General features: G+C 64.3%; 47 protein-coding genes and 1 pseudogene (1 of these 48 cut by a window edge). 25 read left to right on the top strand and 23 right to left on the bottom strand.

Annotation, left to right across the window (positions count from 1 at the left end):
• Nucleotides 1-12: 12 nt before the first annotated feature.
• From XI08_RS28270 to XI08_RS28245, 6 genes are all read right to left on the bottom strand, one after another.
• Nucleotides 13-648, bottom strand: a complete 636-nt coding sequence (locus tag XI08_RS28270; RefSeq protein WP_271576890.1) for a LysE family translocator — start codon at nucleotides 646-648, stop codon at nucleotides 13-15.
• Between the two features lie 275 nt (nucleotides 649-923).
• On the bottom strand, nucleotides 924-1,880 hold the full coding sequence (locus XI08_RS28265) for an ABC transporter ATP-binding protein (protein WP_271576889.1): 957 nt from the start codon (nucleotides 1,878-1,880) through the stop codon (nucleotides 924-926).
• Nucleotides 1,877-2,851: an ABC transporter ATP-binding protein gene (locus XI08_RS28260; protein ID WP_271576888.1), complete on the bottom strand. Its 975-nt coding sequence runs from the start codon at nucleotides 2,849-2,851 to the stop codon at nucleotides 1,877-1,879. The genes XI08_RS28265 and XI08_RS28260 overlap by 4 nt, the downstream gene beginning before the upstream one ends.
• A gap of 3 nt (nucleotides 2,852-2,854) precedes the next feature.
• On the bottom strand, nucleotides 2,855-3,715 hold the full coding sequence (locus XI08_RS28255; protein ID WP_271576887.1) for an ABC transporter permease: 861 nt from the start codon (nucleotides 3,713-3,715) through the stop codon (nucleotides 2,855-2,857).
• A complete protein-coding gene (locus XI08_RS28250; RefSeq protein WP_271576886.1) occupies nucleotides 3,712-4,656 on the bottom strand; it encodes an ABC transporter permease in 945 nt (314 codons plus the stop codon). Before XI08_RS28250 ends, XI08_RS28255 begins: the two co-directional genes overlap by 4 nt.
• 79 nt (nucleotides 4,657-4,735) lie before the next feature.
• Nucleotides 4,736-6,277, bottom strand: a complete 1,542-nt coding sequence (locus tag XI08_RS28245; RefSeq protein WP_271576885.1) for an ABC transporter substrate-binding protein — start codon at nucleotides 6,275-6,277, stop codon at nucleotides 4,736-4,738.
• 242 nt (nucleotides 6,278-6,519) lie between these two features.
• Between XI08_RS28245 and XI08_RS28240 the strand changes: the two genes are divergently transcribed.
• A complete protein-coding gene (locus XI08_RS28240) occupies nucleotides 6,520-7,476 on the top strand; it encodes a MurR/RpiR family transcriptional regulator (protein WP_271576884.1) in 957 nt (318 codons plus the stop codon).
• 31 nt (nucleotides 7,477-7,507) lie between these two features.
• Here XI08_RS28240 and XI08_RS28235 read toward each other — a convergent pair whose 3' ends face one another.
• Complete coding sequence (locus XI08_RS28235; RefSeq protein WP_271576883.1) at nucleotides 7,508-9,127, bottom strand: XylR N-terminal domain-containing protein; 1,620 nt, start codon at nucleotides 9,125-9,127, stop codon at nucleotides 7,508-7,510.
• A 287-nt stretch (nucleotides 9,128-9,414) separates the two neighbouring features.
• On the opposite strand from XI08_RS28235, the gene XI08_RS28230 reads away from it, so the two are divergent.
• The 6 genes and pseudogenes from XI08_RS28230 to XI08_RS46450 all read left to right on the top strand — a co-directional run.
• A complete protein-coding gene (locus tag XI08_RS28230; protein ID WP_271576882.1) occupies nucleotides 9,415-9,930 on the top strand; it encodes a 2,4'-dihydroxyacetophenone dioxygenase family protein in 516 nt (171 codons plus the stop codon).
• Between the two features lie 30 nt (nucleotides 9,931-9,960).
• Nucleotides 9,961-11,592: a GMC family oxidoreductase gene (locus XI08_RS28225; protein ID WP_271576881.1), complete on the top strand. Its 1,632-nt coding sequence runs from the start codon at nucleotides 9,961-9,963 to the stop codon at nucleotides 11,590-11,592.
• 50 nt (nucleotides 11,593-11,642) lie between these two features.
• Nucleotides 11,643-13,031 (top strand): ABC transporter substrate-binding protein, encoded by a 1,389-nt coding sequence (locus XI08_RS28220; RefSeq protein ID WP_271576880.1) that lies wholly within the window; start codon nucleotides 11,643-11,645, stop codon nucleotides 13,029-13,031.
• 131 nt (nucleotides 13,032-13,162) lie between these two features.
• Nucleotides 13,163-15,085, top strand: a complete 1,923-nt coding sequence (locus tag XI08_RS28215) for an ABC transporter permease (protein ID WP_271576879.1) — start codon at nucleotides 13,163-13,165, stop codon at nucleotides 15,083-15,085.
• Nucleotides 15,082-15,792: an ABC transporter ATP-binding protein gene (locus tag XI08_RS28210; RefSeq protein ID WP_271576878.1), complete on the top strand. Its 711-nt coding sequence runs from the start codon at nucleotides 15,082-15,084 to the stop codon at nucleotides 15,790-15,792. Before XI08_RS28215 ends, XI08_RS28210 begins: the two co-directional genes overlap by 4 nt.
• Nucleotides 15,789-16,262, top strand: a pseudogene (locus XI08_RS46450) (ATP-binding cassette domain-containing protein); the annotation flags it as partial. The gene XI08_RS28210 and the pseudogene XI08_RS46450, both read left to right, overlap by 4 nt.
• Before the next feature lie 288 nt (nucleotides 16,263-16,550).
• On the opposite strand, the gene XI08_RS46445 reads toward XI08_RS46450, so the two are convergent.
• Both XI08_RS46445 and XI08_RS28200 read right to left on the bottom strand, forming a co-directional pair.
• The gene (locus XI08_RS46445) at nucleotides 16,551-17,018 is read right to left on the bottom strand and encodes a DUF2306 domain-containing protein (protein WP_442869866.1); all 468 of its coding nucleotides are present in this window, start codon (nucleotides 17,016-17,018) and stop codon (nucleotides 16,551-16,553) included.
• 548 nt (nucleotides 17,019-17,566) lie between these two features.
• Nucleotides 17,567-18,520, bottom strand: coding sequence for a LysR family transcriptional regulator (locus XI08_RS28200; protein ID WP_271576876.1), 954 nt, complete (start codon nucleotides 18,518-18,520; stop codon nucleotides 17,567-17,569).
• Nucleotides 18,521-18,618: 98 nt separating this feature from the next.
• On the opposite strand from XI08_RS28200, the gene XI08_RS28195 reads away from it, so the two are divergent.
• Together XI08_RS28195 and XI08_RS28190 are read left to right on the top strand one after the other, a co-directional pair.
• The gene (locus tag XI08_RS28195; RefSeq protein ID WP_271576875.1) at nucleotides 18,619-19,800 is read left to right on the top strand and encodes an MFS transporter; all 1,182 of its coding nucleotides are present in this window, start codon (nucleotides 18,619-18,621) and stop codon (nucleotides 19,798-19,800) included.
• 10 nt (nucleotides 19,801-19,810) lie between these two features.
• Nucleotides 19,811-20,845, top strand: coding sequence for an aldo/keto reductase (locus XI08_RS28190; protein ID WP_271576874.1), 1,035 nt, complete (start codon nucleotides 19,811-19,813; stop codon nucleotides 20,843-20,845).
• A 7-nt stretch (nucleotides 20,846-20,852) separates the two neighbouring features.
• Here XI08_RS28190 and XI08_RS28185 read toward each other — a convergent pair whose 3' ends face one another.
• Together XI08_RS28185 and XI08_RS28180 are read right to left on the bottom strand one after the other, a co-directional pair.
• Nucleotides 20,853-22,463: an amidohydrolase family protein gene (locus XI08_RS28185; protein ID WP_271576873.1), complete on the bottom strand. Its 1,611-nt coding sequence runs from the start codon at nucleotides 22,461-22,463 to the stop codon at nucleotides 20,853-20,855.
• Nucleotides 22,460-23,278: a uracil-DNA glycosylase gene (locus XI08_RS28180; protein ID WP_271576872.1), complete on the bottom strand. Its 819-nt coding sequence runs from the start codon at nucleotides 23,276-23,278 to the stop codon at nucleotides 22,460-22,462. The genes XI08_RS28185 and XI08_RS28180 overlap by 4 nt, the downstream gene beginning before the upstream one ends.
• Before the next feature lie 248 nt (nucleotides 23,279-23,526).
• On the opposite strand from XI08_RS28180, the gene XI08_RS28175 reads away from it, so the two are divergent.
• The 5 genes from XI08_RS28175 (at nucleotide 23,527) to recQ (ending at nucleotide 30,689) form a co-directional block, all read left to right on the top strand.
• Nucleotides 23,527-25,101 (top strand): amidase family protein, encoded by a 1,575-nt coding sequence (locus XI08_RS28175; protein ID WP_271576871.1) that lies wholly within the window; start codon nucleotides 23,527-23,529, stop codon nucleotides 25,099-25,101.
• Nucleotides 25,102-25,427: 326 nt separating this feature from the next.
• Nucleotides 25,428-26,729 carry an O-acetylhomoserine aminocarboxypropyltransferase/cysteine synthase family protein gene (locus XI08_RS28170; RefSeq protein WP_271576870.1) on the top strand — a complete coding sequence of 434 codons (1,302 nt, stop codon included), beginning with the start codon at nucleotides 25,428-25,430 and terminating at the stop codon, nucleotides 26,727-26,729.
• A 12-nt stretch (nucleotides 26,730-26,741) separates the two neighbouring features.
• Nucleotides 26,742-27,743: a homoserine O-succinyltransferase MetA gene (gene metA / locus XI08_RS28165; RefSeq protein WP_271576869.1), complete on the top strand. Its 1,002-nt coding sequence runs from the start codon at nucleotides 26,742-26,744 to the stop codon at nucleotides 27,741-27,743.
• A gap of 113 nt (nucleotides 27,744-27,856) precedes the next feature.
• Nucleotides 27,857-28,600, top strand: coding sequence for a polysaccharide deacetylase family protein (locus XI08_RS28160; protein ID WP_271576868.1), 744 nt, complete (start codon nucleotides 27,857-27,859; stop codon nucleotides 28,598-28,600).
• A gap of 223 nt (nucleotides 28,601-28,823) precedes the next feature.
• Entirely contained in the window at nucleotides 28,824-30,689 is a 1,866-nt protein-coding gene (gene recQ, locus XI08_RS28155) for a DNA helicase RecQ (protein ID WP_271576867.1), read from the top strand.
• A gap of 190 nt (nucleotides 30,690-30,879) precedes the next feature.
• On the opposite strand, the gene XI08_RS28150 is transcribed toward recQ, so the two are convergent.
• Nucleotides 30,880-31,893, bottom strand: coding sequence for a 1-aminocyclopropane-1-carboxylate deaminase (locus tag XI08_RS28150; protein WP_027545292.1), 1,014 nt, complete (start codon nucleotides 31,891-31,893; stop codon nucleotides 30,880-30,882).
• A gap of 163 nt (nucleotides 31,894-32,056) precedes the next feature.
• On the opposite strand from XI08_RS28150, the gene XI08_RS28145 reads away from it, so the two are divergent.
• Nucleotides 32,057-32,521: an Lrp/AsnC family transcriptional regulator gene (locus XI08_RS28145; protein WP_135174937.1), complete on the top strand. Its 465-nt coding sequence runs from the start codon at nucleotides 32,057-32,059 to the stop codon at nucleotides 32,519-32,521.
• A gap of 6 nt (nucleotides 32,522-32,527) precedes the next feature.
• On the opposite strand, the gene XI08_RS28140 is transcribed toward XI08_RS28145, so the two are convergent.
• From XI08_RS28140 to XI08_RS28130, 3 genes are read right to left on the bottom strand one after another with little or no spacing between them, the layout of a single operon-like run.
• Nucleotides 32,528-33,832 carry a citrate-proton symporter gene (locus XI08_RS28140; protein ID WP_271576866.1) on the bottom strand — a complete coding sequence of 435 codons (1,305 nt, stop codon included), beginning with the start codon at nucleotides 33,830-33,832 and terminating at the stop codon, nucleotides 32,528-32,530.
• Between the two features lie 25 nt (nucleotides 33,833-33,857).
• The gene (locus XI08_RS28135; RefSeq protein ID WP_271576865.1) at nucleotides 33,858-35,318 is read right to left on the bottom strand and encodes an NAD(P)-binding domain-containing protein; all 1,461 of its coding nucleotides are present in this window, start codon (nucleotides 35,316-35,318) and stop codon (nucleotides 33,858-33,860) included.
• Nucleotides 35,315-36,295 carry a LysR family transcriptional regulator gene (locus tag XI08_RS28130; RefSeq protein ID WP_027545288.1) on the bottom strand — a complete coding sequence of 327 codons (981 nt, stop codon included), beginning with the start codon at nucleotides 36,293-36,295 and terminating at the stop codon, nucleotides 35,315-35,317. Before XI08_RS28130 ends, XI08_RS28135 begins: the two co-directional genes overlap by 4 nt.
• Nucleotides 36,296-36,382: 87 nt before the next feature.
• Between XI08_RS28130 and XI08_RS28125 the strand changes: the two genes are divergently transcribed.
• The 4 genes from XI08_RS28125 to XI08_RS28110 all read left to right on the top strand — a co-directional run bounded on the left by XI08_RS28125 (nucleotide 36,383) and on the right by XI08_RS28110 (nucleotide 39,283).
• Entirely contained in the window at nucleotides 36,383-37,540 is a 1,158-nt protein-coding gene (locus tag XI08_RS28125; RefSeq protein ID WP_271576896.1) for a PLP-dependent cysteine synthase family protein, read from the top strand.
• Nucleotides 37,537-38,028, top strand: a complete 492-nt coding sequence (locus XI08_RS28120; protein WP_271576864.1) for a CMD domain-containing protein — start codon at nucleotides 37,537-37,539, stop codon at nucleotides 38,026-38,028. Before XI08_RS28125 ends, XI08_RS28120 begins: the two co-directional genes overlap by 4 nt.
• Nucleotides 38,025-38,612, top strand: a complete 588-nt coding sequence (locus XI08_RS28115; RefSeq protein WP_271576863.1) for a peroxidase-related enzyme — start codon at nucleotides 38,025-38,027, stop codon at nucleotides 38,610-38,612. The genes XI08_RS28120 and XI08_RS28115 overlap by 4 nt, the downstream gene beginning before the upstream one ends.
• A 110-nt stretch (nucleotides 38,613-38,722) precedes the next feature.
• A complete protein-coding gene (locus tag XI08_RS28110) occupies nucleotides 38,723-39,283 on the top strand; it encodes a carboxymuconolactone decarboxylase family protein (RefSeq protein WP_271576862.1) in 561 nt (186 codons plus the stop codon).
• 67 nt (nucleotides 39,284-39,350) lie between these two features.
• On the opposite strand, the gene XI08_RS28105 is transcribed toward XI08_RS28110, so the two are convergent.
• A complete protein-coding gene (locus tag XI08_RS28105) occupies nucleotides 39,351-40,220 on the bottom strand; it encodes a hypothetical protein (RefSeq protein ID WP_271576895.1) in 870 nt (289 codons plus the stop codon).
• Between the two features lie 215 nt (nucleotides 40,221-40,435).
• Between XI08_RS28105 and XI08_RS28100 the strand changes: the two genes are divergently transcribed.
• On the top strand, nucleotides 40,436-40,684 hold the full coding sequence (locus tag XI08_RS28100; RefSeq protein ID WP_027545283.1) for a hypothetical protein: 249 nt from the start codon (nucleotides 40,436-40,438) through the stop codon (nucleotides 40,682-40,684).
• 9 nt (nucleotides 40,685-40,693) lie between these two features.
• On the opposite strand, the gene XI08_RS28095 is transcribed toward XI08_RS28100, so the two are convergent.
• Nucleotides 40,694-41,632, bottom strand: coding sequence for an alpha/beta hydrolase (locus XI08_RS28095; RefSeq protein ID WP_271576861.1), 939 nt, complete (start codon nucleotides 41,630-41,632; stop codon nucleotides 40,694-40,696).
• 229 nt (nucleotides 41,633-41,861) lie between these two features.
• Between XI08_RS28095 and XI08_RS28090 the strand changes: the two genes are divergently transcribed.
• Nucleotides 41,862-42,749: a branched-chain amino acid aminotransferase gene (locus XI08_RS28090; protein ID WP_271576860.1), complete on the top strand. Its 888-nt coding sequence runs from the start codon at nucleotides 41,862-41,864 to the stop codon at nucleotides 42,747-42,749.
• Nucleotides 42,750-42,925: 176 nt separating this feature from the next.
• Here XI08_RS28090 and phaR read toward each other — a convergent pair whose 3' ends face one another.
• Nucleotides 42,926-43,522, bottom strand: coding sequence for a polyhydroxyalkanoate synthesis repressor PhaR (gene phaR / locus XI08_RS28085; protein ID WP_027545280.1), 597 nt, complete (start codon nucleotides 43,520-43,522; stop codon nucleotides 42,926-42,928).
• Between the two features lie 306 nt (nucleotides 43,523-43,828).
• Here phaR and XI08_RS28080 point away from each other — a divergent pair, with 306 nt between their 5' ends.
• The 3 genes from XI08_RS28080 (at nucleotide 43,829) to yddG (ending at nucleotide 47,021) form a co-directional block, all read left to right on the top strand.
• Nucleotides 43,829-45,007 carry an acetyl-CoA C-acetyltransferase gene (locus XI08_RS28080; protein ID WP_271576859.1) on the top strand — a complete coding sequence of 393 codons (1,179 nt, stop codon included), beginning with the start codon at nucleotides 43,829-43,831 and terminating at the stop codon, nucleotides 45,005-45,007.
• A 249-nt stretch (nucleotides 45,008-45,256) separates the two neighbouring features.
• Nucleotides 45,257-45,982, top strand: coding sequence for an acetoacetyl-CoA reductase (gene phbB, locus XI08_RS28075; protein ID WP_271576858.1), 726 nt, complete (start codon nucleotides 45,257-45,259; stop codon nucleotides 45,980-45,982).
• Nucleotides 45,983-46,151: 169 nt separating this feature from the next.
• On the top strand, nucleotides 46,152-47,021 hold the full coding sequence (yddG, locus tag XI08_RS28070) for an aromatic amino acid exporter YddG (RefSeq protein ID WP_271576857.1): 870 nt from the start codon (nucleotides 46,152-46,154) through the stop codon (nucleotides 47,019-47,021).
• Nucleotides 47,022-47,136: 115 nt separating this feature from the next.
• Here the strand turns inward: yddG and XI08_RS28065 are convergent, their stop codons facing one another.
• Nucleotides 47,137-47,559: a cupin domain-containing protein gene (locus XI08_RS28065; RefSeq protein ID WP_011083055.1), complete on the bottom strand. Its 423-nt coding sequence runs from the start codon at nucleotides 47,557-47,559 to the stop codon at nucleotides 47,137-47,139.
• Nucleotides 47,560-47,596: 37 nt separating this feature from the next.
• Nucleotides 47,597-48,364, bottom strand: coding sequence for a hydroxyacylglutathione hydrolase (gene gloB, locus XI08_RS28060; protein WP_271576856.1), 768 nt, complete (start codon nucleotides 48,362-48,364; stop codon nucleotides 47,597-47,599).
• 108 nt (nucleotides 48,365-48,472) lie between these two features.
• Between gloB and XI08_RS28055 the strand changes: the two genes are divergently transcribed.
• Nucleotides 48,473-49,213, top strand: a complete 741-nt coding sequence (locus tag XI08_RS28055; RefSeq protein ID WP_011083053.1) for a methyltransferase domain-containing protein — start codon at nucleotides 48,473-48,475, stop codon at nucleotides 49,211-49,213.
• Between the two features lie 58 nt (nucleotides 49,214-49,271).
• Here the strand turns inward: XI08_RS28055 and XI08_RS28050 are convergent, their stop codons facing one another.
• The 3 genes from XI08_RS28050 to prfA all read right to left on the bottom strand — a co-directional run.
• Nucleotides 49,272-50,057 carry a DUF4167 domain-containing protein gene (locus XI08_RS28050; RefSeq protein WP_271576855.1) on the bottom strand — a complete coding sequence of 262 codons (786 nt, stop codon included), beginning with the start codon at nucleotides 50,055-50,057 and terminating at the stop codon, nucleotides 49,272-49,274.
• Nucleotides 50,058-50,520: 463 nt separating this feature from the next.
• Entirely contained in the window at nucleotides 50,521-51,414 is an 894-nt protein-coding gene (gene prmC / locus XI08_RS28045) for a peptide chain release factor N(5)-glutamine methyltransferase (protein ID WP_442869865.1), read from the bottom strand.
• Nucleotides 51,411-52,150 carry the 3' portion of a peptide chain release factor 1 gene (prfA, locus tag XI08_RS28040; RefSeq protein ID WP_135174921.1) on the bottom strand. It continues 346 nt past the right edge of the window, so the window shows 740 of its 1,086 coding nt (coding positions 347-1,086); its start codon lies off the right edge, out of view; its stop codon occupies nucleotides 51,411-51,413. The genes prmC and prfA overlap by 4 nt, the downstream gene beginning before the upstream one ends.

The following is a 52,150-nucleotide window of genomic DNA, read 5'->3' as shown; positions in this document are numbered from 1 at the left end:
TCCTCGTACCCTCTACCGCTGCTCGGTGGCGATGCGCAAACCCAAAGCAATCAGGACCATTCCGGTCATGCCCTCTACGAGGCGACGCACGGTGGGGCGTTGAAGTGCATTCCGCACCTTGTGGATAGCTGCGGCATAAACTGCGAGCCAGAGAAACGTCATACCTGCAAAGACAATTCCAAGAGCGAGCAGTGTTGCAAAGGTCGAACCGCCTGTCGGTGCGAACTGGGGAAGCAGGCTGGTGAAGAAAACAGCCATCTTAGGATTGCCGAGATCGCTGATGAGCCCCTGCCTGAATGCCATCGAAGGACTAACGCGGCTATGCGAGTGGCTTTCCACCGAGATCCCCGAACCTTGTTCCCCCGGCCAAAGAGCTTCGCGTAACGCGGAGATGCCCAGATAGATAAGATAAGCGGCGCCCAAATACTTGATCGCAATAAATAGTGGCGCCGAGGCCACCACGAGAGCAGCAAGGCCGACGCTGGTCGCCAGGGCCCAGATTGTCTGCCCAACTGCTATGCCCGCCGCCGTCCAAATCCCGCCAGTCCGCCCGGCCAGAAGGGCGCTGCGGATTGTTGTGGCCGTGTCGGGCCCCGGCGTGATGATGACGATTATCGACACCCCAATGAATGCAAGAAAAGATAGCATACCGCGCCGCTCCTCCACATTGCCGTCGACTATAATACACACTGCCGAGTGTTTGGTTCGGTTCGGCGCACCATGCGTGAAGCGGTCTGGAGGCGAGAGACCCGCATGGTCTGCACCTGGCCGGCGCGGCGATCGTACGCACCATCGAGGCCCGCGGCGACAAGCTCGCTCGATCAGTTGCGGTGTGCAGGGCGGGCGTGAGGACCGAGCTCACGCCGCCACCTTACGATTGGCCTATCCTGAGCTAGCGACGGTATGCTGGATGTGCTCGCCGGCTACACGTTGTGGCAGGCAATTGCTCTGCCGTCCGTGCCGACAGACCGAAGCTCGGGAACGTCGACCAGGCAGCGATCGCTGGCTATCGGGCAACGTGGGGCGTAGGCGCAGCCGCGTGGCCGCTTGAAGAGGCTTGGCGGTTCACCCGTTTCGATCGCGCCGAGAATCCGCTTGGATGGGTCCGGCTTCGGAATTGCCGCCACCAGCGAACGTGTATAGGGGTGGCGCGGATCATCCAAAACCGTCCGCGTTGCGGCCTGCTCCACGATCCGACCCATATACATCACGGCAACACGATTGCTGATTTGTCCGATGACGCCGAGGTCGTGGGAGATGAAGAGCATCGACAGTCTCAGTTGTTCACGCAGGTCCATCATCAGATTGAGCACTTGGGCCTGCACGGACACGTCCAGGGCCGAGACCGGCTCGTCGGCGATCACAATGGACGGTGAGGGAAGAATTGTTCGCGCGATGCCGGCCCGTTGCCGCTGCCCGCCGCTCAGTTCGTACGGATAGCGCGCGGCGAAAGACGGATCCAGGCCGACCGCCGTCAGCGCGGCGGCGATCGCCGCGCTGCGCTCGGCACGGCTGGTGAAGAAACCATTGATATCGCCAGCTTCCGCGACCGAATCTCCGATCGCGCGCCGCGGGTTGAGGGACGCATAGGGATCCTGGAAAACCATCCGGATGTTCAGGCGCATGTCGCGAAGGCTGGCACCCGTCATTTCCGTTCCCTTGAAGCTGATGGTGCCGCTGTCGGGCCGGACCAGCCCGACGATGGAGCGGCCCACCGTGGTCTTGCCACAGCCTGACTCGCCGACGATCCCGAGCACCTCACCCTCTGCCAGCGACAGCGACACACCATCCACCGCCCGCACCTGATATTTTCGGCCGGCGCGCCTGACGCTGAAGGAGACCTTCAGATCCCGAATGTCGAGGACAGCGTTGCCGTTCATCGCGGTTCCCCGCCGTCCAGGGGGAAGGCGCAGAGCACATCGTGTCCTTGAGAAACTTCCGCGCGCGGTGGGGCTGCGGTGCGGCACGACTCGCGCATCGCGGCGCACCGTGAGGCAAAGACGCAGCCAGCACCGACCGTGCCCGGCGCCGGCGGCTGGCCCGCTATGGTTGGCAGACGGCGCGCACCGGAATTCCGCGACGGCATGCAGTCCATCAGTCCGCGCGTGTAGTGGTGGCGTGGTCTGCCGAACAACGCCTCGACGCCGGCGGTCTCCACGATCCGGCCCGCATACATGACGGACACGCGATCGGCGAGCTGCGCGATCACCCCCATGTCGTGGGTGATGAACAGCATCGCCATGTCGAGGCGGTTGCAGAGCTCGCGCAGCAGCCCGAGAACCTGCACCTGGATGGTGACATCCAGTGCCGTGGTCGGTTCGTCGGCGATCAGAACCTGAGGTCTGCAGGCCAGCGCGATCGCGATCATGACCCGTTGGCGCTGTCCGCCGGACAATTGATGCGGATACGCCGACAGTTGCATTGCGGGATCGGGCATGCGCACCTGCTCGAGCAGCTCGCGCGCCCTGTCGATCGCCGGAGGGCCGGACAATCGATCATGCACGCGCACGGCTTCGGCGATCTGATCGCCGATCCGACGAACCGGGTTAAGCGAGGTCATCGGCTCCTGAAAAATCATTGCCATACGGCCGTGGCCCGCTTCGACGCGCTGCCAGGGCTGCAGCTGCGTCACGTCGCAGCCCTCCAACAGGACCTGGCCGGCCCGGATCCGCGGGCCGGGCTGGGGCAGCAATCCCATCACCGCAAGCGAGGTCATGCTCTTGCCGCAGCCGGATTCGCCGACGAGGCCGAGGATTTCGCCCTTGCTAAGTTCGAAGGACACGCCGGCGACGATGTCGACCGGTGCAGTCTCCGGCCCCAATGACACCGTAAGGTCGCGAACGGACAGCACGATCTAGCCCTTCTCGCTAAAGAGCTGACGGAACCGAGGATCGAGACGATCACGCAGTGCATCGCCGACCAGGTTGAGCGAAAATGCAGTCGCCACGATCATCATGCCCGGAAAGAACAGCAGCCACGGCGCGCGGGTGACGAAGGTGCGCGATTCCGCCAGCATGTTGCCCCAGCTCGGAATCTCCGGCGGAGCGCCCAGGCCAAGGAAATCGAGCGATGCCGCGCCAAGCTGCGCGAACGCGAAGACGAAGCTGGCCTGCACAAGAAGCGGTGAGACCAGGTTCGGCAAAATATGCTTGCCGATGAGCCAAGTCGTTCCGGCGCCCATGCTGCGGGATGCCTCGACATAGGTCTCCATGCGCAAGCGCAGCGTCAGACCGTAAACGATCCGCGTCGTCGTCGTCAGGTAGCCGAGCCCGATCGCCAGAATCGCATTGGCCACGCTCGGGCCGAGGACGACGATCAGCCCAAGTGCGAGCAGCAGACTCGGGAATGCCATGAGCACATCGACCATGCGCATCAGCAGGTGACCGAGCCGGGGGAACAGGGCGGACAGCACGCCGATCGGCACGCCTGTCGCAAGCGCGAACACGACCACGCCCGAACCGATCAGGAGCGCCATGCGCGCCGAGTGGATGACGCGTGACAAGGTGTCCCGGCCAAATTGGTCGGTACCGAACCAATGCAGCGCGTTCGGAGGCGTCAGGCGGATCGACGGGTCGATGGCGTAGGGATCGTAAGGTGCGAGCCAGGGCGCGAAAGTCGCAGCGAGCACGGTGCCCAGGAGGATGCCGAGCCCCAACAGTGCGATCGGGCGCGCGATGAACGGCTTCAGCCAAAAGATCGCGCCGTCCCGGCTCATTGGAGTTCGACCCGCGGATCGAGCAGGCGATAACTCAGATCGACGATCAGGTTGATCAGGAGGTAGACGACGACGATGACCAGAATGACGCCCTGGATCACCGGATAGTCTCGGCGGAGGATCGACTGGACGACGAGGCGGCCGATACCGGGGAGGGCAAACACAGTTTCGGTCACCACCGCTTCGGACAGCAGCGCCGCGAAAGTGAAGCCGAATGCCGAGACCACCGCCAGGAGCGCGTTGCGCAGGATGTGCCGAATCACGACCTGCCAGGGCCTGATACCCTTTGCACGCGCCGTGCGGACGTAATCCTCGCGGGAGACGTCGAGCATGCTGGCGCGCGTCAGCCGCAGAATCAGCGCGGCATTCGGCGCCGCAAGCGCCAGGCTCGGGAGGACGAGATAGCGGAGATTGGCGAGCCCGCCTTCGAAGATCGATGGATAACCGGAACTCGGAAACCAGCCGAGCCACGCGGCAAAGATCAGGATCAAATAGAGCCCTACCCAGAACGTAGGAATCGAGGCCATCAGCATCGCCGCGCCGGACAGCCCCTGGTCGAGCCAGGTGCCGTGCCGAACTGCCGCGATCATGCCGATCGGCACGCCGATGAGCGTAACCCAGATCATCGTCATGGTGGCGAGCAAGGCGCTGGTCTCGGCGCCATCGGCAATCACCGACAGCACCGGCGCCTGGAAGAAGATCGACCGTCCGAGGTTGCCCTCGAGGACATGGCCGATCCAGGTCAGATATTGCAGGATGATCGGTTGATCGAGACCGAGCTGGTGCCGCAAGGCGTCGATCTGATCGGGGGTCGCGGTATCGCCGAGCAGAACATAGATGGGATCGCCCGGAACGATATGGATGAAGGCAAAGATGATAACGGACGCCGCCAGAAGCGTCACCGCCGTCGTTGCCGCGCGTTTGAGTGCGTAAGACCACATGTGATGGTGCGGCTGATCAGCGGCGATGATGCGCGCCGGTGCCGGCGCTCGACATTCCCAGTGGTCTCATTGCCCGTCCTTACTTGGTAGACACATTCCAGAACACGGGACCGTTCGGGTTCAGTCCCTTCAACTTGGGAGAAGCGATGTCATAGGTGTAGGCATCGCCTACCTTCATGACCGGCACCTGTTCGTAGATCAGCGATTGGATCTTGTCCCATGTCGACTTGCGTGCGGTTGGATCGGTCGATTTGATCAGCTCGGCCCGAAGCGAACTGATCTCGGGGCTGTCCCACCACCCGGGATAGCTCGCATTCAGGAACGTGAGGAGCAGCGGATCAGGCGAGAACGAATGGTGGGTGACAAAGATGTCCCACTGTTCCGGCTGGCCTCGCATCTTGAGAAGCGTCGCCCAATCGACGACCATCATCTGAACATTGATCCCGGCGTCGGCCAGCTGGCGTGTGAAGACCGAGGCTTCATCATAGTGCGCCTGATAGTTCGTCGAGACCAAGAGGCGGATCGGAGTTCCCGTGTAGTCCGCCTCCTTGGCGAGCTCCTTGGCCTTCTTTGGATCGCGGGGGCTGTAGCCGGAAGCGCCTTCCGCCGAGTACCAGGGCGTGCCCTTGGGGAAGATCGATCCCTCGGCATTCCACAGGTCCTTGGAGCCGAAGGCGACGCGCAGGGCCTGCGACTTGTCCAATGCGGTCTGGATGGCGCGGCGGAGCTTGTAGTTGTCCTTCAGGATCCCCTGCTTCGAGTTCATGAAGAAAAGGCCGAAGATCGGTGCGTTCGTACGCTGCACCTGAACCGACTGGTCCTTGCTCAGGGACTCGTACAGATCGCCAGAGATCATTTCCGCATAGTCGTAGTCGCCGGCCTGCACGCCGCTCACGCGGGTGCCGACGTCCGGGACCGGAATGAACCGGATCTTGTCGAAGATGGCGACGCGGGCGCCGGCGAAGCCGTCGCCCTTTTCCTTCACCGGCTTGTAGCCATCGAATTTTTCCACCTCGACATAGCGGTTCGGTCGCCACTCCACGAACTTGTAAGGCCCGGTACCGATATAGTCCTTCTGCTCGATCGGCCGATTTCCGGCATTGGCGGCGATTTCTTCCGGATAGATCGCAAGGCCACCATTGACGTCCGCAATGAGATTCTTCCAGGCGCCGTTCGGCGCGGACAATTTCAGCGTGACCTCATACTTTCCGGTCGCCTCGACCGACGTGGCTGCGGCCATCAGAAGCTTGCCGCGCGCACCGAAGTTGCCCCAGCGCGTCAGCGAGGCGGCCACGTCCTTGGCGGTCATCTCCTTGCCGTTGTGGAAGGGGACGCCCTCGCGGAGCTTGACGACGATGGTCTTGCCGCCGTCTTCCTCGCGATCGCTCTCAGCCAGCATCGGGCGCGGCGTATAGGTCGAGTCCAGCGCATACAGTGTTTCGAAGATGTGGCGACCGATGACTGATGCGACGTCGGCAGTCGTCAGCATGACGTCGAGTGGCGGCGGTTCGCCGATGGTCGCTTCGCGAAGCAGGGTGGCCGCGCTGGCCTGTGCATTGAGAAACAATGCGGTGGCGATCCCGACGGCGCCACGCATCAAGACACTGAGGTCGCATCTCATGATCGCCCCTCCCACCTTGTTTCAGCCGCCTGCCTTCACGTGCAGGGGATGCGCCCTCAGGTGTTGACCCGGCGGCGCGTTATCGTTTGTTTGAAAGTTACATGCATAATATGCTAAGTTTCAAGTGAAAAATTGCCATTGATTGCCGATCTGTCGATACGTTGATCGACGGAAGCTGAAGGTTTCTTACGGCGATCTCCTGGTTGGGGGCGCAGGTTAATCCGACCTGAGGAAGGGCGCGCATGCCGCGTGCGAAGCGAATTCACCCGGCGAAGTCCGCTGGGACAGCAGTCTCGACGCCGTCGCGCCGCGACGCGTTCGTGGCCGGCGACATCATCTCTGTCATCAGACAGAGTGCTCCGGGTCTCAGCCCATCGGAGCAGCGTGTTGCCATGGCGCTGCTGGCCGACGTCGAGTTTGCCATTCACGCGAGCAATGCGGAGCTGGCCCGCAGCGCGCGTGTCAGTGAACCGACAGTGACCAGGTTCAGCCGCTCCGTCGGCTGTCGCGGCGTCCGTGACCTCAAGGTGAGGCTGGCTCAAGCAATGGCGGTTGGGCGGATTTACGTCGAGCTGCCCCCGCATGTCGGCACGGATCTGGCGCGCCCCGCTCTCTGGCGGTCGGTGTTCCAGGAAATTCGGCGCGCAATTGCCGCTGCCGAGGAGGGACTACGCAAGGAGGAAATCGAGAGGGCTGCCGAAGCCATCTCGCGCTGTTCGAAACTTGCAGCGTTCGGCGTGGGCGGCGGCTCGACCCTTGCAGCAATGGAGGTTCAGAATCGTTTCTTTCGTCTCGGGATCGCGGTCTCTCACACCTCCGACCCGAGCTTGATGCGCATGATCGCGGCGACCCTTGGCCAGGACGATGTCGTCATCGCCATCTCGACCACCGGTGCAGCGACCGAGGTGATCGAGGCAGCCGGTATCGCCAAGCAATACGGCGCCCTGGTCGTCGCGATTACCAGGCCGCAAAGCAGGCTGGCCTCAATCGCCGATATTGCGCTCGGCGTGCACGTGCCCGAAGCGCCCGATGCGCTCAAGCCAACCGCGTCGCGCTATGCCCTTCTCGCGGCCATCGATCTGCTCGCGGCGTCGACGGCCTATTGCAAGCCGCTCGAAGCCCAGACACGGATGCGTCGGATCAAATACGAGTTGCTGAAGGGGACGGACGGAAATTCAAATGGGCCGCTCGGCGACTGAAGCGAGGAGGCTCGTCGCGATCGTACGGTCCTCAATTCCCGGGTTCAATTCCTCTCGCCCGATAAACGAACTGGGGCCTGGTGACGCCGAGCATCCGCGCTGCTGTCGAAACCCTGCCATCCGAACGTCGCAGCGCCTCCGCGTAGATTCGTTGGCTTAGTTCGCTCATCGTGAGCGATTTAGCAGCCATTTGATCGACTATGCTGCCCACATAGGTGTCTGCAGAACTGGGAGGCGGTGCTGCCAGCTCGCTCGGGAAGTGCTTCGGTTGAATCTCTCCCGGTAGTTCGTTGCCGCCGTCGAACTTGGCCTTGAACAAGGCGCTCAGGAGAACCGAGCGCAATTGTGGGAGATTCCCAGGGAGAGCCATGCCCTTGAGCGAATCCAGCGACGCACGGGAGAGACGATGCTGCGGCAAGGCTTCGTTCTCCGTCATCGCTGCGAGCATGGCTCGAGCGATGTCGGCAATGTCGCCGCGCCTGTGCTGGAGGCCGAGAAGCTCGATCGGCAGAACCGCAAGGGCGAAGAGAAAGTCCCGGCGGAGTGCGGGCATGGCAATGAGCTCGCTCAGCCGATGAGTGGATGTGCCGGCCAATTGCAGCCCGGGCGGCCAGTCCCGACTCTCGGCTCTTTCGGCCAACAGGAGTTGGCATTCCTCGGACAGCGTCTCGATATTCTCCAGCAGCCAGGTCTCGCGTGATTGCTTCAATTTCCTGAGCCAGATATCGATCTGCTCGCTGGTGAGTGATCTGCAGACAAGGCGTCGCAATCGGCCGCCTGTTCCCTGGCGCTGGTGGTGCACGTAGCGCGCCGCGAGGTGTTTTCCGCAACCATGTGGACCGACGATGAGCGCAGGCAGCCCTCCTGCGGCAACGCTGTCCAGCTGGCTGCGGACGGGCTCCAGCACAACGTCTTCGAGGCTTGCAACCCCGTGTCTGGAGGTTGTCCGCGTCGGCACATGGATTGCCGTTTCGACCCCGCCGGTCCTGCGCGGAAGGTCTGCAAGCGATGGAACGACCTCCTCGCGGAACATGCGAACCGTGGGATCGTCGGCACCCCAGGCGTCGGCTGTCTTGCCGGTCACCCTGCAGTGCTTGTGCCCCATCGCGGCACATTCCGTTTCCTTGTAGACGATCAGCTTGTCGAAGAAAAAGCTGGCATAGCCCGACGCGTAACCGACCTGCATCCAGCAAACGGGCTCGGAGGCGCTGCGTTGGCGATTGAGAAACTCGGTCGCCTCCATGCCACCATGCCAGAGAAACTCCGCGGCAAACTTGTTCTGCTTGAAATTGAAGTCGTTGTAGACAGTCTGCACGCGCACGACGCCGGACATGGTGTGCATCCGCGTGCCCGCGGTGAACGCGTCCCCGATGTCGAGTTCAGGCCAGGAGGTGCGAATAAACTCCGCATCCAGCGTGCCCGCCTGAAATCCCAGCCGCAGTAGAATAACCCGCGCGTCGTGAGACCCGAAGCGGCGGACCAGCTCCTCCTGGAGCTGAACGGCGATCGAGGCGCGATGGAGAACAAGCCGCGCGTTGCGCAGGCTGATATGCGCGTGAGCCGGGTCGTACACGATCTGGGAGAGCATGTCCCGCAAGGTCGGCCGTCCACCGCGATCGAGCAGGCTGCTTTCTTCGATCTTGGAAATCATTTGGCCGCACTCCCACCCACAAGCTTTTCTTCTCTCTGCAGAGTTGCCGGGTTTGCATCATTTGATCAATCGAAATTGACGAAATACTCCATTCATCCTCGCCCCCATCGTCGCCGAGCTGCGTTCGCTGATCACGATCGAGAGGAACATATCCATCATTATCAATAACTTGCTGCATATTCGAACGAGTGGTTGCGGTGCAGCGGCGATTTCCTCTTTGACCGCTTTCCGACCGGGGTGATTACCTCGGTCAAAAGAGGGCCAAGCGCTCTTGAGGGGGAAACGGAATGCGTGACGCGAGCAAAATCGTGAAGCTGCCGGCTGAGCCACACGCTGAGGCGATCAGGCGCTACGCAAAGGAAGGCGCCTATATCGCGGGCGATGACAAATCCTCACCCTGGATTCCTTTTGGCGACGTCGCAGCCATCAAGCACCTGTGCTTCGACGTTCGCAACAACGCAGCAGCCAACATTCTATGGGTCAAGAGCGGCGGGCGGATCGGCACGCACAAGCATCGCGGCTTCGTGTCGGCCATCACTCTGGAGGGATCCTGGGGCTATTACGAATACGACTGGATCGCCAGGCCCGGCGATTTCATCTACGAGCTCCCGGGAACTGCGCACACGCTCTATTCCGACGATCCTAACGGAATGAAGGCCCTGTTCTGGTTGAGCGGCGCCATCGAATTTTTCGACGACAACGGCGAGTATGATTTCACCGCCGATGTCTTCTGGTTCATCGAACACTACACGCGTTACTGCGAGGCGAACGGCCTCCCCGTCAACAACGACATGTTCATCTGAGTCGGGTTGCTGGAATTGGGGAGAGGGCGCGTGGACGAGTGTGATTACGTCATCGTGGGTGCCGGTTCGGCCGGATGTGTATTGGCGAACCGCTTGAGCGAAGATCCGAAAGTCAGCGTCCTCGTGCTCGAGGCCGGTGGCAAGGACAACAGCATATTCATGAAGGTGCCGCTGGCATGGCGCCAGATCTGGCGCGGCCCCAAGTTCAACTGGAATTATACGACGGAGCCGGAGCGCTTTCTCGACGGGCGGCGCCTGTCGCTTCCACGCGGCAAGGTCCTGGGCGGCTCTTCGTCGATCAACGGCATGCTCTACGTGCGCGGCAACCCGCGCGATTATGACTTGTGGCGCCAGGCCGGATGCGAAGGCTGGAGCTATGCCGACGTTCTTCCCTATTTCAAACGCGCCGAGGGCAGCTGGCGAGGCGAAGGCGATTATCACGGCGGCGCAGGACCGCTCGGCGTCAGCCCAACCGATGTTTCCAACCTGAATTTCGGCTTGATCCGCGACACGGCGATTGCCGCGGGAATTCCGATGACCGACGATTTCTCGGGAGCGCAGCCTGAGGGCTTTGGCATCGTCGACCTGACGATCAAGAATGGTGTGCGCAGCAGCGCATCGGCGGTCTATCTCCGCCCCGCATTAAAGCGCGCCAATCTCACACTGAAGATCGGTGCCCTGACGGAGCGGGTCTTGATCGAGAAGGGGCGCGCGACGGGCGTGACCTACGTCGCGAACGGCAAGCGTGTTTCCGTTCGCGCGAGGCGCGAGGTGATCCTGTGCGGTGGGAGCTACAACTCACCTCAGCTTCTCTTGTTGTCGGGTATCGGGCCGGCCGATGAAGTTGCCGAACACGGGATAACCCCTGTTCACGAGCTCCCGGCGGTCGGCAAAAATCTATCCGAACATGTGGTGTTTCACATTCAATTCGCGATCAAGCAGCCGATCACCTTTCTGAGTCGCCTGCGGGCCGATCGCGTCGCACTTTCTGTGTTGCAGTGGGCCTTGTTCCGCAAGGGCGATTTCGCGACCCAGGCATTGACCGCGCTCGCCTTCGTGCGCAGCCGGCCCGATGTCGAGCGACCGGACATTCAGCTCTTCTTCAACTCGACGCGCATGGACGCCAAGGTTTGGTTTCCCGGGATCACGCCGCCGCAACAGCACATGCTGGAGGGATATCCGTCGATCAATTACCCCGAAAGTCGCGGCGAATTGCGTCTGCGCTCGGCTGATCCGCGTGACCCTCCGCGTATCCGGCTCAATTTTCTTGGAACCGAAGGCGATCGTGCGACAGCACGTGAATGCATTCGATTGGTGCGACGCATCTACAATACGCCACCGCTCGGCCCGCTGATCGAGCGCGAGACTTCGCCTGGCGCCGAGGTCGTCTCCGACGCCGACCTTGACGCGTTTGTCCGGCGCACGGCCGAGGTCGGCCATCATCCCGTCGGGACCTGCGCGATGGGGACCGGGCCAGCGGCAGTGGTCGATCCGCAACTGCGCGTGCGTGGATTGCAGGGGCTGAGGGTGGTCGACGCTTCGGTCATGCCAACCGTGCCGGGAGGCAACACCAACGGACCGACAATCATGATTGCCGAGCGCGCCGCGGATCTCATCGCGGGGAAGACGCTGCTTGCGCCGGCTTCGGGCGCAGTTCGATGAGCACGTTGTCGGTCGCACGATCGACGATGTCATGGCATCCGGAGCGGCGGATGAGGGTTCTGACAAGTGAGACTGGCTTTGAACCGCGTGGAGTCCTGGCGGCGGGCTTCACAAAGAAGACTTGCGGTGGTCGCAGCCGTCAATCACGTAACAAAAGGGGGAATTTGATGAAACGATCGATAAAAGCGGCCGTGGCGGCCGTCGCATGCACGCTTGCAGCGCTAGCGTTCAATGATCCCGCAGAAGCTGCCTCCGCGCCGAAATGCGGATTGAATACCGGCAAGCCTGCGACCGGTGCACCCATCTCGATCGGCGGCATCGTTGGTCGGACAGGCCCGGCGGACTTCAGCTCTTCGGGCGATGCGGCTGCGGCGTATTTCAAGTGCGTCAACGAGAATGGCGGGATCAATGGCCGCCCGATCGAATACACGCTGGAGGACGACGCCTGGAAGCCCGAGCAGGCCGCGCAAGCTGCGGCCAAGCTGGTGACCGATAAGAAGGTGGTTGCCCTGGTCGGCAGCAACAGCTTCGTCGAATGCGCCGCTAACCAGGCGACTTACGAAAAGAACGAGGTGCTTGTCGTCGCCGGCGTCGGCATCCCCCGGGATTGCTTCTTTGGGAGGAACTATTCGTCAACGAACGCAGGTCCTCGGTTGAGCAACCTTGGCGCAGTGCAGTACATGCATGGGAAGTTCGGCATCAAGAGTGTCGTCTGTGTCGCGCCCAACATTCCCGGCGTCGGCGATTTCTCCTGCGACGGCGTCAAGGCGTGGGGTGCTTCCAAGGGTGTGGCGGTCAACGTGATCCTGATCGATCCCGCGGCGATCGACATGACCTCCATCGTCCTCCAAGCGATGTCGTTCAAGCCCGACCTGATCGAGGCGAGCTTGCCGCGTGACGGCGTGATTGCCTTGCTCAAGGCCGCCGAGGACCAGGACCTCGGTTCCAAGGTGAAGTTCGCCGCGCCGACCTCGGTCTACAATCTCGAGTTTCCGAAAACGATCGGTCCCTATTGGGACAACAAGGTCTACGCCCAGCTCGAGCTCGAACCTTTCGACAAGCAATCGCCCGACATGCTGAACTGGTATGCGGTGCTCGACAAGTATGCGTCCAAGAATGTCCAGCGCGATACTTTCAATCAGGCGGGTTATTTGGCAGCGCGTTGGATCGTCGAGGTCATGCTGACAATGGACCCGGCGAAGATCGACCGCACATCGGTTACGGCCGCCCTCCGCGGTATGAAGTCGGGCCTTCAATCCGACATCGCGTGCGGTCCGTGGTATTTTGGGCCGGGCAACCGGCATAATCCCAACCACGCCGGATCGGTGGCCGTGACGTCGGGCGAGAAATGGGTGACCCAGCAGTCCTGCTTCGGGGTGGATGATCCTGATCTGGCAGACGTCCTGGCGACGGAGAAAGAGCTGGGCATTCGCAAGTAGGCGAGCAGGTGTGGGCCGCGTCGGAAAACAGGCCAGGGGCGACAATTCTCGCCCTTGGTCATCGGCCGCAAAGCCGATTGTCCACGACCGGACGCTCCGCTGAGCGCCCGCACCTCAAATCAATCGAGTGAATGATCGTGCCAAACCTTGGTCCTTTCGTCGTTTCCGGGCTCGCCACCGGCGCGGTATATGCGCTCTCGGCAGTCGCAATCGTAATCCTCTTCCGGGCTTCTGGGGTCGTCAACCTTGCGCAGGGCGCGATCGGTGCGCTCTCGGCAATCATCGCCTGGCAGATCGGAAACTCAGGTGGCCCTCCCTGGATCGGGTGGATCGCGGGCGTGATCGCGGCGATGGCGGTCTCACTGGCCTATGGCCGGCTCCTTGCTCCACGTGTAGCTCATAGTGATCCGGTGGTTCGAGCGGTGGCTACGCTTGGCCTGGCGCTCGTGCTGCTCGGGGTCATGGATTTCTTCTGGGGCGAATACGGCCGTGTTCTACGTCTTCCGACCGACAGTCTGGGTGTGCGCATCCTGGATGTGCGGGTGACCTACACGCGCCTGATCGCGCTAGGGCTCACATGTCTTGTTACGGTCGGCACGATCTTCTTTCTGGGATGGACGCGTATGGGGCTGGCGATGCGCGCGCTTGCCAACCGCCGGGACTTCAGTGCGATGCTCGGCGTGCCCGTCCTGAAGGTCGATTCCTGGGCGTGGGCGATGTCGGGACTGATTGCCGGTGTCAGCGGCATCCTGCTCGCCAACCTTGCGCGGATGCAGCCCCTGTTCCTGACGTTCATGGTCATTCCGGTGATCGCCGCCGCAATTGCCGGCCGTGTGCAATCGCTGGGTATCGCGGTTGCGGGCGGCCTGGCAATCGGCGTGATCGAAGCGATCGGCACGCCATTTCCGTCCGTCGCGCCCTACCGCACATTGACGCCCTTCGTTTTTGCCATCGTCGCGCTGGTTTTCCTGCAGCGCCATGGGCATCCCCTGATCGGCGGCGGGGCTGGACTGGGAGCAGACGATGTGCGCTCGGGCGCGCCCGCTGGGAGCCAGCGCCATCGCGGGTTGGTCGGAGTCGCTGCCGGAGTTGCCACTGCGCTGGTGGTGGCGCTGGCGGTGCCCGAAATCGCCAGTTCATACTGGCTGCGTGTGCTGACTGCCTCCGCTATCCTGGCGCTCGGCTCGCTTGCCACCGCAATTATCTACGCGCAATTGGGCATGGTTTCCTTGTGCCAGTTCGCCTTGGTCGGCGTCGGCGGTTGGGTTGCGTTGCGCTCCTGGCATGCAATCCATTGGCCCTTCGAAATGTCGTTGCTGTGCGGTGGTGTCGGCGCAGCTCTGCTGGGTCTGATCTTCGGGCTGCCGGCACTACGCATGCGCGGTCTGTATCTTGCACTGGTCACCTTGATGATCGCGGGTGGTTTCCAGGTGGTGATCACCGCCATCGATTTCCCCGACGGTGGAGCCGGCTTCATTGGCAAGATCTATAATGGGCCGCGCCAGTATATGGACCGCCCCGGGCTGGCAACGACGGACGCCGCCTATTTTCGCTATTGCCTGGGAGCGCTCGTCATCGGCTACCTCTTCGTCCTCTGGCATCAGCGCTCGCGAGCCGGGCGCGCCTGGGCGATGATACGTCGCAGCGAAGCTTGCGCGCTGTCGGCGAGCGTCAATATCGTCGCCTACAAGATATGGGCCTTCGCGCTCGCAGGCTTCCTTGCGGGCATCTGCGGCGGGCTGCTCGCGGGTCTCATCGGCACGCTCGACTTGACCTCGTTTCCGGCGAGCGAATCTGTGTTGCTCTTCGCGGTGACCCTTATCGGCGGCGCCTATAGCTGGCTGGGGCCGATTCTGGCGGGCTTGCTGCTGCGCGCCGTTCCCGGGCTCCTCAACGATTGGCACATCGACGGCAATATCGCGACGATCGTCTTTGGAGCGGGCCTGTTGCATGCGTTGATTACCGCCCCGCGCGGCGTTGCGGGCCAGATCCTTGATACCGTCGGGCGGATCAAGGTGTTTGCCGGACAGGTGCGACGGGAGAAGGCAGTATGATCGAGATCGACGGCCTGGGGGTCAGGTTCGGCGGGGTGACGGCGTTGAACGCGCTGACGGCATCGCTCGATGCAGCGGTAACGGGATTGGTCGGTCCCAACGGCGCGGGCAAGACGACGTTGCTCAACGTGCTCAGCGGTTTCATCACGCCAACCGCTGGGTCCGTCAGGATCGACGGGCAGGACATCGGGCGTCTTGCGACGCATCGGCGGTCAGCATTCGGGATCCGTCGAACCTTCCAGACCGAGCAGGTGGTGCTCAATCTCTCGGTGCGGGACAATATCGCGGGGATGCTCGATCATGTTCCCTACGGGACGAGCAGCCGCAACGACGTCATCAATGCGGCTCTGCGCTATACCGGTCTCTCGGATCGGGCCCATCTGATGGGGGGAGCCCTCGCGACAAGCGACCGGCGGATGGTCGAAATCGCGCGATGCATCGTCGGAGCCCCGAAGATCATCATGATGGATGAGCCCGGAGCCGGCCTTAGCGAATCCGAATCGGATTTCCTGCGCAAGACTATCGTTGGCATCCCGGCGTTCTGCGGGGCCCAGGTGCTGCTCGTCGATCACGACGTCGACCTGATCTCATCGACCTGCTCGAAGATGCTGGTTCTCGATTTCGGCACCATGATCGCCTACGGCCCGGTAGGTTCGACCTTGAAGGATCCGAAAGTGCGTGCCGCATACCTTGGAGAAACGGCATGACCGATTGCCTCCGGATCGAGCGTCTGGCGATTGCGCGCGGTGGCAAGCAGGTCGTGCATGGCGTGAACCTCGAGATTCCACCGGGGCAGGTTACGGCTCTCCTTGGCGCCAACGGAGCTGGCAAGAGTTCGCTCGTTCTCGCCGCGGCGGGTGCGTTGCCCGTTTCCTCCGGCGACGTGCTCATCGACGAAAAGTCCATTGGTGGCCTCAGGCCCGAGCAGGTTCGCCGTCTCGGAATTGCGGCCGTCCCCGAAGGCCACCACGTGCTCAGCGAACTATCGGTCCTCGATAATCTCCGGGTCGCCGGTCATCATCTGCCGGGTCGCAAGCGGGAGGATGGCATCGAGGCGGCGCTCGATACGTTTCCCGAGCTTCGCCCAAAACTCGGCGCGCGAGCGGGGTCGCTCTCCGGCGGTCAGCAACAAATGGTCGTACTTGCCCAAGCCATCGTCGAGCGCCCGCGCTACATCCTTGCGGATGAATTGTCATTTGGTCTTGCCCCCGTGATCGTAGCCAGGCTGGTTCCGGTGATCATTCAGCTCGCCGCTGATGGCGTCGGCGTACTGTTGATCGAGCAGTTCACGCATATCGCATTGCGAATCTCCCATCGCGTCCATGTCATGGAGCGGGATATATTCGCTTCTCGGGCGAACCGGAGGAGTTACGGCAGAATCCGGATATTCTTCACAGCGCCTATCTCAGCGGGAATTAGCATGCGTTCATTGATCGCCATGTTTGGCGCGCGGGGCACGGTGGCTTCATTGAACCCACCGAGATCGCCAACGAGCTTCCAAGGTCGAATACAGAGCGACGATCAAGACGTTGGGAATCCACGACGTAAACGCCAGAATCGGAGACATGCTGGAATAGCCACCGTACCCCAATGCGTAACCGATCGGAATCTGCAGGCGAAGGACAACGGCTCCGAAGGTCATCGCGTAGCTGAATCGCATAAGTAGCCGATGCCACTCAAGCCTTCCCTGCACGGCCGAAATCCAAGCCGCTGCAGTCGTGCCGATCCACAATACAGCGAGAATCCCGAAGCCGACGCCAGCCACCCAGCCACCCGAAGCAAAGGGTGACGTAGCCAACGCTCCTGTTCCACTCGTAACGCACGCTAGGACGTAAGTTCGGCCGGACCAACGATGCAGCGTCGGATGGCGCGTGCGTAGCCCCGGAAAGAATTGTAACGGTCCCAGGACCAAAGCGGCAGGGGCTATGAGCATGTGCGTTAACGCCTGCAGAGGCGCTTGCAGTATGACTGCCTTGATATCTGGATCGATGCCGAACCATACGTTTTCCAACGCGGCGTAGTATCGCAAGGAATGCGCGGCTACGACTGTGGCGAGCACGATCATCATGCACAGCCCAATTCGGGGGACGTATCCCTTCTGCATCTGTCTCGCACCCTACCGCTGCTATTGGTCAAACCGTTTGGTCTTACGGCCGGTATTCTCCGGAGAGGGAAGCCCGACTATGATTGAACCGTTCGAGCGGACAAGCATTTGGGGGCCGCCGGCGCGGGAACAGGGATGAAGGGATGAGTGCTGGGACGAATAGCGTTCTTAACGTTACGAAACGCGCTCCATCAGGGTTGGACGCCGCCTCATTTGGATGATTGCAGCCGGCGTAGCGGTGGTCGATGTGTCCTGCGTGTTCACTCCCGTGCACAATTCGCCCCGTCACGGCCCTGGCGTCGCGTTGTGAATCCCGTGCGTAGCCGAGGCGTCGAGCCGCCTGTCGGCTCCGGGACTGACACTCCCTCCGCCAGCCCTCATCCCACCAATTTCCATTTCCCATCGCCCGCGCGCTTCAGCGCCGGGTCCCTCACCCGCACGTGCTCGGCGAGAAAATCGATGAACGCGCGCACGCGCGCCGGGAGCGGCGCGGTGTGGCCGACATAGACGGCGTGAATGTCTTCGCGGTCGCCGGGATTGTGGTTCTGCAAGACCGGGGCGAGGCGGCCTGATTCGATGTCGGGACCGACGTGGAAGAGGGCGAGGCGGGCAAGGCCCACGCCGCCGAGTGCGAGGCGGCGGGCGGCTTCGCCGTCGCTGACGCGGGCGGCCGGCGGCGGGACCGCTTCCTCGGTGCGGTCGCCGCGCTTGAATTGCCAGCCGCGAATCGAGCGCGGAAAGGTCCAGCCGATGCCGCGGTGATCGGCGAGATCCGCCGGAATCCTCGGCGTGCCGAAGCGGGCGAGATAATTCGGTGCGCCGACCACGACCATGCGGCTGGTGCCGAGCTTTCGCGCGACGAGGCGTGAGGCGCGCAGCGGGCCGACGCGGATGGCGACGTCGGCGCGCTCCTGCATCAGGTCGATCAGCGTGTCGGTCAGCACCAGATCGAGCGTGACGTCGGGATGGCTTTCCAGGAAGCGCGGGATCAGCGGCATCACGTGCAGCATGCCGAAGGGGATGTTGCTGTTGACAGTCAGGCGGCCGCGCGGTGCCGCGCCCGATGCCGCCTCGCGTTCGGCCTCTTCCATCTCGGCGAGGATACGCACGGCGCGCTGGTAGAACGCCTGGCCTTCCTCCGTCAGCGTGAGCTTGCGCGTGGTGCGGTTGATCAGCCGCGAGCCGAGCCGTGCCTCCAGCCGCGAGATCAGCTTGCTGACGCCCGACGGCGTCAGCCGCAGTTTTCGCGCGGCCTGGGTGAACCCGCCCAGGTCGACGACGCGGACAAAGACCTCCATCTCGGCGGAGCGGTTGGTGTCGAAGCGGGCCATGTTGAATTCACGTCACAAATGATTGGATTGCGGACATTCTAATGGTTTTGCCGCAGCGCGGCTATCTGCGTGGCTCGTACCATCCATTGGAGTCCCGCATGCCTCCCGCCGTTCTCGCCCTCACCGCCGGTGCCTTCGGCATCGGCACCACCGAATTCATCATCATGGGCCTGCTGCTTCAGGTCGCCGCCGACATGCACGTCTCCGTGCCGGTCGCGGGCCTGCTCATCTCCGGTTATGCGCTCGGCGTGTTCGTCGGTGCGCCGGTTCTGACGCTGGCGACGCGGCGGATGCCGCGCAAAACCGTATTGCTGGCGCTGATGGCGATCTTCACGCTCGGCAATGCCGCCTGTGCGCTGGCGCCGAACTACGAATTGCTGATGGCGGCACGCGTGCTGACCTCGCTGGCCCACGGCACCTTCTTCGGCGTCGGCTCGGTGGTGGCCACCAGCCTCGTCGCCGAGGACAAGCGCGCCTCGGCGATCGCGACCATGTTCATCGGACTGACCGTCGCGACGCTTCTGGGCGTGCCCTTCGGCGCATGGTTCGGCCTGATGCTCGGCTGGCGCGCGGCGTTCTGGGCCGTGACGGTGATCGGCGTGATCGCCTTCGCCGTGTTGGCCGCGTTCGTGCCCGGCCATGTCGGCAACGGCGACAAGCCGATCTCGCTTGCCGAGGAGGTCGCCGTGCTCGGACGTCCGCAGGTGCTGCTGGGCCTCGCCATGACCGTGTTCGGCTTCGCCGGCCTGTTCGTCGTCTTCACCTATATCCAGCCGATCCTGACGCGCTTCACCGGCTTTTCGGAGGCTGCGGTCTCGCCGATCCTGCTGGTGTTCGGCGCGGGTCTTGCGATCGGCAATGTCGCCGGCGGCAAGCTCGCCGACCGCGGCCTGGCGCGAGCCCTGATCGGCACGCTCGCCGCGCTCGCCATCGTGCTGCTTGGCCTTGCCGCGGTGCTGTCGGTCAAGATCCCCGCCATCGCGTTGATCCTGCTGCTCGGCATCGCCGCCTTCGCAACCGTCGCGCCGCTCCAGCTTCGCGTGCTGGAGGCGGCCGGCCCCAGCGGCCGCACGCTCGCCTCGAGCCTCAACATCGCCGCCTTCAATCTCGGCAACGCGCTGGGTGCCTGGGCCGGTGGCGTCGCCATCGACCGCGGGCTTGGCCTCTCCGCGCTGCCGCTGGTGGCGGCCGGCATCACCGCAATCGGCCTCGTGCTGGCGCTGTGGAGCCTCCGGCTCGACCGTACCGCGGTCGTCGTCGCGGCGTGCCCGGCGGAATAGGAGAGCGATCATGGAATACCGCAATCTCGGCGCTTCCGGACTCAAGGTCCCCGTCCTCAGCTTCGGCACCGGCACCTTCGGCGGCCAAGGCCCTCTATTCTCTGCCTGGGGCCGCAGCGGTACGGAGGAGGCGCGCAGGCTGGTCGACATCTGCCTCGATGCCGGCGTCAATTTGTTCGACAGCGCCGACGTCTATTCGAACGGTGCCTCCGAGGAGATTCTCGGTGCTGCGATCAAGGGCCGCCGCGACAAGGTGCTGATCTCGACCAAGATGAGCCTGCCGACGGGCGATGGCCCGCTCGATGCCGGCTCATCGCGGCAGCGGCTGCTGACTTCGGTCGACGCAGCGCTGCGACGGCTCGGCACCGACACGATCGACCTCCTTCAGCTTCATGCGTTCGACGCGTTCACGCCGATCGAGGAGGTGCTGTCGACCCTCGATACGCTCGTGCGTTCCGGCAAGCTGCGCTATGTCGGCGTTTCCAATTTCGCCGGCTGGCAGTTGATGAAGTCGCTCGCCATGGCGGTCCGCCACGGCTGGCCGCGTTATGTCGCGCACCAGGTCTATTACTCGCTGCTCGGCCGCGACTATGAGTGGGAGTTGATGCCGCTCGCGCACGACCAGGGCGTCGGCGCGCTGGTCTGGAGTCCGCTCGGTTGGGGCCGGCTGACCGGAAAGATCCGGCGCGGCCAGCCGCTACCGCAAGAGAGCCGCCTGCACACCACCGCGCAATTCGGCCCGCCCGTGGACGAGCAGCGACTTTACGCTGTTGTCGACGTGTTGGACGCGATTGCCGCCGAGACCGGCCGCACCGTGCCGCAGGTCGCGATCGCCTGGTTACTGTCGCGCCCCACCGTCTCCTCCGTGATCATCGGGGCCCGCGACGAGGCGCAGCTGCGCGACAATCTCGGCGCGGTCGGCTGGTCGCTGAGCGTGGATCAGATCAAGCGCCTCGACGAGGCGAGCGCCGCGATGCCGCCCTATCCCTACTACCCCTACCGCATTCAGGAGGGCTTTGCGCGGCTCAATCCGCCGCTGGTGTGACGGGTGGCTAATAGAAGGCGGCAATCGCGGCGCCTAGTCCTTGCGGAAGGTTGGGTTCGCTCTTCAGCGTGTCGATGAAGACGGGATCGTCGGCCACAGTGAGACCATCGAGCTTGATCGGATGCAGCGGCTCGGCGACCGCTGCGACGGCCGCCAGATCGGGACCGGTCCGGACGCCGTTATAGGCGAGCCGTGGGCGCAATTGGACATTGTTGCCGAACTGCTCGTCCAGTGCGAGGCGCCATCCGGTTCGTGACACCGTTCCGCGGGCGATCGCCGCGCTCATGGCGATGCTATGCGGCTGCAGCGTGCCGAGATTGCCAAGCGCGGCGCCCAGGCGGCTCATTGCCTCCGCCAGCGTGACCTGCTCGATCCCCGGATCCTGGTCGGGCGAGGTGAAATCGATCGTCCGCGCGCTCTTGCCGATCTTGAGGGCCTCGCCGCTTGCGCCGGCTTGCTGCATGGCCTTCTTCGTCCCGTAGCGCGGCCGTCCGCCGATCGTGACCAGGACGATATCCTGCTCGCGCGATTTGATCAGATGGCCGTAGGGGTCGCCGGTCACTCCCTTCACGACCAGGAGATCGGCGAACTTGCCCTTGGCGATCGTCCCTAACTTTCCATCCCATTTCAGGATCGCGGCGGGATTGCGCGTCGCCATCGCGACGATGTCGTAGTCGCTGAAGCCGAGATTGAAATGTGCGGATACGACCTTCGCCGCCTTCAGCTCGCCCAGCAGGTTCTTGCTGCCGGAGGGCGACCAGTCCGAGCCCAGCGCGATAGTGAGGCCTGCCGTGCGCGCGGCGACGACGTCGGTCGTCTTGCCATAGAGCAGCAGATTGCTCAGGGGCGACCACACGACCTTGGCATGATTTTCAGCCATCGTCCCGAAGTCGGTCGCATCGAGCGCCGTGCAATGAATGCCGGCCAGCGAGGGCTCGATCGCCCAGTCTCCCGCGGAGTTGCGCAAGGCGAGGAAGTGGCCGTGCGCCTTGGCGTCGATGCCTTCGCTGAGATGGAGCAGGAAGCATGCCGATGATTTGAGCTCGTTGTCGAACTTCGCCCAATCCTCGGCATCGATGTCGGGAATCTTGGAGTGTGCCCGCGGAAGATCGGGCGGGCTGCCGATCTCGGCCGCGCGTAGCGCCCCCTTGTAGTATTTGTGGATCGTGCCGCTCCAGTTCGACAGCGTGATCCCCTGGCTCGTCGTCGTTCCCGCGACCAGGCATTTGGCTTCGACATAGCGAACCAGGGCCGGCAGCAGCGAGCCGTCGTCGGCAAGAGCGATCGCGCTCATGGGGCCGGTCACGGACGTCTTGTACGATTTGGCGTTCTGCCACTGGTCGCGGTTGCCAAAGAGCTGCGGCACGCGCCAGAGCGGCAGGATGTTGTAGCTGAGGTGATTGTGCAGCTCGATCAGGCCGGGATAGATGGTGCCGCCGGTGGCCACCGCGGCGACGGCCTCGAAGCCCGTTGGGGCCGGCTGTCCCTTGGGCAGGATCGCGGCGATCCGATTATCCTCGATGAAGATCGTCCCGTTCTTGATGACGTCGCCCTCCGCGGTCATCGTCACGATCCGGCCGGTCAGCGCCCATCGCTTCGGGCTTGCGGCCGGGCTCATGGAATCACCCCATCGGGAATGGTGATCGTGATCGTGCGCCGCTTGGTTGCCGCGTCAGCGCCCTGGCGCACGGCCCATGGCGTATCTCCACGCATCCAGGCCGGCAGTCCCGCCGGAAGATCTTTTGCAATGATGTCGACGAGTTCGGACGGCTTGAAGGCGTCGCCATACGGGACGAGTGCGGTCGGCACGTCGGGATGCTCGACCTCAGGCGCCAGCGCGGCGAGGGCGGCATTCCATTTGGTCAGCATGATCTTGGTATTCGCGGCCTGCGTCGCCGAATCATGCGCAGAGCTTTCCGGCCAGGTCGGGTGCGTGATGTGCTGATACGCGAGAGTCTTGTAGGCCGCGCCGTCGGAGCTCTTGAGCCAGGCTTTCCAGGCCTCGTCCGCGAGGCCGCCGAGCGAGACGACAGCCTCGATGTTGCCAGGGCCCAGCACGGCTTTGAACCATTTGTTGCGATAGTCGACGATGCCAGGCTCGTTCTTGTGCTTGGAGCCGCCGCTCTGGCCGTAAACGCTGTACAGGAAGGTGTTCACCATCACGTAGCTCTGCGTGATGCCGAGCTTGGCCAGGAAGCCCTGGGTCCGGCGGCCCGCCGTGCCGACCAGGATCCGGCGCACGATGGTCTCGTGCTGGGCGGGATCCTGGCCGACGATGAGCACGCGCGCCGATCCGTCGAGCCGGCCGCGGTGAAAGATCGGTCCCCATTCAATCCGGAAATCGTGAGGATCGTAGGCTTCAGCGCCGGGGTAATTGGCGCACAGATCGCGAAAGGGTTGTTCGCCGTATCCGCTGTCGAATTCTGTGAGCATGGAAAATGCTCCAATCTGCCGATGTCGAAATAGCTGCGTCAAAAAAACTGGTTGCCGCAATCTTGGCGGTCGTTTGTTGCACCGTTCAACCTCTATGTGGGTCAAGACAGCGGGCGCAAAGGTTCACGAATGTCTCTCGCTCCGGGGCCGTGACAGAGCGTCGCGACAACGCGCCATGCAGAAACGCGCCCTGTACACGGTCGCGTGATCTCCATAACCTCCGCGGCGCAATTTTCAGGAGATGCGGCGTGGCGAAGAAGACGGCAAGCAAGAAGAAAAGTGTTTCAAGGAAAGTAACGAAGACCTCGAGCACGAAAGCCACCGCCCGCAAGGGCGCCGTTGCGAAGCCCGCGAAGAAGACAGTCAAGAAGGCTGCCCCGCGCAAACCGGCCACGGCGCGCCGTCCTAAGGGACCGGTCTGGCAATGGTCTGCGGTCGATACCGCGGCCGCGATCCGCAACGGCGCAATCTCCGCGGTCGAGACCGTCGAGGCGCATCTGGATCGGATGCGCGCGGTCAATCCCAGGCTGAATGCGGTCGTTGTCGATCTCAGCAAGGAAGCGCTGAAGGCTGCGCATGCGGCCGACAAGCAGCGCGCCAAGGGCGGCGAGCTCGGCCTCCTGCACGGCGTGCCCATCACCATCAAGGAAAACGTCGATTACGAAGGCCGGCCGAACTTCAACGGCGTGCCCGCCAACAAGGACCTCATCGCGCCGTCGGATGCGCCTGTTGTCCGCAACCTGAAGAAGGCCGGCGCGATCGTCATCGGTCTCACCAACACGCCGGAATTCTCCTTCCGCGGCTTCACCGACAATCCCCTGCATGGGCTGACGCTGAACCCCTGGGACGCCGATATCACCTGCGGCGGTTCCTCGGGCGGCGCGGGTTCGGCGGTGGCCGCCGGCATCGGCACCATCGCCCACGGCAACGACATCGGCGGCTCGCTGCGCTGGCCGGCGCATTGCAACGGCATTGCCACCATCAAGCCGACGCAGGGCCGCATCCCCGCCTTCAACGGCAGCGCAACGGCCGAGCGGCCGATGCTGGCGCACCTGATGTCGGCGCAGGGGCCGCTCGCCCGCCACGTCGCCGACGTCCGCCTTGCGTTGGAGGTGATGAGCCAGCGCGATCCGCGCGACCCCTGGTGGGTGCCGGCGCCGCTGGTCGGCGAGAGGCCGAAGGGGCCGATCAAGGTCGCGCTGGCGAAGATCCCCGACGACATGGACGTCGATCCGTCCGTCGCCGCGGCGCTACGCCAGGCCGCCGATCACCTCGAGCGTTCCGGTTATCGCGTCAGCGAGGTCGAGGTGCCAGACATCAACGGCGTCTGGCAGACCTGGTGCGACATCATCACCAACGAGACGATGGTGATGCAGGAGGCCGCGATGCTGAAGGTCACGACCGAGGATTTCCACAAGGCGTGGAACGGCATGAAGACCAAGGCCAACGTGCTCGATCTCAAGGCCTGGATGCAGGCGACGGCCGCGCGCAACGGTCACATCCGTGCCTGGCAGCTGTTCTTCGAGGACTATCCGGTCGTGCTGGCGCCGACCACGGTCAGTCCGACGCCGGGCCCGCGCGACGACACGGTCAGCGCCGAGCGCGTGCAGGAGGTGTTCTGGGGCGGGATACGTTTCATCTCCGCGATCAACGTGCTGGGCCTGCCCGGCGCGGTGGTGCCGGTGGCGCTGCACGAGGGCAAGCCGATCGGCGTGCAGCTCATCACCGGGCGCTATCGCGAGGACCTCGCGCTCGATGCCGCGGCGGCGATCGAGAAGCGCGCGGGCGTGCTGGTCCATCGCCTCTGGGAGACGATGGACTGAGCGCTCGCGAGTTGCCGCCGCGTTGACAGTACCGCCCTCTCTCCTTGTGGGAGAGGGTGGCACTGTCGGCCTTCGGCCACCGTCCCTTGAGAACGCCGATGCTTTGCATCCGCGATGGGAAGCACGTCGCGCCAAGGCGTATGAATTCGTTAATCCAATTTGATTGGTATTTTAGCCAATTCACCAATAACCGTTAGGGTTACTTCCTCGATCTCTAGGCGAATTATTGCCCGCTTTACCACCCGCCTCTAACACGAGGACGGCGGACAACGCACATGCCTCATACAGGCCAATAAGTGCGGCCCGCTCCACGCGGAGGTGGCACGATGCGCAACGAGACGATCGCTATTCACGCCGGCTATGAGCCCGAAGCCACCACGCACGCGGTTGCCGTGCCGATCTACCAGACCGCGGCCTATGCCTTCGACAGCGCCGATCACGGCGCGGCCCTCTTCAATCTCGAGGCCGAGGGTTTCCGTTACAGCCGCATTGCCAATCCGACCAGCGCGGTGCTGGAGAAGCGCATCAGCCAGCTCGAAGGCGGCGTCGGTGCGCTCGCGGTCGCGACCGGCCAGGCGGCGCTGCATTTCGCCTTCGTCAACGTCGCCGATCACGGCGGCAACATCGTGTCCGTGCCGCAGCTCTACGGCACCACGCACACGCTGCTCTCGCACATTCTGCCGCGCCAGGGCATCACCGGCCGCTTCGCCGAGAGCGACAAGCCGGATGCAATCGAGAAGCTGATCGACGAGAACACCCGTGCGGTGTTCGCCGAAACCATCGGCAATCCCGCCGGCAATGTCTGCGACATCGAGGCATTGGCGAAGATCGCGCACGCCCACGGCGTGCCGCTGATCGTCGACAACACGGTCGCAACGCCGATCCTGCTCAAGCCGTTCGACTACGGCGCCGACATCGCCGTGCATTCGCTGACCAAGTTCCTGGGCGGCCACGGCACCACGCTCGGCGGCGCCATCGTCGATTCCGGAAACTTCCCCTGGGCGAAATACGCCGACCGCTTCCCCGCCTATAACAAGCCGGACGCCTCCTATCACGGTCTCATCTATGCCGAGCGCTTCGGCAGGACCGCCTATATCGAGCGCGCGCGCAGCGTCTATCAGCGCACCATGGGCTCGGTGCTCTCGCCCTTCAACGCCTTCCTGCTGCTCCAGGGCATCGAGACCGTGGCGCTGCGCATGGAGCGCCACGTCGAGAATGCGCGCAAGGTGGCCGAATTCCTCCGCACCGACCCGCGCGTCGCCTGGGTCAACTACACGGGCTTCCCGGACAGCCCCTACTATCCGCTGGTCCAGAAATATCTCGACGGCAACGCCTCCTCGCTGTTCACCTTCGGCATCAAGGGCGGCATGGGAGCCGGCAAGGCCTTCTACGATGCGCTGAAGCTGATCACGCGCCTCGTCAATATCGGCGATGCCAAGTCGCTGGCCTGCCATCCAGCCTCGACCACGCACCGGCAGATGTCGGCGGAGCAGCAGCGCGTCGCCGGCGTGCTGCCGGAGACGATCCGCCTGTCCATCGGCATCGAGCATGCCGCCGATATCATCGAGGACATCGACCAGGCGTTGGAGAAAGCCTGTCCGTCGTCGCGCCTCCAGGCCGCGGAGTAGGCGACGGCCCCGATGACGATCCTGATCAACAGGGATCACGGGATATCGAGCCCGGCGCTGGTGCCGGCCGAGGGCGATCTGGCGCGCGATCATGCCGGCGCCGAGCTCACCATCGGGCTGATCAACAACATGCCTGATCCGGCGCTGAAGGCGACCGAGCGGCAGTTCATGAAGCTGCTCCAGGCCGCCGCGGGCCCGCGCCGCATCCGCTTCCACTGCTTCTCGCTGCCCTCGGTCAAGCGCTCGCCCGAGGCGAAATGGCATGTCGAGAGCGAATATTCCGATCTCGCGGATCTCAAGCGTCAGCGATTCGACGGGCTGATCGTGACCGGCGCCGAGCCGGTCGCGCCCGAGCTCGACCAGGAGCCGTACTGGCGCGACCTCACCGATCTGGTCGACTGGGCCAAGACCAACACGCGCTCGACGATCTGGTCATGCCTTGCCGCGCATGCCGCAGTCCTGCACCTCGACGGCATCGCGCGGCGACAATTGCCGGCCAAGTGTCACGGCATCTTCGACTGCGAGGCCATCACGAGCGATCCGCTGACGCATGCCGTGCCTGCACCGCTCAAGGTTTCGCATTCGCGCCTGAACGAGATTGTCGAGAGCGACCTCGATCAGGCCGGTTATCGGGTGCTGACCCGGTCGGCGCTGGCCGGCGTCGACGTCTTCGTCCGCCAATATGCCAGCCGCTTCGTGTTCTTCCAGGGCCACCCCGAATATGACGCATTGTCGCTTCAGCGCGAATATCTGCGCGACGTCGGCCGCTACCTCGCGCGTGAGCGCGAAAATTATCCGCATTTGCCCGTGAGTTATTTTGACGCAGCGACGGAAGAGAAGCTTGTGCGCTTCGAGAAGCAGGCGAGGCACCAGCGCCATCCGGCGCTGACCAATGACCTGCCGGCGCTGAACTTGCGCGCTGATATCGCCGCCGGCAGCGCGGCGGCGGCACTATTTCGCAATTGGCTGCAATATCTCGGTGCGGAAGCCGAGGCCGCGGTCCTTGCGCGCTAGCCCAAGGGCGTTGGTTCCGCGTTAGGATTACCCAAGCGTTAAGCTTGCCTCAACCGGCGCGCGAATGTTTCAGTAGAGAAATACGGAATCACAGAATCACAGGAAACGCAGTCGTGTGGTCGGCACTCCAGGGACGCGTGAGCAATCGGCTCGCCCGGCACTTCCGTGCCGCGCCGCACCGGCTGACCGCGCATGCGCCGCTGGTGAGCTTTACCTTCGACGATGCCCCCGATAGTGCCGCGGGCGAGGGCGCCTCGCTCCTCGAAGCGCATGGCGGCCGCGGCACCTATTACATCGCCGGCAGCCTGATCGACCGGCCGTCGGATCACTGGCATGGGCTGTCGAACGACGCGATCGTGCGGCTTCACCGTGGCGGTCACGAGATTGCCTGCCACACCTTTTCGCACCAGTGCGCGGTCGATCTCGACGAGGCCGCCATGAACCGCGAGATCGAACGGAACCGCAGCCATCTCCGCGCCATCGATTCCTCGATCACGCTGGAGAATTTCGCCTATCCGTACGGCCTCGCCTCGGTCTGGCGCAAGCCGCAGCTCGCAAGAACCTTTCGCTCGGCACGCGGCATTCTGCCCGGCGTCAATCGCGACGTCATCGACCTCCAGTTCCTGCGCGCCTCGCCGCTGGTCGATTGCGAGATCGATACGGCGGGTGTCGATCGCTATTTCGACGAGGCGGTCGAGAGCGGCGGATGGCTCATCTTCTACGGCCATGACGTCGCGAACGCGCCGAGCCCCTATGGCTGCACGCCGCAGTTGATGCGCCATGCGCTTGAGGCGGCGGGCAAGCGCGACATGCCGATCGTGACCGTTGCAGAGGCATTGCGAAGGATCGGGGCGTAGCCGTTTTACCTCTCCCCGCTTGCGGGGAGAGGTCGGATCGCATCGATAGATGCGATCCGGGTGAGGGGGACTCTCCGCGAATCCATCTGGCACCTCCTCCGCTGAGGCTCCCCCTCACCCCGACCCTCTCCCCGCAAGCGGGGAGAGGGAGAAGATGGACTTGCCACGCCCGCGCCAGCATGCGACTGGCCTTGTGACGAATCCCACGGCCTCCGACACACACATGAATGTCCCTTCCATCGCTCCGCTGCCCGCGCCGGCCAACGGCCGCGACGCGCTGTCGGTGCTGCATTCGGTGTTCGGCCTGCCGGGGTTCCGCGGCGCGCAGGGCGAGATCATCCGGCACGTCACCGATGGCGGCAATTGCCTGGTGCTGATGCCGACCGGCGGCGGCAAGTCGCTGTGCTACCAGCTGCCGTCGTTGCTGCGGGAAGGCTGCGGCATCGTGGTCTCGCCATTGATTGCGCTGATGCGTGACCAGGTCGCCGGCCTGCTCGAGGCCGGTGTCAACGCCGCCGCGCTGAACTCGTCGCTGACGCCGCAGGAGGCCTCCGACATCGAGCGGCGCCTGATCGCAGGCGATCTCGACCTGCTCTATGTCGCGCCGGAACGGCTGGTGACGCCGCGCTGCCTGTCGATGCTGGCACAGGCCAAGGTCGCACTGTTCGCCATCGACGAGGCGCATTGCGTCTCGCAATGGGGCCACGACTTCCGCCCCGAATATGTCGGCCTCTCCATCATCGCCGAGCGGTTCCCCGAGGTGCCGCGCATCGCGCTGACCGCAACCGCCGATGAGCTGACGCGGAAGGAGATCGTCGAACGGCTCCAGCTTGGGGGCAGTCCGCAATTCGTCTCCAGCTTCGACCGCCCCAACATCCGCTACGAGATCGTCGACAAGCGCAATGCGGTGTTGCAGCTCAAGGAGTTCATCCGGGAGCGCCATGCGGGCGACGCCGGCGTGGTCTACTGCCTGTCGCGCAACCGGGTCGAGGAGGTCGCCGCCGCGCTCGACGATGCCGGCATTGCCGCGCTGCCCTATCACGCCGGGCTCGACAGCAGCGTGCGCTCGCGCAACCAGGATCGCTTCCTCAACGAGGACGGCATCGTCATCGTGGCGACCATCGCCTTCGGCATGGGCATCGACAAACCCGACGTGCGCTTCGTCGCCCATCTCGATCTGCCCAAGAGCATCGAGGCCTATTACCAGGAGACGGGACGCGCCGGCCGCGATGGCAAGCCGTCCGCGGCATGGATGGCCTATGGCCTCTCCGACATCGTGCAGCAGCGCCGCATGATCGACGAGTCCAGCGGCTCCGACGATTTCAAGCGCGTGTCGATCGGCAAGCTCGACGCGCTGGTCGGGCTCGCCGAGACCGCGCAGTGCCGGCGCAGGCGGCTGCTCGCCTATTTCGGTGAGATCGTGCACGGCGAAACCTGCGGCAATTGCGACAATTGCCTGACGCCGCCGAAGATGCGCGACGGCAAGGTGCTGGCTCAGAAACTGCTCTCCTGCGTCTATCGCACCGGCCAGCGTTTCGGCGCAATGCACCTGATCGACGTGCTGATCGGCCGCCTGACCGAGAAGGTCACGCAGTTCGGCCACGACAAGCTGTCGGTATTCGGCATCGGGCGCGAGCTCAACGAAAAGCAGTGGCGCACGGTGCTGCGGCAGCTCGTGGCGATGGGCCATTTGCAGAGCGACAGTGAAGCCTATGGCGCGCTGAAGCTGACGGACTCCGCACGCGGCGTGCTACGCGGCGAGACCGAGGTGTGGCTGCGCGAGGAGGCGCCCGGCGCCCGCATCCGTTCCAGCCGCGCCAAATCCCGCCGCGGCGATCTCGCGCCTGCCGCAAGCGCCCCGCAAGGCGACGTCGATCCAGAGCTGCGCGCGCGGCTGCGCTCCTGGCGCTCGGACGTCGCGCGCGAACGCGGCGTCCCGGCCTATGTGGTGCTGCACGATGCCACCATCGACGGCATCGTGCGGGCCTGGCCGACCACGCTGGACGAGCTCCGCAACGTGCCCGGCATCGGCGACAAGAAGCTCGAGCATTATGGCGACGAGCTGCTGCGGCTGATCAGGACGCGGTAGGGGGCGAGCATCCCTCCACGTCGTCATCCCGGACAAGCGCAGCGAAGCGGAGCGCAGATCCGGGATCCATAACCACAGGCAAACGTAGTTGCGGCAAGCTGGTCACCACGAGTCTTCGCGAAACGCGATCCCGTGGTTATGGGTCCCGGGCTCGCGACTTCGCCGCGCCCCGGGACGACAGTTTGCAACCTCAGCCATTCCTGAACGCATACCCGTAGCCGTTGAGCGCCGGGGCGCCGCCGAGATGCGCGTAGAGGACCTTCGCGCCCTTCTCGAAATAGCCCTTCTGCGTCAGGTCGATCAGACCCTGCATCGACTTGCCCTCGTAGACGGGGTCGGTGATCATGGCTTCGAGACGCGCGGTGAGGCGGATCGCTTCCTTGGTCTCTTCCGACGGCACGCCATAGGCGGGATAGGCGTAGTCCTCGATCAGCACGACATCGTCTGCAACGATGTCCTTGCCGAGCTCGACGAGCTTGGCCGTGTTCTGGGCGATCGAAAGCACTTGCGCCTTGGTCTGCGCCGGGGTGAACGACCCGTCGATGCCGATCACCTTTCGCGCGCGGCCGTCGGCGGCGAAGCCGACCAGCATGCCGGCATGGGTCGAGCCGGTGACGGTGCAGACCACGATGTAGTCGAACTTGAAGCCGAGCTCGGCTTCCTGCTTGCGCACTTCCTCGGCGAAGCCGACATAGCCGAGCCCGCCAAATTTGTGCACGGAGGCGCCGGCGGGAATCGCGTAAGGCTTGCCGCCCGCGGCCTTCACCTCCTCGATCGCCTGCTCCCAGCTCTTGCGGATGCCGATGTCGAAGCCGTCGTCGACCAGGCGCACGTCGGCGCCCATGATGCGCGAGAGCATGATGTTGCCGACACGGTCATAGACGGCGTCCTCGTGCGGCACCCAGGCTTCCTGCACCAGGCGGCACTTCATGCCGATCTTGGCGGCGACGGCGGCGATCATGCGGGTGTGGTTGGACTGCACGCCGCCGATCGAGACCAGCGTGTCGGCGTTGGAGGCGATCGCATCCGGGATGATGTATTCGAGCTTGCGCAGCTTGTTGCCGCCATAGGCGAGACCGGAATTGCAGTCCTCGCGCTTGGCATAGATCTCGACATTGCCGCCGAGATGCTTCGACAGCCGCTCCAGCTTCTCGATGGGCGTCGGGCCGAAGGTCAGCGGATAGCGCGCGAATTTTTCCAGCATGGTCAGGTCATCCCGATTGGTGTTGAGCTGGCCGCAGCGACTAGCATAGGTGATAAGGAATGTGCTCTCGAATGCTGCGCCCGTATTGCATGTTATCTTGCGAAGAATGGCAGGTGAGCTAATATTTCTTTCAGAAATCGATCAAATATCGGAAGTTTCTTCCATGTCGTCTCGGCTAGACCGCGTAGACCTTAAGATCTTGAGATTGCTGCAAAATAACGGCCGGCTCAGCAATGCCGAGCTGGCCGAAACCGTCGCGATCAGCCCCGCGACCTGCCATCGCCGCACCCAGCGCCTGTTCGAGGACGGCTTCATCGCCGCCGTCCGCGCCATGGTTGCCCCGAAGAAGGTGGCAAAGGGGACCCTGGTCATGGTCGGCGTCGTGCTGGACCGCTCGACGCCGGAAAGCTTTGCCATCTTCGAGCAGGCGATCGCAAAGCTGAAATTCGTGCTCGACTGCCACCTCGTCGCCGGCGACTTCGACTATTTCCTCAAGATCCGCGTCGGCGACATGGAGGACTTCAACCGCATCCATGGCGAGCAGCTCATCGCGCTGCCCGGCGTGCGCCAGACCCGCACCTTCTTCGTGATGAAGGAAGTCGTCGACAACGCGCCGCTGGAGTTTTGAGCGGCTTCACGATGCCTGTTCGACGACGCCGTCCGCGACCTGCTCCCGCTCGGCGTCCTCCGGCCGCATCGCGATCACCGCCATCAGCCCGAGGCCGACGCCGATCATGACATAGAAGATCGGCGCCAGCGGGGAGCCGGTGAGCGCGATCAGCCAGGTCACGAAGAACTGGGCAAAGCCGCCGAACACCAGCACCGCGACGTTGTTGACGATCGCGAGCGCGGTCGAGCGAATGCGGATCGGGAACAGCTCGACCAGCGTGGTGCAGTAGACGCCGAGGAAGAAGGCGCTGAAGAAGCCGATGACGACCTGGGCGACCAGCAGCCTTGCGATCGACGGCTCGGAGATCACCCAGGCATAGAGCGGGTAGAGCGAGACGAAGTAGCCGATCAACGAGACCAGCAACAGCGGCCTGCGCGGATAGCGGTCGGAGACGGCGCCCGCGATCGGCACGACGATCACCATCACGATTGCCGCGATCATCTGCACCAGGAAGCTCTGCATCAGCGGCAGCTTCAGCACCTCCTTGGCGTAGGTCACGGTGTAGCCGAAGGTGACGTAGAACGACACGGCGCTCGCCACCACCATGCCCATGCCGATCAGGAAATTGCGGCCGGGATTCTTGAGCGCGGCGATGAAATTGTCCTTGTGCACCGTCGCCATGCTGCGCCGGGAAGCTTCGGGCTCGATGACGCTGGCGCGCATATAGAGCAGGATCGGAACGATCACGAGACCGACGAAGAAGGGAATGCGCCAGGCGCCGGCGGCAAGCTGCTCCTGCGTGAACGCCAGCGTCAGGGCGGCGCCCAACACTGCGCCGAGCACGTTGGCCATGAGCTGGCCGGCGATCTGCCACGAGCCATAGAAGCCGGTGCGGCCGGGAGGCGCCGCTTCGATCAGATAGGCGGTCGAGGTGCCGAACTCGCCGCCGACCGAAAAGCCCTGCAACAGCCGCGCCAGCAGCACGATCAGCGGCGCCGCAATGCCGGCCGTGGCGTAGGTCGGCGTCAACGCCAACAGCGCGACCGACACGGCCATGATGCCCATGCCGAGCGTCATCGCCGCCTTCCGCCCCTTGCGATCGCCGAAATAGCCGAGCACGAGGCCGCCGATCGGCCGCATGAAGAAGCCGGTGCCGAACAGCGCGGTGGTCAGCAGCAGCGCGTTGATCTCACTGCCCGGAATTTTCGGGTCGACCGGGAAGAACAGGTTCTTGATGATCGGTGTCATCAGCGCGAACACCGTGAAGTCGTACCACTCCAGCGCATTGCCGGCGATCGCCGCCGCGATGGCTTTCCTGTTCGTCTGCATCTCTCGCTTGCCTGTCCGGTTGCGCCTATTCGGCGGGTTGATGGGTGACGTCGGCATCCTGCCATTCGTCGCCGGCGAGTTCCGGCGTGGCGAAGGCCCTGAGGTTGGCGAAATGAATCTCGCGATCCTCGACGAACAGGCGACGGACGATGCCGCGGGCGAGCCGGTCGGCGCCCTCGCTGATCGCGGGGATATCGCCGGAGAGCTTTCCGTGGCTCAGCGTCGCCGGATAGTTGAAGCAATGCAGCCGCGCCAACATGGGGCAGGCGCCGGGCTCTTTCTCCAGGAACTGGAAGCTGTCGCCGAGGTCTGGCGAGTTCTCCAGCTCGGCATTGTCCATGCCGTCAGGTGCCGGGAAGCGGTCGCACCAGAACCGGATATGCGGCGCGAACTCGGCAAGCTCGTCGCGCAACGCGAGGTCGACCTTGAAGCCCGTGCCGAAGATGATGAAATCGGTCGCATAGCGGCCCTTCGGCGTCGTCACTATGAGATGGTCTCCCGCGACGACGAGATCATCGATCGGGCTTGCGAGATGGAAATGCGCTTGCGGATAGGCGGAGACGCGCAGCACGCTTTGACGCGGCGGCGGCGTCTGCGCCTTCAGCGTGTGATCGAGGAAACGCCATTTCCAGTCATCCGACAGGCCGGCAAAGCCGTGGACGACGCCCTGGCTGCCGATGCCGGTGAACTTGTTGACGCGCGGGATGTCCGCGCGCCGAATGAAGAGGTCGAGCCGCGCTGCGCCCGCCTCCAGCGCCATCGCTGCGTTGTCCATCGCGGATGCGCCCGCGCCGACGACGGCAACACGCCTGCCGCGAAGTCTCTCGAAGTCGATGGGGGCGGACGAATGCGCCCAGAAACGTCGGTCGATGTCGTCGCACAGCGACGGCACGTAAGCACCGCCGAGGCCGTCGCGCCCCGTCGCCAGCACGACGTGGCGCGCGAGAATTTGCCGCGACGTGCCGCCTTCGCTGATTTCGAGTGTGAACAATTCATCGGCGCGCGCGTGGATTCGCTCGACCGAAACCCCGTTGCGGACCGGCAGGCCCAGCACCTTGCGGTACCAGATCAGGTAATCCATCCACATCGTGCGCGGCGCGCGGTCGAGCGCCTGCCAGGCCTGCCTGCCATATTGCGCCTCGTAGAAGGCGCGGAAGGTCAGCGCCGGCATGCCCATCGCGGGGCCGGTCAATTCCTTGGGCGAGCGCAGCGTCCGCATCCGGGCGAACGTGACCCAGGGACCTTCCTCACCGGCGCGCGCGCGATCGAGCACGAGCTGGTTGTCGACGCCGAGACGCCTGAGCATGGCGGAGGCGACGAGGCCGGCTATGCCTGCGCCGACGATGACGACGTCGACGACGCTCTCGCCATCGACGACGCGACGCGGCACCCACGGCTTGGCCGGCAGTTCGAGCCAGGCCAGATCCTGCTTCAGGCGCGCTTCAAGCGCCGCGAGGCCCGCCGCGTCAGGTGTCATCGTCGTCATGAGGGAGCTTTCTCGAATTCACTGGTTTCATCGCCGGCCTCGGCCAGCGCGGCGGCGCCGCTATGCAGCCTTGCGCCAGGCATCAGCGCGACCGCGGCGCGCAGTGCGTCGTTGAGCGCGGCGACCGTCGGCGTCAGCTCGCGCCCGGTCGGCGCAATCGCGGCGAACAGGAAGGGAATGGACACGTCCAGGGGCCGGGTGACGACGCCCTCCACCGGCAGGCTGGAGGTCAGCACCGGCTCGACCACGGCGATGCCGAGCGACTGCTTGGCCATGGCAATCGCCGTCAGCGAAGCGTTGGTGTCGATGACCTCAGCGGGCACGACACCCTCACGCTCCAGCGCCTCCTCCACCCGGCGGCGAAGCCTGTAGGGGTTAGCCATCGTCAGCAGCCGGACGCCAGCAAGATCCTTCAGGCGAATGACCTTCTTCTTCGCCAGCGGATGATCCATCGCGAGGCACGCGACGCAGGGCACCTCGCAGACCCACTGTACGTCGAGCCCGGGATGCTGGATCGGCAGGCTCGCAAGGCCGAAATCGACCGACTGCGACAGCACCGATTGCACGACGTTCTCGGCCGAGAGCGCCTGCACGTGGACCTGGCTTGGCAGCAACTCGCGTTCGAGCGCTGCGAGCGCAGCCGGGACGAAGCCGGCCGCCAGCGCCGGGATTGCCGCCAGGCTGAGCACGGGAAGCGCACCCGCACCGATCGCGTTGGCGCGCTGGCGGATGTGCTTCAAGCCCATCAGCAGCCGCTCGACCTCGGCATGAAACAGCACGCCCTTTGGCGTCGGGCTGATGCGCGGGCCGTTCCGGGTGAACAGGAGATAGCCGACGTCAGCTTCGAGATCCTGGATCTGACGCGTCACGACCGGCTGCGATCGGCCGAGCAGCCGCGCCGCGCCGGTGATGCTGCCGGCCGACATCACGGCGGCGAAGGCCTCGAGAAGGCGGATGTCGATAACGTCCTGGTTCATGGCCATGTCGCCTGCATTATGTGGATATAGAATGAACAATATTTCTTGATGTGCAAGAAGTATTATGAGAGGATTCTTGCCATGCCGATGGAGCCAACCCCCTTTCGCCACCACAATCCGGCCGGTCCGGCCTACCGGCGCGGCTGGGTCGACGAGGCTGTAGCTGCGATCGAGGCCGACCAATGCCGCACGGCCGACACGCATCTGATCCGGCTGATCGTGCCCGCGCTTGCCGGCATCGATATCTATCTGAAGGACGAGTCCACGCATCCGACCGGCAGCCTGAAGCATCGGCTGGCGCGCTCGCTGTTCCTCTACGCGCTCTGTAATGGCCACATCCGCGAAGCCACGCCCGTCGTCGAGGCATCGTCGGGGTCGACCGCGGTGTCGGAAGCCTATTTCGCGCAGATGATCGGCGTACCCTTCTACGCCGTGATGCCGCGCACGACCTCGGCGGAGAAGATCGCTGCGATCGAGCATTATGGCGGCAACTGCCATCTGATCGACGACGGCCGCGCGCTCTATGCCGAGGCCGCTGCGCTCGCCACCCGCCTGAACGGCCACTACATGGACCAGTTCACCTTCGCCGAGCGCGCCACCGACTGGCGCGGCAACAACAACATTGCCGAATCGATCTTCACGCAATTGCAGGGCGAGCCGCGCCCGCTGCCGGACTGGATCGTGATGGGCGCCGGCACCGGCGGCACCTCGGCCACCATCGGACGCTATTTGCGCTATCGCCAATATCCTACGCGGCTCTGCGTCGCCGATGTCGAGCATTCCGCCTTCTTCGACTGCTTCCGTTCGCAGGACCGCTCCCACGTTTGCGAGCGGCCCTCGCTGATCGAGGGCGTCGGCAGGCCGCGCTGCGAACCGTCCTTCGTGCCTGGCGTTGTCGACCGCATGATGAAGATCCCGGACGTAGCAACGATTGCGGCGATGAACGTACTGTCGCGCCGGCTGCGCCGATCCGTCGGCGGTTCCACCGGCACCAATTTCCTGGCGCTGTGCCGCATTGCTTCGGAGATGCGTAGCGCCGGCCAAACCGGATCGCTGGTCACGCTGATCTGCGATTCCGGCGAGCGCTATCGGCAGACCTATTATGACCCCGCATGGCTGAAAGCACGCGGCCTCGATCCAACGCCGTTCGAGACTGCCCTGTCGTCGTTTCTGGATACGGCGCAGCCGCTGGCGCTCGCCGTCGAGGATGTTGTCAATCCACAGAGCCCGCGGAGTGTTGCTTGACCACGCTGATCGAAACCATTGCCGGCGTGCGCGCGGCGTCACGGCTCGGCCAGGCTCTGAACGCCCGCGCCGAGATTTTTCGCCTCAGCGAAGCTGCCCATGACGCGGTGCTGCTGCCGCGCGAACCCGGCGGCCTGAGCCACGGCTTGCGGGCGGCGCTCGCGGCGCGGATGTGCCGGCACGTCGGCGACGAGGCGCTGACCGCGCATTACGAATCCTATCTGGCGCATGCGAGCGATCTCGACCTGGCCGCCCTCGCATGGCCCGGCGGCGTGTGTGGCGATTCCCTGCACGACGCCATGGCCCGCCATGCCGACCTGCTGACGCTGTCGCCGCGCGAGGCGACGCGACAGGACATCGCGGCGCTGAAGACGGCCGGTGTCAGCGAGGCCGATATCGTGCGGCTGTCCGAGCTTGCCGCCTTCGTGAACTACCAGCTGCGGGTCCTGGCCGGCCTCAGGCTCCTGAAAGAGGTCGAAGCCCGATGAGCGAGGTCGTCCACAACTTCACCGCCACGATCCCGACCTGGTCGCCCTATGTCACGCCGGTCGAGCTCGCCTCGGCGACGTCAGAGCAGCTCGCGGCGATGAAGGTCACGCCCTCCAACAAGGGCGTCTCGCCTTACGTGCTGACGCTGGCGCATGACCCGGAATCGCTCGCGGTGCGCTCGCCGCTGTTCAACCTTATCATGTATGGCAAGGACGGCTTGTCCCCGGCCGAACGTGAGCTCGGCGCGCTGAGTGCCTCGGTCGTCAACCGCTGCATCTATTGCGCCGCCGTGCACGCCTCACGCTTCATCACTTACTCCGGGCGCAACGACGTCGTCGAGGAGATCTTTGCCGACGAGCGCGATGCCACGCTGGAGGCGCGCCAGCAGGCACTGTTCAATTTCGCCACAAAGCTCTCGACGACGCCGATCGAAGCTACTGCAGAGGACGCGCGCGCACTCGGCGAGGCCGGGCTGAGCGAGCTCGAGCAGCTCGACCTGGTGCTGTCGGCCGCGATCTTCGGCTGGGCTAACCGGCTGATGCATACGCTGGGCGAGCCGCTGGCGCGCTCGGAGGCGCCGTAACCGACGCCGTCGGGCGGTGACCGGGCCCGGACCGAATGTCACGGCAACTTCACTTGCCATGCACACGCGTGCGGGCGAGCTTCGCGGCGTCTCAACGAGGAGATCCTGCCGTGCGCCTTCCCATTCTCGATCCGAAGGATCTGACCGACGAGCAGAAGCCGCTCTATGACGACATGCGAGCCGGCATCAGGGACCATTTTAAAGGCTTTGTGAACATGCGCGACGACGGCGCGCTGCTCGGGCCCTGGAATCCCTGGATCCGCGAGCCGCGCTTCGGCAAGCCGGTTTGGGATCTGGTCAAGGCGATTGCGTCAAACCCGCTGCTGCCGGCGCCGGTGCGCGAGGTCGCGATCCTCGTCACCGGCTCGCATTTCCGTTCCGGCTACGAGCTCTATGCCCATGTGCTGGTGGCCGAGCAGCGCGGCCTCTCCGACGAGAAGCTCGCGACCATCGTCGCCGGGCAGCGGCCGGTGGATCTCACCAAGCAGGAGGCGGTCGCCTACGATGTTGCATCGGCGCTTGTGAGCGGCGGCGTGCTGCCGGAACTGACCTGGCGTGCCGCGGTCAAGGAATTCGGCGAGCATGGCGCGGCCGAGCTGTCCTATCTCGTCGGCGTCTATTGCATGGTCTCGGTCACGCTCAACACCTTCGACGTGCCGGTGCCGGAGTAGCCGGCGCCTTGTTCTGTTCGAGCATGATCTTTTCGGAAAACCGCTGCACACTTTTCCGGATCATGCTCTAATTCCGCACGGCGTAGAGCGGCGTGCGCAGCGTCAGCTGGTAGGACGGCTTTGGCATCCACGCGATCTGCGCGGTGATGCCGAACAGGCGATTGTCGTTGTCGTCCATGCGGTCGAGATCGAGCCGCAGGATCGGTTGGGTGAAGGACTCCGCCAGCGTTCGCCCTGCGATCCGCGCGCCGCCGAACGACTGCACGCCGAGCCGTCCGGTGAACTTCCAATTGCTCGGCCATTGGTAATAACCGCCGGCATAGAGGATCGTGTTTGGCCGGATACTGGCGAACTGGCTCGCGATATCGGTGTGGGTGTATTGCACGCCGGCAAGCCAGCCCCGCGTTTCGTCCTCGTCGAGCGCGTAGTCGAATTCCAGGATGTTGTTGAACGATGTCGTCATACCCTGCTCGTTCGGCACCGACTGCGTCAGGGTCGATTGCAGCGTGATGGTCGGGATTTTCCCGCCGTTCTGCTGATAAAGGTCGGCCTGCACGCCGATGTTCCAGCTTGTGATGTCGAATGCCGACCAGCCGCCGCCGATGTCCGTCGTCGAGCCCGACACGCCGCCATAGAGCGAGACGCGATCACTGACATCGACCGTCAGCGGCAGGTCGACGGCAATGGATTTTGCGGCGGGCAGGCCGTTCGGCAGCGTCGTGCCCCCGCGCGCCGCCAGCGCTTGGAACGCGGCCGACAAGGACGTGTTGCCGAAGCTGATCCCGAGCGTGCCGGCGGGTATCGTCGCATAGGTCGTTCGAAGATCGAGATAGAGGTTCGGGACATCAGGCTTTGCGGATTCGTCCTTCTCGTCACCGGCAAAGGCAGCGCCCACCGACATCGTCAGGCACAACAGTCCCATCGCAGCCGCGCGCAAGGCCTGAAGGTTCGATTGGCGGTGATGAGGCACGTGACAATCCGACGCGTGGCGATTTAATGGCGGAACCGTTGTTAGATGGAACGTGATCGTTCGTGGGGTCAAGCGCTATCCGCAAGCGATGGACTGCACGGATGCACGCGGTTACTCTGCCGTGATCGCACCGACACACGCGCCGGCCGGAGTGCAGGCCGGACAATTGAAGGACGACAGCCATGAATACGTCACGCCGCATCCTGCTCACCGGTCTGGCGGGACTCGCCGTGGCCCCGACTGCCGTGGCCGCTGCCGTGCCGTCGCCCGAGCCCGACGACGTGACGGTAGCCGAAGAGCGGTTCGCGCGCACGATTGCGGCCGCCCATGCGCCCAATGTCACCTGCGTGCGGCAGGCCGAACGCTATGCGGATGCGCATTGGCCCGAATATGTAGTGGCAGCCAGAGCCGTGCTCGACGCGCGCGTGTGATTCGCGCTTTTACGTCTCCACCGCCCGCCGCACCTGTTCGCCGATCTGCGACAGCACGAGCTGTGCTTGCGGCAGGATCGCGCCCATGGCGTGGAAATTGTGGACCATGCCGTCATGGCAGACGTGCTCGACGGCGACGCCTGCGGCGAGCAGCTTGCGCGCATAGGCATTGCCTTCGTCGCGCATCGGGTCGAACTCGGCGGTATGGATGATCGCGGTCGGCAGGCCCGCAAGGCGGGTCGCGCGCAGCGGTGAGATGCGGGGATCGGCGGTATCGATGTTGCTGCCGGGCAGGTAGTCGGCGAGATCGGCCTCGATCGTGATGCGATCGATCAGATGGCCCTCGGCGAACGCCTCGCGCGAAGGCGAGGTCTCCTCGAAATCCAGCACCGGGCAGATCAGGCATTGCGCGACGATGGAGAGGCCGGCGTTCTGCAGCGCTTCCTGGCACACGATCGCGGCGAGCGTAGCGCCGGCGGAATCGCCGCCGACCACGAGGCGTTCGGCGTCGATGCCGAGGGACGACGCTTCACGCGCGACCCATTCGGTGGCGGCGATTGCGTCGTCCACCGCGGCGGGGAATTTGTGCTCCGGCGCGAGGCGGTAGTCGACCGAGACCAGGCGGCAGCCGGTGGCATGCGCAAGCGCCGCCGCGATGCGGTCGTGCGTGGCGATGCTGCCGGCAACCAGGCCGCCGCCGTGAAAGAACACGAAGCCCGGCGCGCGCTCGCTGGCGCTGGCGGGCGAATACAGCCGATAGGGAACCTCTCCGCCGGGGCCGGGCAGTGTGCCGTCGGACGCGGTCACGTCAGGCGCGTCAGCGCGCGCAAACTGCATCAGCTTCGCCAGCGACTGCCGCCGCGCCTCGACGCTCGGCCGGCTTCGCGCCTGCGGCCCTGCCGCAGCCATCATGGTCAACAAACGCTTCGCGAGCGGATCGAGCGGCATGGACCTTTCCTTCTCCCCTTGTGGGAGAAGGTGGCGCGAAGCGCCGGATGAGGGGTTCTCTCGGCAGATGAGATCGCGGATAGAGACCCTTCACCCGGCTTCGCTAGCGCGAAGCCACCCTCTCCCACAAGGGGAGAGGGTAACTCACCGCTTCCCCGCAGGGAATCATTTAGAATTTGGCCCCAATAGTCGTGCCATATTGCGGCATCACGCCAAGGGGAGGCCGGTCATGGCCGAGATCAAGAAACCCATCGAATATTCGCCGAGCTGGACCTTCTTCGAGGGCAAATGGCACGACGGCAATGTGCCGATCATGGGCCCGCGCACGCATGCGGCCTGGCTCGGCTCGGTCGTGTTCGACGGCGCGCGCGCGTTCGAAGGCGTCGCACCCGATCTCGACCGTCACGTCGCCCGAGCCAATCAATCCGCGGTCAACTTTGGCCTGAAGCCGGTGGTCGATGCCGGCACCTGGCTCACGCTCGCAAACGAAGGCATCGCGCGCTTCGCTGACAATGCCGAGCTTTATGTTCGTCCGATGTACTGGGCGCAGAACGGGGCGGGCGGCGGCGTGCTGTTCGACCCCGAGACCACCAACTGGTGCCTGTGCATCTACGAGGCGCCGATGCCCAAACCCGTCGGCAACGCCATCACGCTGTCGCCGTTCCGCAGGCCGACGGCCGAATGCGCGCCGGTCGAGGCCAAGGCGGCCTGCCTCTATCCCAACAATTCGCGCGCGCTGGCGGAGGCCGCTGCGCGCGGCTTCCAGAACGCGCTGATGCTCGACATGCTCGGCAATGTCGCCGAGTTCGGCAATTCCAACGTGTTCATGGCCAAGGACGGCGTGGTGTTCACGCCGGTGCCGAACGGCACCTTCCTCAACGGCATCACGCGCCAGCGCGTCATCGGCCTGCTTCGCGCCGACGGCGTCACCGTGGTCGAGACGACGCTGCGCTATGCCGACTTTCTCGCCGCCGACGAGATCTTTTCAACCGGCAATTTCGCCAAGGTCGCGCCCGTGATTCGCATCGACGAGCGCGAGTTGAAGCCGGGCCCGCTCTACACCAGGGCACGCAAGCTCTATTGGGACTTTGCGCATGCGGTGAAGCTGGCGGCGTAGGGGCCAAACGTCGTCATGGCGAAAGCCAGGACCCATTACCCCAAGAGGGCGTTTGGCGAAGACTCCTCGTCCGGGACTGCCATCGAACGCGACCGATAGATCACGCGGTATGGGTCCTGGCTTTCGCCAGGACGACTTGGTCGGAGCAGGCAGCGCGCTTTGGCGCCCGAAAAGCCCTACTCTTCCTTCTTCGACATCCGCTCGAGGCGTTCCTGCATTTCCTTCATCTGCTGGCGCAGATCGTCGATGTTGCTGTCCTTGGCCGGCTCGGCGCTCGCATCGGGCTCAGGCTCTGGCGCAGCCGCCGGGCGGACCGCGCCAGGCGCGAACGGCTTGAACATCGAGAAAGTCTGCTGGAACAGCTCCATGTTGCGGCGGACCTGTTCCTCCAGGGGCGCAAAGGGCGTGCCCGACAGCGTGTTGGCGATCTGCTTGCGGAACTTCTCCTGCTCCTGGGTCAGCGTCGCGATCGACTGTTCCAGATATTTCGGCACCACCATCTGCATGCTGTCGCCGTAGAAGCGGATGAGCTGGCGCAGGAAGGTGGTCGGCAGCAGGTTCTGGCCGGCCTTGTTCTCCTGCTCGAAGATGATCTGGGCCAGCACGGAGCGGGTGATGTCGTCGCCGGTCTTGGCGTCGTAGACCAGGAAATCTTCGCCATCCTTGACCATGGCGGCGAGGTCTTCCAGCGTCACATAGGTGCTCGTTCCGGTGTTATAGAGCCGGCGGTTCGCGTATTTCTTGATGGTGGTGGGTTGGTCTGATTTCGCCATGGGCTCTCACTTGCAAGACGCTGAGAACGGGAACCCGGCGGGCCAATGCCGCAGGGCGGGAAGAGTACGCAACGCAACAAAATAAGCATTTTCAAAGGGGTCACGCTACCGTTTTGTGCGCCACGGTTAATCGGGCAGCAAAAACGTGCTTGCGAAAGCGCCAAGAACGCTATTTTGAATGCGTTGCGGCATGAATTCGGCCACCGGCCGATTGACATGCCGCAATGACGTTAACAGGATGCCGTCCGAGACTGGCGAGCCGTTTCCCCAGCCCCGTCTGCCCCCATTCAACCCCAGGAGATGCCCATGTCAGACGATGTCGTCATCGTCAGCGCCGCCCGCACCGCGGTCGGAAGCTTCAACGGAGCGTTCGCGACCCTTCCCGCCCATGATCTCGGCGCCGTCGCCATCAAGGCCGCGCTGGAGCGTGGTGGCATCGAGCCCGGGCGGGTCTCCGAAGTCATTATGGGTCAGATCCTGACCGCGGCTCAGGGTCAGAACCCGGCCCGCCAGGCCTCGATCGCCGCCGGCATTCCGGTGGAGAGCCCGGCCTGGGGCGTCAACCAGCTTTGCGGCTCGGGCCTGCGCACGGTCGCGCTCGGCTATCAGGCGCTGCTCAACGGCGATTCCGAGATCGTGGTCGCCGGCGGCCAGGAATCGATGAGCATGGCCCCGCACGCCCAGTATCTGCGCGGCGGCGTCAAGATGGGCGCGCTCGAGTTCGTCGACACCATGATCAAGGACGGCCTGTGGGATGCCTTCAACGGCTACCACATGGGCAACACTGCCGAGAACGTTGCGCGCCAGTGGCAGATCACCCGCGCCCAGCAGGACGAGTTCGCGGTCGCCTCGCAGCAGAAGGCCGAGGCCGCGCAGAAGGCCGGCAAGTTCAACGACGAGATCGTCCCCGTCACCATCAAGACCCGCAAGGGCGACGTGGTCGTCAGCGCCGACGAATATCCGCGTCATGGCGCAACGCTCGATGCGATGGCCAAGCTCCGTCCCGCCTTCGAGAAGGACGGCACGGTCACCGCAGGCTCTGCTTCCGGCATCAATGACGGCGCTGCCGCCGTGGTGCTGATGACCGCGAAGCAGGCTGCCAAGGAAGGCAAGAAGCCGCTCGCGCGCATCGTGTCCTGGGCTCAGGCCGGCGTCGATCCGAAGATCATGGGCTCGGGCCCGATCCCGGCCTCGCGCGCCGCACTGAAGAAGGCCGGCTGGAACGTCGGCGACCTCGACCTGATCGAGGCCAACGAGGCCTTCGCGGCGCAGGCCTGCGCCGTCAACAGGGACCTCGGCTGGGACACCTCCAAGGTCAACGTCAACGGAGGCGCGATCGCGATCGGCCACCCGGTCGGCGCCTCCGGCGCACGCGTGCTGGTGACGCTGCTGCACGAGATGCAGAAGCGCGATTCCAAGAAGGGCCTTGCCACGCTGTGCATCGGCGGCGGCATGGGTATCGCGATGTGTCTGGCGCGCGACTGAAGATAGCTGACGCGCAGCTTACGTGAATCTTGCGCGTGCGCTGCACACATAAGTGAGTGCGTTGCACGCGACTAAAAAGGCGGCGATTGCAAATCAAATATTCTTCGCAACCGCATTAGCCTCGACTAAAGAGAAACGCCCGGCTCACGCCGGGCGTTTTGTTCTTGATGTCCGTCAAACGTCCCGCATAATCCGCATCTAAAACGATCACTCAGAAACGTCCGAAGAGTCCAAGGGAAGGAATACGATATGGCACGTGTTGCATTGGTGACGGGTGGTACGCGGGGCATCGGAGCTGCGATCAGCAAGGCGCTGAAGGCGGCGGGCTACAAGGTCGCGGCGAGCTATGCCGGCAACGATGCGGCGGCGGAGAAGTTCAAGGCCGAGACCGGCATTGCCGTCTACAAATGGGACGTCAGCAGTTTCGACGCCTGCGCCGAGGGCGTGAAGAAGGTCGAGGCCGAGGTCGGCCCGATCGACGTGCTCGTCAACAATGCCGGCATCACCAAGGACGGCGCCTTCCACAAGATGAGCCTCGAGCAATGGAACGCCGTGATCGGCACCAACCTCGGCTCGCTGTTCAACATGTCGCGCCAGGTGATCGAAGGCATGCGCGGGCGAAAGTTCGGCCGCATCATCAACATCTCCTCGATCAACGGCCAGAAGGGCCAGTTCGGCCAGGTGAACTATTCCGCCGCGAAGGCCGGTGAGATCGGCTTCACCAAGGCCTTGGCACTGGAGAACGCCAAGGGCGGCGTCACCGCGAACGCGATCTGCCCCGGCTACATCAACACCGAAATGGTGCAGGCGGTGCCGAAGGACGTGCTGGAAAAGTCCATCCTGCCGCTGATCCCGATCGGCCGCCTTGGCGAGCCCGAGGAGATCGCGCGCGCGGTCGTGTTCCTCGCCGCCGACGAGGCCGGCGCCATCACCGGCTCGACGCTGACGGTCAACGGCGGTCAGTACATGGTGTGATGCGATCGCATCACGCAGGCTGATATCGACGACGTCGTCATGCCCGGGCTTGTCCCGGGCATTTGTCCATGCACTGTCATTCCGGGGCGCCGCGATAGCGGCGAACCCGGAATCTCGAGATTTCCGGGTTCGGCTCTTCGAGCCGCCCCGGAATGACGAGGCGATTTAAATGACTCCCCGCACCGCGACGCTGATCGGATTGACCGCGATCCTGATGTGGTCACTGCTGTCAGTGATGACGGTGGCGACCGGAAAAATCCCGGCGTTCCAGCTCGCCGCGATGACCTTCGCGATCGGCGGCCTCGTCGGCCTCCTCACCTGGATCGGCCGTGGCGAGGCGGCGAAAAGCCTGCGCCAGCCATTGGTCGTGTGGGTGGTCGGTGTCGGTGGGCTGTTCGGCTATCACGCGCTGTATTTCCTCGCGCTGCGCTTCGCGCCGCCGGCTGAAGCCGGTCTGCTCAACTATCTCTGGCCGCTGCTGATCGTGCTGTTCTCGTCGTTCCTGCCGGGCGAGCGGCTGGCCGTGCATCACATCGTCGGCGCCGTGCTCGGCCTCGTCGGCACTGTGCTGCTGTTCGCCGGCAATACCTCCGGCTTTGCGCCGGGGGCGGTGCCGGGGTTGATCGCGGCCTTCATCGCGGCCTTCGTCTGGGCAACCTATTCGGTGCTGTCGCGCCGATTGAAGGCGGTGCCGACCGACGCGGTCGCGGGCTTCTGTCTCGCCACATCAGTGCTCGCCGCACTGATGCACGGTGCGCTCGAAACGACCGTGTGGCCCGAGACCACGCTGCAGTGGCTTTCGGTCGTCGCGCTCGGCATCGGCCCCGTCGGTGCCGCGTTCTACGCCTGGGACATCGGCATGAAGCGCGGCGACATCCGCGTGCTCGGCGCCGCATCCTATGCGACGCCGTTATTGTCGACCGGCTTCCTCATCGCCGCCGGCTTCGCCAAGGCCAGTGCCAACATCGCCATCGCCGCGGTCCTGATCGCCGGCGGCGGCCTGATCGCGGCGAAGGACATGGTGCTCAGGAAGCGGTGACTGTCATTCCGGGGCGCACGAAGTGCGAACCCGGAATCCATTGATCCGCGTCTACGGTGGCGAGATAGATTCCGGGTTCGCCGCTTGCGCGGCGCCCCGGAATGACGGTGTGGAGCTATGGCTCCCAGCCCTTCGGCGCGAGCTCGAACTTCGCGAACTCGAAGGCCGGCGCGACGGTGCAGCCGACCAGTGTCCATTCACCGGTTGTCTCGGCCATCTGCCATGCATCGGCCGGCACGATGGCTTGCGGTCGTTCGCCGCTCACGAGATCCGTGCCGAGGCGGACCTCGTGCTGGGAGCAACCCTCATGCGCGATGCGCAGCATCAGCGGGCTGCCGGCATAATAATGCCAGATCTCGACGGCATCGATGCGATGCCAGTGCGAGCGCTCGCCGCGCGCAAGCAGGAAGTAAATGAGGGTCGAGCGCGAACGTCCGTTGGCGTCCGTGGTCTGGTCGCGAAACGTCTCGCGATAGTGCCCGCCTTCGGGATGCGGTCGGAGCTCAAGGCGCGCGATGATCTCGGCTGCGGTCGGCATCGATCCCCGTCAGGGTTTGCTCTTCAGGACTTGTTCTTCAGGATTTGTTCTTGCGCTCGCGCAGCTCGCCGAACACCGCGGCGGCATCCGCACCCTTCATGTGTAGCCTGGCTGCGACCGCCGGGTCATCGGCGCGCAGGAACACGTTTGCTCGCTTCTCGTCACCAAGCAGTGAGGGGATCGTGGGCTTGTTCTCGGCGCGGAGCCTGGTCACCTCCGCCGCGCGCGCCTGGAGCGCCGCATTGTCGGGATCGACGGTGAGTGCGAACTTGACGTTGGAGGCGGTGTATTCGTGGCCGCAATAGAGCTTGAAATCGTCGGGCAAGGCCCGCAGCTTCAACAGCGAATCCCACATCATCGGGTAGGTGCCCTCGAAGACGCGGCCGCAGCCGATCGAGAACAGCGTGTCGGCGGCGAACACCGTCTTCTCGGTGTCGAACACGTAGGAGATGTGGTCGAGCGTGTGGCCGGGCGTCTCCACGACGCGCGCCAGCAGGTTGCCGATCTTGACCACGTCGGCATTGGCCACGCGCAGGTCGACGTTGGCGATCTTCGTGGTCTGGTCGTGCGGCGCGACGACGCGGCAATTATATTTCTGCTTGAGTTCGGCGACCCCGCCGACATGATCGCCGTGATGATGGGTGATCAGGATGTCGGTGAGCTGCCAGCCCTCCCGCTCCAGCGCCTTCAGGATGGGGCCGGCCTCCGGCGCGTCGATCGACGCCGTCGCCTTGGTTTCCACATCGTGGATCAGGTAACCGAAATTGTCGTTTAAACAGCTGAAAGTACGAATTTCGGCAGCCATGACATCTCCTTCGCGCTCAGCCCCGGCAGACAAATATGGCGTTAACGTTGCGCAGGCAATGCAATATTCGGCGCGCAGCCGCGGCCTTGCGCATGTTACATTGCCGTCATGAGCATCGACGTCGTCGACCTCCGCGAGTTCTATTCCCGTCGCCTCGGGATTGTGGCGCGGCAAATGATCAATCGCGGCATCAGGGAGCGCTGGCCGCGCGCCGAGGGCCAGCGCGTGCTCGGCATCGGCTATCCCACGCCCTATCTCGGGCTGTTCCGCGAGGACGCCGAGCGCTGCCTCGCCTTCATGCCGGCGGCCCAGGGCGTCCTGAAATGGCCTACGGGGCGGCCGGCGCTGGCCTCGCTGGTGGATGAATTCTCGCTGCCGCTTCCCGATTCCGCGGTCGACCGCATCCTGCTGGTCCACGCGCTGGAGATGTCGGACGATCCGGCTGCGCTGCTGCGCGAGGTGTGGCGCGTGCTGTCGCCGTCCGGCCGCGTGATTGCGGTGATCCCGAACCGGCGCGGCGTGTGGACGCGCAGCGACAATACGCCGTTCGGCCACGGCCGGCCCTATTCGCGCTCGCAGATCACCGATCTGCTGCGGCAGACCTGGTTCACGCCGACCGCCTGGGGCGAGGCGCTGTTCATGCCGCCCTATGCCGGCGGCTGGGTGCTGAAATCGGCGCAGATGTGGGAGCGCGCCGGGGCGGCACTGTCGCTGCCCTTTGCCGGCGTGCACATCGTCGAGGCCACCAAGCAGGTCTATCGCGCGATCCCCGCCAAGCGCGAGCGGGCGCGGCTGATTCCATCGTTGAAGCCGGTGCTGGTGCCGTCCTCGACGGTGACGCGCAGCTGAAAACAAATCGTCCCGGCGCGGGGGCCGGGACGATGCAGATCAGAAAATCAGAAGAACTTTACTCGCCGGGCGCCAGATCGTCGCTGGACGCGGCCGGAGCGGCTTCGCGCTCGGGGCGCGGGCCATGCGGCCGGCGCCGCCGGCGCGGAAAGCGTTCGCCGCCACCACCACCACCGCCCTCGAAGCCGCCCTGACCGCCAACATTCACTTGCGGCTGCGCGCCGGTGATGAAGGAGGGCAGGCGATCGACGCTGCCGGCATCGGCGATGACGGGCTGCGGCTGGTTCGGCGGCATTGGCTGCGGCTGATATTGCGGCGGCTGCGGACGATGGTCGCGTTCGCGGTGCTCGCGCGGCTGCTGGTTGTCGCGCTGGTACGACGGCTGGTTGTCGCGCTGCTGGTGATCACGCTGCTGATGATCGCGCTGGCCGTCGCGGTCGCGCATGAAGGGCTGCTGCTGTTGCGGCTGCGGGACGAAGCCCGGCTCCTGGCCGAAATTCGAGAAATTCTCGCCGTCGTCTTCGCCGTCGTCGCTATTGCTGCTGATGGGCTCGTCGCCGCGCGGCTGCTGGTTCTGGCGGAACTGCTCCTGGGCGGCCGCAATCAAGCGGAAATAATGCTCGGCGTGCTGGTAGTAGTTCTCGGCTGCAACGGGATCGCCCGAGGAGCGCGCGTCGCGCGCGAGCTGGAGATACTTCTCAGCGATATGCGAAGCCGTGCCGCGGATCTTGATATCGGGTCCGTTGGACTCGTAGACCCGGGTCATCGGGTTCTGGCCGCGCCGGTTGTTGTTATTGTTGTTGTTGCGGTTGCGCATCCGCTGCTTGTTCTGACCGTTTCTCATGTCCTGCCTTTAATTCCAGCCCTAAAGGTTGCACGCATTACTGATTGCTAGGAGTGACCTGATGACAGCGGTTCACATCGCTCGCGCGCACCGCACGCGAGAAGCGGCTTGAACCCTGCCAATGTTTGTCGACCGTCGCGTTCAACAAAGACGCGTTCCCCACCCGCCAGCATTCATCGCCAGCGAACCCATTCATTTTGCCTGCCAAAACAAGCCCTGGTTTCTTGCGTTAGTCTTCGCGCGCAATATCAGGCTTTCGTTCACTTTGCGGTCGGAAAGCTGCGCACCTCAATGGGCCATCGCGCTTAACAGGACCTGCGGCTTGGAACCTAAAATCAGTGAAGCTCTCGCTCGAGAGCCCGGCTTTCGCCCGTAGGTGTACGGGGCCGACACCGATGTGTTGAGTAGAAGGTAGTCGGTCCCAAGGGATATTCCAAGAAGTTTTTGCAGGCCAATCCGGCTTTTATGGGGGCATTTTTCGGGCCGAAACGGCCCGCGGGATACCCGCCAAATCGGCCTTGGCCGGCCTGTCCACCACTAACGCCGCAGCCGTCATCAGGGTTTCAATATTTCGGGCCTGGCCCTGTCCGACCTCGACGATCAGCGCCCCGCCGGGCGCGAGACGCTCGGCCGCCTGCGGGATCAGGGCGCGGTAGGCGTCATATCCGTCATTGCCGCCGTCGAGCGCCAGGTGCGGATCGTGCTCGCGCACCTCGACACTCAATTTCGGAATTTCGGCGGAGGGGATATAGGGCGGATTCGACACGATGAGGTCGAACGGACCACTGAGCGCCGCCAGATAGGAGCAGGCGACGAAGGCGGAGCGGTCGGCAAGGCCGAGGGCTGCGGCATTGCCCCTGGCGGTCTCGAGCGCGTTCGGGCTGAGATCGGTGCCGACGCCAAAGGCGCCGGGAATATCGTGCAACAGCGCCAGCAGGATTGCGCCGGATCCGGTGCCGATGTCGGCGATGCGTGGCTGGTGGATTGCCTCCTGCTCGCGGAAAAGTTCGAGCGCACGCTCGACCACCGTTTCGGTGTCGGGGCGCGGGACCAGGGTTGCTTCCGACAGGCGGAACGGCAGGCCCCAGAATTCGCGCATGCCGAGAATGCGCGCCACCGGCTCGCCCGCGATCCGGCGTTGCGCATGCTGCGCGATGCGCGAGGCCTCGGCTTCCGTGAGGAGCCGGGCGGCCTGCGTAATCAGGCCGGTGAGATCGAGGCCGAGCGCAGCACCAAGCAGGATGCGGGCGTCGAGCTCGGCCTCGTCGAGCTGCGCCGATCGCAGCTGCGCCGCCAGTGCACGCCGTGCGCTCTCGACCGATTGTCCGGTGAATCGGTCGCTCACGCGGGGCGTCACGCCGCCGCGCCTTGCGCGGCGAGCTGTGCGGCCTGGTGCTCGGTGGTCAGTGCGTCGGTCAATTCGCCGAGCGCCTCGCCCGCGATCACCTGCGGCAGCTTGTAGAGCGTCAGATTGATGCGATGGTCGGTGACGCGCCCTTGCGGGAAATTATAGGTGCGGATGCGCTCGCTGCGGTCGCCGGAGCCGACCTTTTCCTTGCGCTCGGCCGAGCGCGCCGCATCGACGCGTTGCCGCTCGGCGTCGTAGATGCGCGAGCGCAGGATGTTCATAGCCGAGGCGCGGTTCTTGTGCTGCGAGCGGCTGTCCTGCATCATCACCACGATGCCGGTCGGGATGTGGGTGATGCGGATCGCCGATTCGGTCTTGTTGACGTGCTGGCCGCCGGCGCCCTGCGCGCGCATGGTCTCGATGCGCAGATCGTCGTTCTTGATCTCGACGTCGACATCCTCGACCTCGGGCAGCACCGCGACGGTGGCGGCCGAGGTGTGGATGCGCCCTTGCGTCTCGGTGTCGGGCACGCGCTGCACCCGGTGCACGCCGGACTCGAACTTCAGCTTCGAGAACGCGCCGCGGCCCTGCACCTCCGCGATGATTTCCTTGTAGCCGCCGACGGTGCCTTCGCTTGCCGAGATGACCTCGACCTTCCAGCCCTGCAGGCTCGCGAAGCGCTCGTACATCCGGAACAGGTCGCCGGCGAACAGCGAGGCCTCGTCGCCGCCGGTGCCGGCGCGGA

The sequence above is a fragment of the Bradyrhizobium sp. CCBAU 11361 genome, assembly GCF_028128935.1.
GTDB lineage: Bacteria > Pseudomonadota > Alphaproteobacteria > Rhizobiales > Xanthobacteraceae > Bradyrhizobium > Bradyrhizobium niftali.
This window is presented reverse-complemented; position numbering and strand designations above follow the sequence as displayed.

Coding starts and splice junctions, on each gene's coding strand:
- XI08_RS28270 (WP_271576890.1), bottom strand. CDS start 648: ATGCTATCTTTTCTTGCATTCATTGGGGTGTCGATAATCGTCATCATC.
- XI08_RS28265 (WP_271576889.1), bottom strand. CDS start 1,880: ATGAACGGCAACGCTGTCCTCGACATTCGGGATCTGAAGGTCTCCTTC.
- XI08_RS28255 (WP_271576887.1), bottom strand. CDS start 3,715: ATGAGCCGGGACGGCGCGATCTTTTGGCTGAAGCCGTTCATCGCGCGC.
- XI08_RS28250 (WP_271576886.1), bottom strand. CDS start 4,656: ATGTGGTCTTACGCACTCAAACGCGCGGCAACGACGGCGGTGACGCTT.
- XI08_RS28245 (WP_271576885.1), bottom strand. CDS start 6,277: ATGAGATGCGACCTCAGTGTCTTGATGCGTGGCGCCGTCGGGATCGCC.
- XI08_RS28240 (WP_271576884.1), top strand. CDS start 6,520: ATGCCGCGTGCGAAGCGAATTCACCCGGCGAAGTCCGCTGGGACAGCA.
- XI08_RS28235 (WP_271576883.1), bottom strand. CDS start 9,127: ATGATTTCCAAGATCGAAGAAAGCAGCCTGCTCGATCGCGGTGGACGG.
- XI08_RS28230 (WP_271576882.1), top strand. CDS start 9,415: ATGCGTGACGCGAGCAAAATCGTGAAGCTGCCGGCTGAGCCACACGCT.
- XI08_RS28220 (WP_271576880.1), top strand. CDS start 11,643: ATGAGGGTTCTGACAAGTGAGACTGGCTTTGAACCGCGTGGAGTCCTG.
- XI08_RS28215 (WP_271576879.1), top strand. CDS start 13,163: ATGATCGTGCCAAACCTTGGTCCTTTCGTCGTTTCCGGGCTCGCCACC.
- XI08_RS28210 (WP_271576878.1), top strand. CDS start 15,082: ATGATCGAGATCGACGGCCTGGGGGTCAGGTTCGGCGGGGTGACGGCG.
- XI08_RS46445 (WP_442869866.1), bottom strand. CDS start 17,018: ATGCTCATAGCCCCTGCCGCTTTGGTCCTGGGACCGTTACAATTCTTT.
- XI08_RS28200 (WP_271576876.1), bottom strand. CDS start 18,520: ATGGCCCGCTTCGACACCAACCGCTCCGCCGAGATGGAGGTCTTTGTC.
- XI08_RS28195 (WP_271576875.1), top strand. CDS start 18,619: ATGCCTCCCGCCGTTCTCGCCCTCACCGCCGGTGCCTTCGGCATCGGC.
- XI08_RS28190 (WP_271576874.1), top strand. CDS start 19,811: ATGGAATACCGCAATCTCGGCGCTTCCGGACTCAAGGTCCCCGTCCTC.
- XI08_RS28185 (WP_271576873.1), bottom strand. CDS start 22,463: ATGAGCCCGGCCGCAAGCCCGAAGCGATGGGCGCTGACCGGCCGGATC.
- XI08_RS28180 (WP_271576872.1), bottom strand. CDS start 23,278: ATGCTCACAGAATTCGACAGCGGATACGGCGAACAACCCTTTCGCGAT.
- XI08_RS28170 (WP_271576870.1), top strand. CDS start 25,428: ATGCGCAACGAGACGATCGCTATTCACGCCGGCTATGAGCCCGAAGCC.
- metA (WP_271576869.1), top strand. CDS start 26,742: ATGACGATCCTGATCAACAGGGATCACGGGATATCGAGCCCGGCGCTG.
- recQ (WP_271576867.1), top strand. CDS start 28,824: ATGAATGTCCCTTCCATCGCTCCGCTGCCCGCGCCGGCCAACGGCCGC.
- XI08_RS28150 (WP_027545292.1), bottom strand. CDS start 31,893: ATGCTGGAAAAATTCGCGCGCTATCCGCTGACCTTCGGCCCGACGCCC.
- XI08_RS28145 (WP_135174937.1), top strand. CDS start 32,057: ATGTCGTCTCGGCTAGACCGCGTAGACCTTAAGATCTTGAGATTGCTG.
- XI08_RS28140 (WP_271576866.1), bottom strand. CDS start 33,832: ATGCAGACGAACAGGAAAGCCATCGCGGCGGCGATCGCCGGCAATGCG.
- XI08_RS28135 (WP_271576865.1), bottom strand. CDS start 35,318: ATGACGACGATGACACCTGACGCGGCGGGCCTCGCGGCGCTTGAAGCG.
- XI08_RS28130 (WP_027545288.1), bottom strand. CDS start 36,295: ATGAACCAGGACGTTATCGACATCCGCCTTCTCGAGGCCTTCGCCGCC.
- XI08_RS28125 (WP_271576896.1), top strand. CDS start 36,383: ATGGAGCCAACCCCCTTTCGCCACCACAATCCGGCCGGTCCGGCCTAC.
- XI08_RS28115 (WP_271576863.1), top strand. CDS start 38,025: ATGAGCGAGGTCGTCCACAACTTCACCGCCACGATCCCGACCTGGTCG.
- XI08_RS28100 (WP_027545283.1), top strand. CDS start 40,436: ATGAATACGTCACGCCGCATCCTGCTCACCGGTCTGGCGGGACTCGCC.
- XI08_RS28095 (WP_271576861.1), bottom strand. CDS start 41,632: ATGCCGCTCGATCCGCTCGCGAAGCGTTTGTTGACCATGATGGCTGCG.
- XI08_RS28090 (WP_271576860.1), top strand. CDS start 41,862: ATGGCCGAGATCAAGAAACCCATCGAATATTCGCCGAGCTGGACCTTC.
- phaR (WP_027545280.1), bottom strand. CDS start 43,522: ATGGCGAAATCAGACCAACCCACCACCATCAAGAAATACGCGAACCGC.
- XI08_RS28080 (WP_271576859.1), top strand. CDS start 43,829: ATGTCAGACGATGTCGTCATCGTCAGCGCCGCCCGCACCGCGGTCGGA.
- phbB (WP_271576858.1), top strand. CDS start 45,257: ATGGCACGTGTTGCATTGGTGACGGGTGGTACGCGGGGCATCGGAGCT.
- yddG (WP_271576857.1), top strand. CDS start 46,152: ATGACTCCCCGCACCGCGACGCTGATCGGATTGACCGCGATCCTGATG.
- XI08_RS28065 (WP_011083055.1), bottom strand. CDS start 47,559: ATGCCGACCGCAGCCGAGATCATCGCGCGCCTTGAGCTCCGACCGCAT.
- gloB (WP_271576856.1), bottom strand. CDS start 48,364: ATGGCTGCCGAAATTCGTACTTTCAGCTGTTTAAACGACAATTTCGGT.
- XI08_RS28055 (WP_011083053.1), top strand. CDS start 48,473: ATGAGCATCGACGTCGTCGACCTCCGCGAGTTCTATTCCCGTCGCCTC.
- XI08_RS28050 (WP_271576855.1), bottom strand. CDS start 50,057: ATGAGAAACGGTCAGAACAAGCAGCGGATGCGCAACCGCAACAACAAC.